Consider the following 57671-nt stretch of genomic DNA (forward strand, 5'->3'; position numbering starts at 1 on the left):
GCGGATCACATCCTCATCCCCGGAATTCCAGCCGAAACTGACGCGGATTGCGCCGGCCGCGAGATCCTGCTCGACCCCCATGGCGTCAAGCACGTGCGAGCGCTTCACCTTGCCGGACGAGCAGGCCGCGCCCGACGACACGGCGACGCCTGCGAGATCCAGCGCAATCAGGGCCGTCTCGGCCCTGAGGCCGCTCAGTGAGACGAGCGTCGTGTTGGGCAGGCGCTGGGCCTCGGCGCCGAAGATCACGGCCTCGGGCGCCAGAGCGATCAGCTCGGCCTCCAGCTTGTCGCGCAGCGCGCGAACCCGCTCGCGTTCAGCCGTTCCGGCCTCCCGCACGGCCCGCGCAGCGGCGCCGAAGCCCGCAATGCCGGGACCATTCTCGGTTCCCGAGCGGGCGCCGCGCTCCTGCCCGCCGCCGCGCATCATGCGATCGGCGATCTGGAGCCCGCCGCCCATCACGAGCGCGCCAACGCCCTGAGGGCCGCCGATCTTGTGCGCCGACAGCGCCGCAAGGTCCGCGCCGCTCTCGGCCATGGAGAATCCTATCTTGCCGACGGCCTGCACGGCGTCACAGTGGAGCACGCCACCGGACACATGCGCGAGTTCGGCGGCGGCCCGCACGGGATGGATGACCCCGGTCTCGTTGTTGGCCGCCTGCAGCGACACCATCACGCGCTCTCCGGCGGCGGACGCCTGCGCGAGGCGGCTTTCCAGCCAGCCAAGATCAACCACGCCGCTCGCCAGCACCGGAATGCGCTCGATCCGATCGGCGGGAAACCGGGCTCCTTCCAAAACGCAGGGATGCTCGATGGCGCTTACCAGCAGCCGGTCGAGAATCAGCGTCTCGCCGCACCGATGAAAGCGCGGCGCCAGCGCCAGCGCGTTGGCCTCGGTGCCGCCGCTCGTGAACACGACGTTGCGGGCCGAAGCGCCCACCAGCGACGCGACCTCCTCGCGGGCGGACTCGATGCGGCCACGCGCCGCCCTGCCTTCGGCATGCACCGAGGATGCGTTGCCGCCGGCCGCCATTGCCGCGACCATGGCGTCGCGCGCTTCGGGCCGAAGCTCCGAAGTGGCGTTGTGGTCGAGATAGCTGCGCCCGCTCAGCGCCATCGTGGAACAGACCTTGTCCAACAGCCGCCCAAACGCCATCTGTAAGCAGCAGCAAAGGCTTGCAACCGCCCCCGGCGCTTGTGCTACAAGCGGCCTCCCACAGTGGGGACAGGTCGAACGGAATATCTCCGTTCACCTTTGTTCCACTGTTAGAATTATTCTAACAGAATTGTGGGCCGACAGCGCCTTGGAGTCAAGCCGAGGCGGCGCGCCAGACGCGCCCGAGCTGCGGCCCCGTTCCGCGTTCAAAGCAGAGGTCGAAGCCCATGCCTGAGGTCATCTTCAACGGTCCCGCCGGCCGCATCGAAGGCCGCTACCATCCGTCGAAGACCAAGGGCGCCCCCATCGCCATCGTGCTGCACCCGCACCCGCAATTCGGCGGCACGATGAACAACCAGATCGTCTACGCACTGTATTACGGCTTCGTAGAGCGCGGCTTCTCGGCCCTGCGCTTCAACTTCCGCGGCGTCGGCCGCAGCCAGGGCAATTTCGACCACGGCCAGGGCGAGCTCTCGGACGCCGCAGCCGCGCTGGACTGGGCCCAGGCCATCAATCCGGAGGCCCGCGCCTGCTGGATCGCCGGCATCTCGTTCGGCGCCTGGATCGGCATGCAGCTCCTGATGCGCCGCCCCGAGATCGAGGGATTCATCTCCATCGCGGCCCCGGCCAATCGCTTCGACTTCTCGTTCCTGGCGCCCTGCCCGTCCTCCGGCCTCTTCGTGCACGGCTCGCAGGACCGCGTCGCGCCCATCAAGGACGTCATGAGCGTCATCGAGAAGGTGAAGACCCAGAAGGGCATCCAGATCGAGCACCAGACCGTGGAAGGCGCCAACCACTTCTTCGAGAACAAGACCGAAGACCTGATGGGAGTCGTCGGAACCTACCTGGACAAGCGCCTCGGCCCGAAGGAGGGCTGAGCCGGCACGCCCGGGCTTTGGCAACGCCGTCATTGCGAGCCGAAGACGAAGTAATCCAGCCTACCAGCCCCATGTCAGGCTGGATTTGTTCGCTGCGTCCGCGACGACCAGGAGCCGCGCCTTTCAATGATAAGCGCCACGGGCGGGCGAGCCCTCCCGTCTTGCGCCGCTGCGCCTCTCCCCCTAAACCTCCGCCCGCGAGAGGTTTCCAATGTCCGACGATTTCAAGCCCCAGTCAGAATTCCTGCGCACGCTTCTTGAGCGCGGCTACGTGCACCAGTGCTCCGACTATGCGGGGCTGGACGCGCTGGCCGCCAAGGGCGAGGTGACGGCCTATGTCGGATACGATTGCACCGCCCCGTCGCTGCATGTCGGCAGCCTGATTTCCATCATGATGCTGCATTGGCTGCAGCGGAGCGGCAACAAGCCCATTCCGTTGATGGGCGGCGGCACCACGCGCGTCGGAGATCCCTCCGGCCGGGATGAGACGCGCAAGCTGCTCACCCCGGAGCAGATCGAAGACAACAAGGACGGCATCAAGCGCGTGTTCGCGCGCTTCCTCCAGTTTGGCGAGGGCAAGACCGACGCGGTGATGATCGACAACGCCGAGTGGCTCACCAAGCTCAATTACATCGACTTCCTGCGCGACGTTGGCCGGCATTTCTCGGTGAACCGCATGCTCTCGATGGATTCGGTGCGCATGCGCCTGGAGCGGGAGCAGGAGCTCTCCTTTATCGAATTCAACTACATGTGCCTGCAGGGCTACGACTTCGTCGAGCTCAACCGGCGCGCCGGCGTGAACCTGCAGATGGGCGGCTCCGACCAGTGGGGCAACATCGTCACCGGCATCGATCTCGGCCGCCGCATGGGCACGGGCCAGCTCTACGCCCTCACCTGCCCGCTGCTGACCACATCTTCCGGCGCCAAGATGGGCAAGACGGCGTCCGGCGCGGTCTGGCTCAACGAGGAGCAATTGTCCGCCTACGACTACTGGCAGTTCTGGCGCAACACCGAGGACGCCGACGTCGGCCGCTTCCTGAAGCTCTACACCGTTCTGCCGCTGGACGAGATCGCCAGGCTGGTCGCGCTGGGCGGGGCTGAGATCAACGAGGCCAAGAAGGTTCTCGCCACCGAGGCCACCGCGTTGATGCATGGTCGCGAGAAGGCCGAGCAGGCGGCCGAGACGGCCCGCCGCACCTTCGAGGAAGGCGGCGCGGCCGAGACGCTGCCCTCGTTCGAGGTGGACCGCGCCGAGTTCAGCGCCGGCCTCGGCGTGTTGTCGGCCTTCGTGAAGGCCGGGCTGGTGCCCTCCACGGGCGAAGCTCGCCGGCAGGTGAAGGGCGGCGGCCTGCGCGTCAACGACGTCGCGGTGGCGGAGGAACGCGCGACCCTCTCGGACGCCGACCTCAACGCCGACGGCGCGGTGAAGCTCTCCTTCGGCCGCAAGAAGCATATGCTGCTGCGGGTGCGGTGAGCCTCGCGACCCAGGCTGCGACGTAGATTTATCGTCTGGTCGTCATCCCCGGCGACCTGCGCAGCAGGCCGGGAAGAGGGCGCAGGGGCAAAGGCGCGCGCCTCTGGATCCCCGTCCCGCGGTCTTGGCGCGCCGGGAACGACGGATTATCGCGCTCGCAAATGAAGGTCGTAGCGCCTAGCGCTCCGAAATGGCAGGCGGTGTCGGGGCCGAGCCCGTCACCTCGCCCGGTCCCATCACGCCGAAGAACTTGCGCAGGAAGCCCGGCGCCACAGCCGAGAGCGGGTTGATCGACACGGTCGGCTGGCTCGCCTTGCCGGCAATGCGGAAGTTCACGGCGAACAGGCCTTCGTGCTGGCCGCCGCCCAGTATCGGCCCGACGATCGGCACCTGGTTGATGATGTTGTTGAGCCCGTAGGCGGGCACGAAGGTGCCGGAGAAGTCCGCCTTGTCGCGGTTGAAGTCCATGTAGCCTTCCAGCGTGCCGCCGACCGACTGGCCCCACATGGTGGCATCCCGGATCGCGAGCTTGCCGCCGCCCACCGAGAAGCCGGATTTCAGCTTGGCGAACGACACCTCGTTTTGCTGGTTAGGCGCGCTGCGGGCGAGCGCGGGCTCGTTCTGCAGCACGAAGCGGTTCACCACTAGCGTGCCGCTCATCTGCGGCGCGGCCCCGGTGAACTGCACCAGCATCGCGCCGCCCTGCATCTTTCGGTAAATGTCGAAGAAGCGGAAAAACGCGCCCGCATTGCCGCTCTCGATCACGACGCCGAGCTTGCCCGTCTCGTCGCGAGCGAGTTGGCCAGACACCGGCGCCGCGCCGAACCGGGCGGCGAGGCGGAAATCCTTGTAATCCCCGGCGCGAATTCCGATGCGCCCATCCACGGCGGAAAGCGACTCGCCGTTCAGCCCCACGATGGTCTGCGCCTTGAGGTCGAGGTCGAAGTCGCCTGGCCCCCCCATCGGGCTTGCGCCCGGCGCCATCAGGGCTTTCAGGATTGGGCGCGCGTCCACCGAAGCACCGCGTAGCGAAACGCGGGACGATGCGCCCTGGCGTTCATAGTCGACCCGCATGTCGTCGCCAGCCGAGATCTTGAGCGCCGAGAGCTTGGCGGCCACGAGCCCGCCGTCATTCGAGACCCGCAGAACGCCCTTTGCCGAAACCGGGCCCGAGCCGTCCAGCACGAATTCGTCGAGGGTGCTGCCGTCAGCGTCCGTTTCGAGGCGGAACGACGCTTTGGCGGCCTTGCCGGGCGTCTTCACCCAGCCCGGCAGCAGGTCGACGATGCTGGCGCGGGTCAGATCCAGCTCCACCTTCGGGGCGGCTTTGGGCTGGCCCATGTCCTTCAGCGAGATGCGGGCGTCGACGGGGCCCACCACCTGCGGCAGCTTGATGCCCCGACGGGCGCGTGCGGCGTCATCCAGCGTCAGCGTAACGATGCCCTCTCCGCCTGCCACGCCGGCCGGCTGGCGCATGTCGAATTGCGCCGGGCTGCCGCCGATCTTGCCCTCGCCCTTGATGACGATTCCGGTCTTGTCGTTGAGCAGCGTGAGGTTTGCGCCCTCGAGCCGCTCCTTGCCGAAGAGGTTGTCGCCGGACAGGCCCGTGGCTGCGCCCTGCACCTGCACGACAACATCGGCGGGCTGCACGTCGGCCTGCTGCGGAAACGTAATGGACGCCTTGAGGTCGACGTGCCCTTTGGCGTTTGCGAGTTCCAGCGGCGCGGGCACGAATGGCCGCAACGCTTCGGCCCGCAAGGCGGCCAGGGTTGCGTCCGCGGTTCCGGAAGCGTCGAACGTCACCTTGGCGACAGTCGGGCGCGCCGCCGTGTCGGCCACGTCGTAGCGCCCGTTGGCAAGCACGAGCGGCTGTCCCTGTCCGACTGCCGCCACTGCGCGCTTCACGGAAACCGAGACCGTCTGGCCGGTGACGCGGCCCACGGCCTCGATCTCGGACAGCATCGGCATGCCGGGCGCCGGGCGCATTGTCGCGCCTGAAACGGTGGTCTCAAGCATGACGGCTTCAACCGGCACCGGCCTCTTGGCGAGGGCGTCGGCCAGAACGGCAGGCGACATCGCGGTGCTGTAACGAAACGCCTGCACGGTTCCGTCCTGGATCGCCCCGACCATGTAGGCGCGCACATCCGCAGCCGCGAAAGTCGGCCAAAACGCCAGTACGGTCCGCACCGGCATGCGGCTGGTGGTGACGAGGTCGAGCTTCAGGCCCTCGAACCCGTCGGCTCGGCCGAGCACGCCTGTCAGCTCGAGCCCCACGGCCGGCCCCGCCAGCGCAAGCTTGTCGATAGCGATGCCGCCGAACCCGATCGGAATGCGCGCGCTGAGCGCCCCGGTCTCGATCGGAATGGATTTCTCCTTGGCGCCTTCGCCGGCCAGAACGGCTCCCGATGTGGCGAGGTCGAGCCGCCACATGTCGCCATTGTGGGCTGGGGGCGTCAAAGCGCCCGAAACGCGGAACCGGGTTTCGCCTGCGTCGACGTCGAGCCCGCGAATCACGGCCGAGCGGCGCGCCGCATCCCATCCGAAATCGCCTTTGACCTGGTCCACAAACATCGGTTCGGCGTCGGGGTCGTCGAACAGCAGCATGGCCTTGCCGCCCGTGATGCGGCCATCGAGCCCCGCCACCGTGTTGTCCGCCCCCAGCGTCAGGCGGACGCTGGCGTTGATGGGCATGTCGGTGAAGACCGGGATCGCGCCCGGCTCCGCGATGCCGAGCAGGTCGGACACGGCGAGCTTATCGGTTTCGAGTCCGATGACGCGCTCCTCGCCCTTGCGGCCCTTGAGGCTGAGGGAGGAGGACCATGGCCCGGAGGGGCCGTTTGCGGACAGCGCCAGACGGCTCTCGGCATCGTTTACGCGCACATAGCTGAGCGCCAGCCGGTCATAGACCAGCGTATGGCCCCGCCGGCGATCATTGACGCGCAGCCGCCCCTCGCGCACGCCGGCCCGCTCGATCACGCCGATCGGGCCCAGCTGCGCGGACAGGGCGTCCAGGATCGAAGCCGGGCCGAAGCTCGCGTCCGTCGGTTGCACCGGCGTGGAGAAATCAGGTCCGTCCGAGCCCGACGCGGACACGGAAACGGACCCGTCCGGGTCGATCGTCAGCGCCACTGCAAGGCCCACGAAATCGATGTGGCGAGGGACCAGCCTGCCCAGCGCCAACGAGCCGATGTCGAATCCGATCTCGGCTTCCGGCGCGGCCACCACGAGGTTGCCCCTCCCGTCCCGGATCGTCACGCCGGTAACGGAGAGGATCGGCGCGTCGGTCCATTCCAGCTGCGCGTGCTGGACGTCAACGTCGTAGCCGTTGCCGAATTGCTGCTCGAGCGCGACCGATACGCGTTCGGCGAAGCTGTCGAACGAGAGCGGCCCCTCCTTGAGGCGCCAAGCCAATCCGCCGAGCGCGATGGCGGCAAGCAGAACGAGGCCGGCCACGCCACCCAGCATGATCGCAAGAATGCGTCCTCCACGGCCACGCTGGCCGCCGCCGCTGGCGCGGTCGCGCGCCGGCTTGCGCCGGCAGGCCCGCGTGACACGGCGGGCTATGGGGGTTCCCTCAACGGCCATTCAGGATCGTAGCGCCTGTTCTCTCGCTTCACAGCGTCTGTCTGGCCGGCATGGTTCCGTCGCCGGCGGGAATCATCCGGCGCGCCGGTTCGGTCGTAAGGTAAGAGTCATGCCGATTCGACGAAAGGAAGGCGACATGCCGGAAAATTTGCAGGTGGGTAAAGCAGCGCCGGACTTCACCCTGCCGCGTGACGGGGGCGGCTCGGTCTCGCTGGCCGATCTGAAGGGCAAGAAGCTGGTGCTGTATTTCTACCCGAAGGACGACACCTCCGGCTGCACCAAGGAGGCAATCGCCTTCAACGGCATGCGGGCCGACTTCGCGGCAGCCGGCGCCGAGATCCTGGGCGTTTCAGCCGACAGCGTCGCCAGCCACGACAAGTTCAAGGCGAAGTACGATCTTGGCTTCCCGCTTGCCTCCGATGAGGAAAAGAAGATGTTGGAGGCCTACGGGGTCTGGGTCGAGAAGAGCATGTATGGCCGCAAATACATGGGCATCGAGCGCACCACGGTGCTGATCGACGCTGATGGCAAGGTCGCGCGCGTGTGGGACAAGGTGAAGGTCCCGGGCCACGCCGAAGAGGTGCTCGAGGCCGTGCGGAAGGCCTAGTTCTCCCGTCCTTTGCGGATGATTAACCTTAATCCTTTTCAATGCTCGCGGGGCCCAGTCTCGGCCCTGCGAGGTTCGCAATGGCTTTTGAGTCTCCCAACGGGTCCGGCCACCTCTCACCCAGGCTCGTATTCGCCGTCGAAAGCCGTGCCGGCGCCCGGCGCATCGAGGTCAAGCGCGGGGTCGCGGTCGCCGGCTCGGCAGTGGCGGGGCTATTCCTGCTCTGGTCGGTGGGCGCGACGGCCTATATCGCATTTCGCGAGGACATCCTTGGCGGCCTCATGTCCCGCCAGACTCAGATGCAATACGCCTATGAGGACCGCATCGCGGCGTTACGCACCAGCATCGATCGGCTCACCAGTCGCCAGTTGCTCGACCAGGACTCATTCGAAGGCAAGGTCCAGGAACTGATCGCCCGCCAGGCGCAGCTCGAGAACCGCCAGGCCGTGGTGGCCTCGCTGGCGACGCAGTTCGAAGCCCAGGCGAAAAACTCCCCCGTCGAAACCGCGCGGAGCGGCGCCTCGCTCCCGCCCGTCCTTTTCGCCCCCAAGGCTCAGGGTGGCCCGCTGCCAGCCGGATCGTCGGCCTTCGCGCCGGTGGACGCTGAGAAGCCCAAGCCCTCCGTGGAGCCCGCCCCGGCTCTCGACGCCATGCCGTTGCGCGGCACCAGCGCGGACGCGCGGCCCAAGGCGCCGCCGGCCGACGCCGCCCGAACCGCGTCCATGTTCCCCGAAGCCGGCTTCCTCAAGAGCGGCCCGGTGCAGAACCAGCTCTCGGCCTTGGGCGCCAAGCTCGCCCGGCTGGACGCCAACCAGTTGCAGGCCCTGTCGCGCATGGAAGCCCAGGCCAGAGCCACCACGACCCGCTACCAGTCGGTGATTTCTGACCTCGGCCTGCAGCCGAGCCGGTTCGAGGCATTCGCGTCACAGGGCGGCCCGCTGGTTCCCGTGCGGGCGGGTGCAGGCGCGGGCCCGTTCGAATCACTGGCCGCCCGCCTCCAGGGAACGCTGGCGGACGGCGCCCGCTTCAAGCGCGTCGTCGACTCGCTGCCGGTGCGCCGGCCTCTGAAGTCCGAGATGGATCAGACATCCTCGTTCGGATACCGCACCGACCCGTTCACCCGCGGCCTCGCGCTCCATACGGGCGTTGACCTGCGCGACGAGGCCGGCGCTGCGGTGCGCCCCACCGCGCGCGGCGTCGTCACGCTGGCGGACTGGAACGGCGGATACGGCAACATGGTCGAGATCGATCATGGCGCCGGCATCGTCACCCGCTATGCGCATCTCTCGGCCATCCTCGTCTCCGAGGGCCAGGAGGTGACGCCCGCGACCGTGATCGGTCGCGTCGGCTCGACCGGCCGCTCCACCGGGCCACATCTGCATTACGAGACTCGCATAGACGGGCAGCCGGTCGACCCGGTGCGCTATCTGCGGATGGCCGCCCGGCTGGGCCCGCTCTGACGGAGCGCTAGATCCGAAGGATTGCTTAAACGAAAAAAGCCGGCGAAAGCCGGCTTTTCCTTGTGGGGCGCGAAGCCAACGTCAGTCGATGTCCTGCACCTCTTCGCCGCCGCCATACACGCGCTGCGCCAGCGCAGCTTCCATGAACGGGTCGATCTCGCCGTCCAGCACATCGCCTGGGCTTGTGGACTGCGTGCCGGTGCGCAGGTCCTTCACGAGTTGGTAAGGCTGCAGCACATAGGAGCGGATCTGGTGGCCCCAGCCGATGTCGGTCTTCGACGCGGCTTCGGCGTTCGCCTTCTCCTCCCGCATTTGCAGTTCCCGCTCATAAAGGCGGGCGCGCAGCATGTCCCACGCCTTGGCGCGGTTCTTGTGCTGTGAGCGCTCCTGCTGGCAGGCCACCACGATGCCGGTTGGGTTATGCGTGATGCGCACCGCCGAATCGGTAGTGTTGACGTGCTGTCCGCCAGCGCCTGACGACCGGAAGGTGTCGATGCGGCAATCGCTTTCCTTGATGTCGATCTGAATGCGATCGTCAATCACGGGATAAACCCACACGGACGCAAAGCTGGTGTGCCGTCGCGCGTTGGAGTCGAAGGGCGAGATGCGCACGAGCCGGTGCACGCCGGATTCAGTCTTCGCCCACCCATAGGCGTTGTGGCCCTTGATCAGGAGCGTCGCGCCCTTGATGCCCGCCTCTTCCCCATCCGCGATGTCGACGATCTCGACCTTGTAGCCCCGCCGCTCCGCCCAGCGCGTGTACATGCGCATCAGCATGTTGGTCCAATCCTGGCTCTCGGTGCCGCCGGCGCCGGAGTGGACTTCCAGATAGGCGTCGTTCTGGTCCGCTTCGCCGGAGAGCAGCGTCTCGATCTGCCGGCGGGCCGCTTCGGCCTGCACGTTGCGGATCATCTGCTCGCCCTCGCCGACCGCCGAAGGATCGCCCTCGGTCTCGCCAAGGTCGATGAACATCACGGCGTCATCGAGCTCGCGCTCAAGCCGCGAAATGGAGCCGAGCCGGTCTTCCAGATCGGTGCGCTCGCGCATCACCTTCTGGGCCGCGTCGGCGTCATTCCAGAGATTGGGGTCTTCGGCCTTGGCGTTCAGCTCCGCCAGGCGACGCGTTGCTGCGTCGAAGTCAAAGATGCCTCCTCAGCAGTCCCACGGACTGCTTGGCGGATTCGAGCAGAGATTCGATCTCGGCGCGCATGAAACTCTCTTGCTGGATGGAGACGCGGCCTTGCCGCGCCCGGAATGGTGAAGCGCGGCCGGGGCCGCGCTTGCTGGCGGATAGGTAGCGACGTGGGTCGCGGGTGTAAAGACGGCGAGACCCGGCTCAGTAGAGCCCGCCGGTCCCCGCCCCCACCGACTGGCCGCCCTCGGCCGCGCCGCCGCCGGAGCCGATCACCGAGAAGGTGTCGGGCGGCGCCGTGCCGGGCTTGAACGCCTCCAGGATGCCGCCCTGGTCGTTGGTTCCGGCGCGCAGGCCCGTGGAGCCAGCGACACGGATCAGCTTAATGCCGGGCGGCACGCGGAACGGCGTCGCGGGCTTGTCGGCCAGCGCCACCTTCATGAAGTCGCGGAAGATCGGGGCAGCGTATTGCCCCGCCGTGGCCGAGTTGCCGAGCGAGCGCGGTTTGTCGTAGCCCATGTAAACGCCCACCGCGAGGTCCGGCGAGAAGCCCACGAACCACACGTCCTTGGCGTCATTGGTGGTTCCTGTCTTGCCGGCGAGCGGCTTGCCGACTTCCTTCACGACTGTGGCGGTGCCGCGCTGAACGACGCCTTCCAGCATCGAGACGACCTGATAGGCGGTGAGCGGGTCGAGCACCTGCTCGCGCTTGTCGATCAGCTTGGGCTCGTTCTGACCGGCGAACTTTTCCGAATCGCAGCCCACGCACTGGCGCTCGTCGTGCTTGAAGATCGTGCCGCCCCAGCGGTCCTGGATGCGGTCGATCAGCGTCGACTTGATGCGCTTGCCGCCGTTCACGAACATCGAATAGGCCGTCACCATCCGCATCACGGTGGTTTCGCCGGCGCCCAGCGACATGGCCAGCACCGGCAGCATGTCGTCGTAGACGCCGAAGCGCTTGGCGTATTCGGAGATCAGCGGCATGCCGACGTCCTGCGCCAGCCGCACCGTCATCAGGTTCTTGGAATGCTCGATGCCGTAGCGCAGCGTGTGCGGGCCACCGGACTTGCCGTCATAGTTCTCAGGCCGCCAGATCTCCTGGCCCGGACCCATGTCGATCTCGATCGGCGAATCCATCACCACCGAGGACGGCGTGTAGCCGTTGTCGAGCGCCGTCGCATAGACGAACGGCTTGAACGACGAGCCCGGCTGCCGCATCGCCTGCGTGGCGCGGTTGAACTTCGACTGGTCGAACGAGAAGCCGCCCACCATGGCCAGAACGCGGCCCGTGTACGGGTCCATCGCCACCAGGGCGCCCGAGATCTCGGGCAGCTGGCGCAGGCGATACTGCCCGCCCGCGACCGGCTCCACATACACCACGTCGCCCGTGGCGAAGAGCTGCCGGACAGGCTTGCGTGTCCACTTCGCGCCCTCGTTGTTCAGGATCGCGGTTTCGCGATCGCGCTCGAGTTGGCCAGACGGGTCGCGCTTGGGCTGGAGGCCGAGCCGCGCCGTGTCGCCGTTCACGTCGAGCACCACGGCGAGCCGCCAGGGCTGGACGTCGCCCAGCGCCGGAACCTCGCCCAGCGGCGGGCCCCAGTCCTTGCCGGTGATCTCGAGCCGCTGGATCGCGCCGCGCCAGCCATGCGCCTCGTCGTAGCGCACGAGGCCGTCCGCGAGCGTCTTGCGGGCGACGAGCTGCAGCTTGGGGTCCAGCGTCGTGCGGACAGAGAGGCCGCCCTCGTAAAGCTTCTTTTCGCCGTAGCGATCGGCCAGCTCGCGCCGCACTTCCTCGGCGAAGAAGCCCGCCATGTAGGAGTTCGGCGACAGCTGCCGCGGATTGACGTTGAGCGGCTCCTTCTTGGCCGCCACGCCGTCCTCGCGCGACACGTAGCCGTTCTCGACCATGCGATCGACGACGTAGTTGCGGCGCTCGATGGCGCGCTCGCGGTTGCGGAACGGGTGCAGGTCGCTGGGCGCCTTGGGCAGCGCCGCCAGGTAAGCCGCCTCTGCGAGCGTCAGCTCATGCACAGACTTGCCGTAATAGTTCAGTGCAGCGGCGGCGACGCCGTAGTTGCCGAGCCCGAGGTAGATCTCGTTCATGTAGAGTTCGAGGATCTTGTCCTTGGTGTAGGTGCTCTCGATCCGCAGCGCGAGCAGCAGCTCCTTGATCTTGCGGTCGAAGGTCTGCTCGTTCGACAGCAGGAAGTTCTTGGCGACCTGCTGGGTGATCGTGGAGGCGCCCTGCGGCCGCTGGCCCTTGTCCTTCTTGATCAGGAACACGGCAGCGCGCGCGATGCCCTCGGGGTCAACGCCCGGGTGCTTGTAGAAATTCTTGTCCTCGGCCGACAGGAAAGCCGCCACAACGAGCTTCGGCACCGCCTGAATCGGGATGAACATGCGCCGCTCGCGAGAATATTCGGCGAGCAGGCTGCCGTCGCCCGCATGCATGCGGGTCATCACGGCGGGCTCGTGATTGGCGAGCTGCGTATAGTCGGGAAGGTCCTGCGAATATTTCCACAGCACGAAGCCGACGGCGCTGGCGCCGACGATGAACAGGATCGCGCTTGCCGTGAACAGGAAGCCGATCAGCCGAAGTACATACCGCATGCGTGGCGTCGTCCGCTTTCGTCCTGGGGGCCGGTCGCTCGGACCAGCTCCGCCACGGCCTGACTGAACGAACCCGCCCAGCACCGGCCTGCCTCATCTCTCACGCAACCGAACAGGCGGCCTTGTGGCCGGTCCTTCTCACGAGGACGAGGTTGCGCCTTCAGCCCCGGACGCAACCAAAGCCCACGCCCCCCGGGCGGGCCCCTGTCGAGCGCCAATCTACACGCAGCTGCGCCTCGCCGCATCCCGAAACGGAACGCAGGCGCACCCTGCGGCCGCACTGTGTTGAAAACGCGACGACCTTACGGATGTCAAGGAAGAACAGGGGCGCCTTGCTGGGCGAGGCGGGGGGCCAGGAACGCCGTGATGGCGGCCGAAATCGACTCCGTCGCCTTGTCGCGCCAAGCGTCGGCAGTGAGGAGCTCGACGTCGCTCTTGCTGGACAGGTAGCCCAGCTCCACCAGCACGGACGGCACGTCGGGCGCGCGCAGCACCCAGAACCCGGCCGAGCGGTGGGGATTTTTGTTGAGCCGCGCCGCGGCCGTCATCTTGCCGACCAGAGTGCGGGCGAAGAGGTGCGAGTAGGTCCGCGTCTCACGCCGGGTGAGGTCGCCCAGAATGCCGGCCACTTCCTCTGCGCCCACCTCGGCGTCCACGCCCGCGACGCTGTCGGCCTTGTTTTCCGATTCGGCGAGTCGCGCCGCCTCGGCGTCCGAGGCCCGGTCCGAATTCGTGTAGACCGTGAGCCCACGCACCTCCGGGCTCGCCTGCACGGTGTCGGCGTGGATGGAGACGAACAGGCTGGCGCTGTTGTCCTGCGCGATGCGCACCCGGTCGCGCAGCGAAATAAAAGTATCGTCCTCGCGGGTAATCACCACCCGGTAGCGGCCATTGCGCTCGAGCTTCACCTTCAGGTCGCGGGCGAAGGCCAGGACCACGTCCTTCTCGACCGTATGCGCGACCCCGATCGCGCCCGTGTCGATGCCGCCATGGCCCGGATCGAGCACCACCACGGGACGTTTGTCCGCGCCCGCCCGAGGCGCCGGCGTGGTCGGCTCCGGGGAGGACGCCCTGTCGGCCGCGGCCGTGCGGGCGAAGACGTCGCGCTCGGCCTTTTTCAGGTCCAGCACCAGCGCGTTCGCGGCGCCGCCCATCAGGCTCTCGTTGGCGACCCGCACAGGCAAGGCCGGCGATGCGAGGTCGATCACCACGCGCGACCGTCCCGGGCCCATCATGCCGTAGCGAAAGGACTTCACGAGTCCCCTCGCCTTGCGGCCGGCGTCGGCCGGCATCTGGAAATTCACCTCGGGCAGGTCGATCACGAGCCTGTCGGGCTTCTCCAGAACCTTGACCGAAGGCTCCACCGCTGACGACAAAGTGAAGGTGAGCCGCGTGGCGCCTTGGTCGCCCGCAACCTGCGCATCGATCGCGACGGGAGCAGGCGTTTTCGGCGCCGGCGATTGAGTCTCGGCCGCGGCGGCGCCGGCCGCCGGAAGCGCAAGAAGCAGCGTCACGCCCCAGAGGGCTGCTCGCGTCAGGCGTTTCCAACGAGTGCCGGGCATTCCATGGTCCTGTTCGCGCAACGACGCGGCCGTGTTCGTATCCCGTTCATAGGCTATAGGGCGATTGAGGTTAACCAATCCTCACGACCCCGATCTGGTTTCCGCCCGGCGAGTGGCGGGGGCGACACACTCGTATAAATGCTTGCCAGATTCGGGTTTTCGCCTTTATGAGAAAAGGGTCACGTCTCTCCGTCGCCCGCGGGAGCGCCTCGGCAGAGAGGCTTTGCGCGGGAACCGGTTCTTGGCGCCGAGGCTTTCGCCGAAGCGCGCCAGTTTTTCCGGCGACAACCTCAGCGACGTGGCGTCAGAGCCTCGCATGCGGTTTTCCGGTCGAGGCGCCACGGCCGACAACAGCGCCCTTCCCAAGGTCCGCCTCCGTTCGTCGGCCCCCGAAAAAAGGTACCGAGGTCGTGGCGTGAGCAGTGTGCTCCGGACCCGTCGAGAGCTTCAGACCGCGGTCGTCGCAGGACGCCCGCCGTTTCTCCGTCGGATTCGCCAACGGCCCCTTCTTTCCAGCGCATGTTCAACCCACGCCGGCCTCCGGCGCAAACTGAGCGCTGATCCCCGTTCCGTTCGTTCTCTCGTCGCCCCGTTTCCGCCGCCGTCCGTTGTGGACGCACGGCTCTTCTTGCTTGCGACGAGACTGATCGGTCCACGGGAGCAGCGCCAATGAGAGATCCTCATGGCCAACAAGATGCTCATCGACGCCTCGCACCCGGAAGAGACCCGGGTCGTGGTGGTCCGCGGTAATCGCGTCGAAGAATTCGATTTCGAGTCCGCCAACAAAAAGCAGCTCCGCGGGAATATCTATCTCGCCAAGGTGATCCGCGTGGAGCCCTCGCTCCAGGCCGCTTTCGTGGACTACGGCGGCAACCGCCACGGCTTCCTGGCCTTCAGCGAGATTCACCCCGACTACTACCAGATCCCGGTCGCCGACCGTCAGGCGCTGATCGAGGAAGAAGCCCGCCACGAGCGCGACACTGACGAGGCCGAGGAAAACGGCCGCCGCAATCGCCGCCGCGGCAAGGGCGGCAAGCCGGCCCGCCGCTCCGGCGGCCAGCACGGCGACGCCACCGTGACCGAGGATGCGCCCGTCGTCGACGTCGACGCCGCCAGCGCGGTCGGCGCGCAGGAGGAAGCCTCGGGCGGCTCGCACGAGAACGATGCTCACGAGCAGGATGCGCACGAGCACGAGGGTCACGAGGCCGTTGATCCGTCCGCCGCCACCGAGGAGCCCCCCGTCCGCAGCGAAAGCGAGCAGGACGAGGCCTCGCACCACGACGACGGCCGTGACGATCATAACGATGACCATGGCGACGACGAGCACGCCGAGGGTGACGAGAACGGCGAGCCCCGCCATGTGATCGAGCAGGTCGGCGCCGGCGACGCGCTGGAAGAGCTGCCGGAGCGTCCGCGCGCCTCGCGCCGCCAGTACAAGATCCAGGAAGTCATCAAGCGCCGCCAGGTGCTGCTCGTGCAGGTCGTCAAGGAAGAGCGCGGCAACAAGGGCGCGGCGCTCACCACCTACCTGTCGCTGGCGGGCCGCTACTCGGTCCTGATGCCCAACACCGGGCGTGGCGGCGGCATTTCCCGCAAGATCACCGACTCGGTGGACCGCAAGCGTCTGAAGGCCGTCGCCCAGGAGCTCGAGGTTCCGGAGGGGATGGGCGTCATCCTGCGCACGGCCGGCGCCTCGCGCACCAAGACCGAGATCAAGCGCGATTTCGAATACCTGATGCGCCTGTGGGAGACCGTGCGCGAGCTGACGCTGCAGTCGTCGGCCCCGGCGCTCACCTATGAGGAAGGCTCGCTCGTCAAGCGCGCCATCCGCGACCTCTACAACAAGGACATCGACGAGGTGCTCGTCGCCGGCGACGGCGCCTACAAGGACGCCAAGGACTTCATGCGCATGCTCATGCCGAGCCATGCCAAGAACGTGAAGCCGTACCGCGACGTGCAGCCGCTCTTCGCCCGCTTCGGCGTGGAGGCGCAGCTCGACGCCATGTTCTCTAACCAGGTGACGCTGAAGTCCGGCGGCTACATCGTCATCAATCAGACCGAGGCGCTGGTCGCCATCGACGTGAACTCGGGCCGCGCAACGCGCGAGCACAACATCGAGGACACGGCCACCAAGACCAACTGCGAGGCGGCCGACGAAGTCGCCCGCCAGCTTCGCCTGCGCGATCTCGCCGGCCTCATCGTGATCGATTTCATCGACATGGAGGAGAACCGGAACAACCGCACGGTGGAGCGCCGCCTGAAGGACGCGCTCAAGAACGACCGCGCCCGCATCCAGGTCGGCCGCATCTCGCCCTTCGGCCTCATGGAGATGTCGCGCCAGCGCATCCGTACAGGCGTGCTGGAAGGCTCCACGGTTCCGTGCCCGCACTGCGCGGGCGCCGGCATCGTGCGCGCCACCCCGTCCATCGCCCTGCATGTGCTGCGCGCCGTGGAAGAGATGCTCATCAAGAGCAACTCTCACCACCTGTTGGTTCGCACCGGCACGGACGTATGCCTGTACATCCTCAACCAGAAGCGCAGCCACCTGCGCGGGTTGGAGGACCGGTTCGGCGTCGACATCACCATCCTGGCCGATGACGCGCACACCAGCGGCACGCACGCCTTCGCGATCGAGCGCGGCGAGCTGATCACCAACCCGCGCCCCATCGTGATCTCGCCCGTGATCGTCGACAGCGTCGACCTGGACGACGAGGTCGAGGATGACATCGAGGACGAGGTCGAGGAGACCGAGGACGACGAAGCCGTCGCCGACGTCGAGGTCCGCGAGGATCGCGCGCCGCGCCAGGATCGTGGCCGTCGCGAGCGCGGCGGACGTGGCGACCGGGCGCCGCGCGAAGGGGGCGAGCGCGCTCCCCAGGAGCGTGGCCCCGCGCCGGAGCGTGGGCCTGCGCCCGAGCGAGACGAGTTGCGCGCCGAATCCGACAGCGAGGGCGGACGCCGCAGGCGTCGGCGCCGCCGTCGGCGTGGCGGACGCGGCGGCGAGGGCCGGCCGGAGGTCTACGGCGCCGATGGCGCCCCGATGCCGGTCGATGCGCCCCAGCCCGAGGTGACGGGCGCGCCCTTTGGCGGCACGCACACTTATGAGCCGGCCAGCGTCGCCGACGACGCCACCACGCAGGACCTTGCCATGAACGAGGCCGAGGCCGGCCTCACCGTGCCGTCCTCCGACGAGGAGGCCAATGGCCGCCGCCGTCGCGGACGTCGGGGCGGACGTCGCCTGCGCGGCGATCGCGCCGAGGATGCCGGGACCGATGCCCCGGCGTCGAGCGCCGAGGACGAGTCGCTGACCCTGGCTTCCGAAGCCGCCGTCGCGGACGAAGCCGTGAGCGAGCCCGCCGTCGAGGCGCCCGCCAAGCCGGCCCGCAAGCCGCGCGCCCCGCGCCGCACGAAGGCTAGCATCGCGGCCGAGGCCGCCGCCGCCGCCGAAGCCGCGGCCTCAGCGCCCGACGCCGCCGAGGCTCCAGCCGAAGCATCGCCGCCAGCCGCGCCCGTCGTCGAGGCTCCTGCCCCGGCGCCTGCCATGGCGGCCGCCCGAGCTCCCGAGCCTGTGGTCGCCGCCGCCGCCCCCGAGCCGCAGCCCGAGCCCGAGCCCGTCACCACCGAACCCGTGGTGTTCGGCGCCGAGCCCGCCGCGCCCCGCAAGGCCGGCTGGTGGGCCAAGGCGAAGTCCGCCATCTCGGGCGGCTGAGCGCCAAGCACTGGACGCAGAAAGGGCGGCTCTCGGGCCGCCCTTTTCGTTTCAACGGCGCGCGGGAGGCGCTCAGGCTTTCAGGAAGGCTCCCAACCGCCTTGCCGCTTCTATGCAGGTCTCCTCCGAGCCCGCGAACGAAAGCCGCATGTAGCGGTTTCCGCGCGCCTGGTCGAAATCCAGCCCCGGCGTCACGGCGACGCCGGTTTCGTCCAGGATCCGGCGGCAGAACGCCAATGAGTCGTTGGTGTAGCGGCCCACATCCGCATAGACGTAGAAGGCGCCGTCCACCGGCAGGAAGTCCGGCAGGCCGATGCGCGGCAGCTCTGCCAGCAAAATCTCTCGGTTGCGGGCGTAGCCGGCCTTCACGGCCTCGAGCTCCTCGGTGGCCGAGAACGCCGCCTCGGCCGCTACCTGGCTGAGAAAGGGCACGGAGATGAACAGGCTCTGCGCAAGCCGCTCGATGGGGCGCACCAGCGCCTCGGGCACGACCATCCAGCCGACGCGCCAGCCGGTCATGCAGTAGTATTTTGAGAAGCTGTTGATCACCACGGCGTCCGAATCGAACGCCAGCGCGGTGTCGGCCGGGCGCTCATAGGTGAGGCCGTGGTAGATCTCATCCGACACGAACCAGAGCCCGAGTTCGCCGCAAACCCGGCCGAGGTCGGCCAAAGCCTCCCGGCTCATCATGGTGCCCGAAGGGTTGGCCGGGCTCATCGCCAGCACGCCCGTCAGCGGCCGATCCGCATGGGCGCGGCGGATCGCCTCGCCGGTCAACGCCCAGCCTGTGGCGGCGCTCGTTTCAATCTCAACCGGCTCGACCCCGAGCGCCTTCAGCACGTTGCGATAGGCCGGGTAGCCCGGCGCGCTGATGGCGACACGGTCACCCGGGTCGAACATCGCCAAAAAGGACAGGATGAAGCCGCCCGAGGATCCCGTGGTCACCACCACGCGCTCAGCCGGGACAGCGACCCCATAAGCGTCGCCGTAGTGGCGCGCGATGCGCTCGCGCAGCGAGGGCAGGCCCAGCGCCTCCGTGTAGCCGATTCGGCCCCGCGCCAGCGCGGCGGTCGCCGCCTCCACCACCCTGCGCGGCGCCGGCGCGCCCGGCTGCCCCACCTCCATGTGCAGCACGCTATCGCCGGCGCTTTCCTTGATGTTGGCGGCCGCGAGCACGTCCATGGCCAGGAACGGCTCAACATTGCTGCGGGCCGAAGCCTGCAGGGCTGCGCGCGAGCGCGCCGGGGTCGGGAAGTTCTTCGCCATGGGGCCGCCGTGTTTGCGGGGCATAGGGGCCAGCCCCACGGCAGCCGCGCCCATTTGACCGGGAGCGGAGCTGTCCGTAAGTCTTGGCGCCGGTCCGAGAGCCCCATGCTTCGTTGTGTTCGCCGCTCCCCTAGCAGCAACCGCCCTGCCCCGCCAAGCGGCGGGTTGCGGCGTGGCGTCGTCTCGCTTGCGGTCGCGGCCGCGATGGCGTTTCAACCGATCGCCGCGTCCGCCCAGCAGGCGCGCGCCGGCGTCATCCGCGACGCCGAGGTCGAGGCCCTGCTGCGCGACTATGCGACGCCGGTGTTCGGCGCCGCCGGCATCCGCAAGGGCTCGGTGCAGATCGTCCTGATCGGCGACCGCTCGTTCAACGCCTTCGTGGCGGATGGCCGGCGCATGTTCGTGAACGTCGGCGCCATCATGGACGCCAAGACGCCCAACGAGATGATCGGCGTCATCGCGCACGAATCCGGCCACATCGCGGGCGGCCATCTCCAGCGGCTACGCGAGCAGCTCGCCAATGCGCAGATCCTCGCCATCGTGGGCATGCTGCTTGGCGTGGGTGGCGCGGCGGCCGGCATGGCCTCGCGCGATCGCGTCGGCAACGCGGGCGGCGGCGCCATGGGCATCGCGCTCGGCTCGCAGGAGCTGGTGAAGCGCAGCCTGCTGGCCTACCAGCGCTCGGAGGAGCAGGCGGCCGACCTCATGGCCCTGCGCTTCCTTCAGGCCATCAGGCAGTCGCCCAAGGGCATGCTCGACACGTTCCAGCGCTTCAACCAGGACGCGATGTTCAAGACCGCGAGCGTCGACCCCTACCTGGTCAGCCACCCGATGCCCAACGAGCGCATCGCCAACCTCGAGCGGCTCGCCGCCAAAAGCCCCTTTCTGGACGTGAAGGATCCGCCGGCCCTGCAGTTCCGCCACGACATGGCGCGCGCCAAGCTGTTTGGCTTCACCGCCAAGGCCGAGGAGGTGGGACGGCGCTACCCGCCCTCCGACATGACCCGCCCGGCCCGCTACGCCCGCGCGATCATCGCCTACCGCTACAAGCGTCTGCCCGAGGCGCTCTCCCAGGTGGACGCGCTGATCCGCGAGGACAGTGGCAACCCCTATCTGTGGGAGCTCAAGGGCCAGGTGCTGCTGGAGTTCGGACGCGCCGCGGAGGCGATCCCGCTGCTGCGCAAGGCCGTGTCGCTGGCCCCCTCGGCGGGGCCGATCCGCACACTGCTCGGCCAGGCGCTGGTGGCGACCGAATCAAAGGCCGGCGCCGCCGAGGCCGTGCGCGAGCTCTCCAACGCGGTGCAGCGCGAGCCCGAATGGGCGGAGGGCTGGCATCACCTGTCGCGCGCCTACGGCCTCAAGGGCGACGAGGGCATGGCCGCCTACGCGGCCGCGCAGGCTTATTTCTATTCCGGCGACTACAACGCCGCCGCCACGCAGGCGACGCGCGCCAAGGAAAAGCTGCCGCCGAATTCTCCAGGCTGGATCAAAGCCGACGATCTTTTGAACACGCGCCCGCCCCAAACGCCGTAATATCCGCGCACGCGCCACGCGCCGCCCATTCCCGGAGTTCGACCATGCCTCTCGCCGCCGCCCTTCCGCTTCTCCGCAAGGCCGCCATCGCGCTCGCGATTGCGGCCGCGACGGCCGCGGCGCCCCTCCCCGCGCTCGCGCAGGCAAAGCCCGCCGATCTTACGGACGCTCAGAAAAGCGCGGTGCGCGAGATGATCCGCTCCTACCTGCTGGAGAACCCCGAGGTGATTCAGGAGGCGCTGGTGGAGCTCGACCGCCGCCAGAAGGACGCCGAGAAAACCGCCACCAAGGCGGCGCTGAGCCAGGTCGCCGCCACGCTGGTGCAGTCGCCCCGCAACATCGTGCTCGGCAACCCCACCGGCGACGTCACGCTGGTGGAGTTCTTCGATTACAACTGCGGCTACTGCAAGAAGTCGCTGGCCGACATCCGCGAGCTCTCCAAGTCCGACCCGAAGCTGCGCATCGTGATCCGCGACTTCCCGGTGCTGGGCCCCGATTCGGTGGAGGCCTCCTTCGTCGCCGTGGCGGTGAAGAACCAGCTCAAGGGCGACAAGTATTTTGATTACCACCAGAAGCTGCTGGAATCGAAGGGCCGCGTCGGCAAGGAGCGCGCGCTCGCGGTCGCCAAGGAGCTCGGCGTCGATCAGGCCAGGCTCACCAAGGACCTCGAGAGCCCCGAGACGCGCGCCGCCGTGGAGGAAACCATGCGGGTCGCCGACATCCTCAAGCTCCAGGGCACGCCCGCCTTCGTGATCGGCGACGACGTATTGTTCGGCTCGCAGGGCGTCGAGCCCTTGCGCGGCGCCATCGCGTCCGTGCGCCAGTGCGGCAAGGCGACCTGCTGACGCGCGAGCGCGGCGAGCGTCCCCACTCCCACCGGATTGACGACGGACGCCATGCTTGATATGACGTCCGTCAAATGGCGTTTTATCATATCATCAGCCGACGCGAGGCCGCGCTGGCCGTCGCGGACCTGAGCACGGGCTCGCGCTCCTGGCCCATCTGGACCCATCTCGGCCTTATGGACATCCGCCAGCGCTACCGGCGCTCGCGGCTGGGGCAGTTCTGGATCACGCTCAGCATGGCGCTGTTCGTGGGCGGCATCGGGCTCGTCAACGCCAGCCTGTTCAAGGCGGCGGCGGCCGACTACATCCCCTATCTGGCCGCCTCCTTCACGGTTTGGACCCTCGTGGCCGGCCTCGCCAACGACGCCACGGGCGTGTTTACGCAGGCCGCGCCCTTTCTGCGCCAGGCCGCCATTCCCAAAACCGTGTTCGTGCTGCGCGTGATGACGCGCAATCTCGTCGCCTTCGCGCATAACCTCGCCATCGTCCCGATGGTGTTTCTTGTGTTCGGCGTCTGGCCGGGCACGACCGCGCTGCTCGCCCTGCCCGGGCTTGCGCTGCTGCTGGCGGCAGGCTTTTGCGCCGTGCATGCGGTGGGCGTGCTGGCGACGCGCTTCCGCGATCTGCCGCAGATCATGCAGAACGTGGTGCAGCTCGCCTTTTTCCTCACGCCCGTGATGTGGCGGCCCGAGCAGCTCGGCCCGCAGGCGCGGGCGCTGCTCTCGTTCAATCCCTTCGCCGTGTACCTGTCGCTGGTGGCCGACCCGCTGCTCGGGCGCGCTCCGCCGCTCGGGACGTGGCTGGCCGGCGTCGGCCTGCTGCTGCCGCTCGCGGGCGTGGCCTGGATCCTGTTCGCGCGGTTCCGGGCGCGCATCCCTTATTGGCTCTAGGAGCGGGCATGGCCTCCATTGCGCTGCGCGACGTGTGCGTCGAATTCCCGATCTACAACGCCGCCGGCCGGTCGCTGCGGCGCGGGCTGCTGCGCACCGTGGGCGGCGGGCTGGACGGCGCGGACGCCGGCGTGGTGCGCGTGCAGGCGCTGCGCAACGTCGACCTCGCGCTCGCGCCGGGCGACCGGCTGGCGCTGGTGGGCCACAACGGGGCCGGCAAGTCGACGCTGCTGCGGGTGTTGTCGGGCGCCTACGAGCCCTCCTCGGGCGAGGCGGCGATCACCGGCCGCGTCGCCTCCCTGCTCGACATCACGCTGGGCATGGACGAGGACCTCACCGGCCGCGAGAACATCGCGCTGCGCGCCGCCTTCGCGGGGCTGACGCGGCGCGAGCTGGCCGAGCGGATGGACGAGATCGCCGAATTCTGCGAGCTCGGCGCCTTCCTGGACCTGCCGATGCGCACCTACTCGTCCGGCATGGCCCTGCGGGTGGCCTTCGCGGTGTCGACCGCCCTCACCCCCGACATCCTCCTCATCGACGAACTGATCGCCGTCGGCGACGCCGGCTTCGCCGCCAAGGCCCGCGCCCGCATCGAAAGCCTCATGGACCGCACCGCCATCCTGGTTCTGGCCAGCCACAGCGCCGAGATCCTGGAAAGCTACTGCAACAAGGCCATCCGGATGGAAGGCGGAAGGGTGGTCGCGGCCGGGACGGTGCGGGAGGTGGTGGGCGGCTAGAGTTATCGCCACTTCGGGACATTCGCGAACTCAACGCGCCAAGCGCGGAGCTTTGCGAAAAGCTTATTCCCAAGCAGCAGTTTGAGCAATATCCACCGACGCCGAACGGGTGCATCCTCCGAAATCACGACGCGACCTGTGGATGTGAGAGTGGGGCGAACCCGATCCATCTCTTTGAGGTGCGCCTCAACTCTCGCGATATCAAAGCCTTTAGCAGACAGGAGCGGCTGCCAATGACGGAGCCGCAGCCCCATCGGGTTGCGATGGAGCAACTCAGCTTTCACAAATGGGAACCCGTTGTGAAGCAGGGTCTCCCATAACTCGTGAGTTGGGTTGAGCTGCATCTCCTCAATTGCAGCAGCACCAGGAAAGAGACTTTCTAATGAGTACAGTATCTTAATTCTCAGTCCCGCAATTTTTTGAAAATAGGCGAGCATCTTGAGTTCATAACTATCGATGACTGCCTGTTTATCTTCAAAGCTGCGAACCGAGCTCCAAAACTGTTTCACTGCCAATGATTGCAGCGCGTCATTCTGCAAGACAAAGAAAAAGCTTTGTGCATGGTGTACCGGCTCATTTGAATCCACCAACGCCAGATAATCGGCGCTCGACTGCCGGATTTTGTCGATCATTGCAGGAAACGTTGATCCTGGTCCGATAATGCTGTCGTTTATAAATACAATCCGACGAGCTGCCCATAAGGCAGGAACTCGCTCTAGGGCTGCGGCCCACGCTGCGAAATCATAGCCGCCATTTAGGCGCACGATTACGCCATTCGATTCTTTCACGCCGTCTAGGTCAATATTTATGTCAATATTTGGGACTACATAGCAGACTACGCAATCGAAGTCTTCACGCGAGAACGCTTCGATAAGCCCCTTTGCGGCAGGCGTGAGCTTTCCGTCCGGCGCATAGCCCACGATCAAACAAACATCCCGATCAACGAGCGATACAGGCTGCCTAACAACTTTCAGCGGCAACTGAGCAGCCGTCTTGATGGCCTGACGGCTCTCCAGATCTGCCTGAAACCGGTCGGCCAGTTTGGCGGCCATCGGCGTAAAATAGATTGCCTCTTGAGCGAAAGCGGCGCCGACGCGAACTTCGTGAGCCATGCACACTAGTGCGCTCTTCGCCAGACTAAGAACCGACTCCGACGGAGCCCGGCACTCCTCTTTGTATCGGCCAGCGAAGAGCAATCCACATCCTGCCCAAGCAGGAAAAGTCTTGCAGTCGAGCGCCTCTGGGCTGCTGCACCTTTCAGCCGTCCGTTCTGGATCATCGAAATCGATGTCGAATTTACCTTTCGCAACTTTATGGAACTGAAGGTAAGCCCGATCAGCCCAAGCAAATTGCCCCGTGTTGATCGCGTCTTTCAGAAGGCGATACAATGCGCCACTCGATACGTGAGGATCTTCGTGATCACCCAGCGTCGCAAGATAGCTGAAGTATTCTGTCCACTTCACAAAGCCGACAGAGATGCGTGGTAGCGGCTTTTTGGAGGCCCACGCAAACAGTCTTATACCGTCGTCGTGCACTTGGACGTGTTCGTAGCCACAACGCTGGAGGAGCGACTTCAGCGCGTCTGCTGATATCAGAAAGTAGTGCAGAAACGGAGATACAGCCGCAATCAAAGTTGGCGCATCAGTGCCCCTGTCAACAGCGCGCGAGCTCGGCGTCGTCAATACCAGAACGCCTGAGTCGGAAAGAGCAGCGCTTATTTCTTTGATGAAGCCAGCTGGGTCAGATACGTGCTCGAGGACCTCGCTGCTAAATACGAAATCAAAGCGTTCCCCGTGAATCGTCTTGGCTTCGCTGTAGTACTCAGAATATATTTCTGTCCCGAGCTTCTCGCGGCCGACCTGCCCGTACTCGCTTGCCTCTAATCCAACCGAACGGCCGTAGCCCATCGTGCTCCAGTAATGCGGTACAAACCCAAAACCGCAACCGACGTCGAGCAGACTGCCCTTTATATCCCCCAGAGCAAACAATGGATCAAGCATCGCCGTGATGCCAGCTCCGTTTTGGACGTAACGGTGCCAATACCCCGAAAATTCATTGTAGCTTTTGATAACGTCAGGATCAGCTACGTAGTGTGATCCGCAGCTATCGCATCGGAGCAGATTCACTGAAATTTCAGGTGCGTTGTCCAAGCATACCGAAAGCGAAAGATCGGATCCCATCACTCCACAGACGGGGCACGCAGCCGCTTTAACGACACGCGCTTCGCTCGATCCTGCAAACGCTATATTATACATCGCGCTACTTTCTTGTATCAAAGGGTGAATTAGACGCGATGGCAGCCATGTATAGCGCCAGATTTCCAACGAAATTTTGCCTAAAAACGCCGCTTTGAAAGATTTTTCTGGCGCGGTGGAACGAAGAACCAACCCAAGCCGCAGTTATTTGGCGGAGACATACACGCGAATGAGCATCTAGTTCAGCGTCTAGTGTGCGCAACGCTAGCAGATGCACTTTGAGCGTGTTCCGGTACTCGTCCCCAAACACCCGCCTTATCCGATACAGCCAAAACCCCAGGCTCCGGCTCACCCCGATCGCATTCCCCCCGTGCTGCCGGTAGCTGGCGCTGGGCTGGGGATCGACCCACATGGTTCCGCCCACCCCGGTGACCACCGCATAGGCCAGCCAGTCATGCGCCGAGACGGGGCCGGCGGCGGCCGCGCGGGCCAGGACGCGCCGGGCGGCGGCGTTCATCACCATGGTGTGGCCGGGCGCCACGTTCTGCACCAGAGCGTTGCCGAAGGCCGGGGGCCGGCGCGGCGCGTCGATGCGGCCGATCACCCGGCCGTTCTCGTCCACGGTGCGCACCGCCGAGGCGTAGAGCGCCGGCCTGTCGGGCCCCTGCGAGTCGAGCCAGGCCACCGCGCGGGCGAGCTTGTCGGCGTCCCACAGGTCGTCCTGGTCGCAAAAGGCGAAATAGTCGGCCTCAATGGCCGGGTCCTGCACCATGGCGAGGAAATTGGCCGCGAAGCCCTGGCGCGGTCCCGCGCGCCGCACGAGGCGCTCCTCTCCCCAGGCCGCCGCATAACCGTCCAGGATCACGCCGCTCGCATCCGTGGAGCCGTCGTCCGAGGCATAAAGCGTCCAGGCGCCATGCGTCTGCCGCGCGAGCGAGTCGAGCTGCGCTGGCAGGAAGCGCGCGCCGTCATAGACCCCCATCAGGATCGCCACCGTGGCCTGCCGCCCTTCCGCGCGGGAAGCCTGGCCCGAGACCGCCGCCGGACCGCAGGCTGGCGTGCGCCAGGCGCCAGGCTCCCGCGAGCCAGCCTCGCCCCCGACCCGCGACAACCCCCGCGCGCGCGCCTGCGCCCCGTTCCGCTCCGGAATCGCCGGCGATGGACCCACAAGGCTCGCGATCAGGGAACTCATGAAGCCGCCCCACCCCGACCAGGAACCGGCGCTTTGCCCGCCCGCCCGATCGGCAATTCCAAAAACCCGGGACCAATCCCGCCCCTCCGAATACAGGGGCGGCCACAGGGCTCGCAACACACTTTTAAGTTGCGTTACTGGGAACGAGCGCCGTTATTGGAGAAATAGAAGTCAAATACTGGAAATATTGCTTCGGAACCGAACAATGCGGCCTTTTCGGTTAACCTTCGCCGGAGAGTTTCCGGCCGGGGCGTCGCGCCGGCCCCTCACGGAACGCCGCGCCGGCATCGCGCGGCTTTTCAGGCGGCGTCTACCTGGCCATCAGCGCCTCGCCCAGCGCGGCCCGATGAGTGAAGCGTGGCATTCGCCGCGCCGGCCGGGACGGCGGCCCAGGCCGGGACCTCAGTCGAACCCGCCGCCCCCGCGCGCCAGCGCAACCGTCAGCACCGCCCGCGGGTAGCCCAGCCACGCCCGCAGCCCCGGCCCGCGCCGCGCCGAGCCGCGTCCGAGAGACCCGCTTCCGAGAGACCCGCTTCCAAAGCCCTCGCTCGCTATCGCCTCGCCGGCCGCCGGGGACGGTTCGCGGGAAAACGGGTCTAAGCCCCGCACCGCGACCCCGTGGCCTTCTCCGGCCGCAACAAACGCAACCTCGTTACTTGGCAATGAACTCACCCCGTCCTCCTCAAAGGAGTAAAAACGCCAGATGAAATGTTAATTCATTTTTAAGAATGTGATCGCTCAAGATTTGTACACGCCGATTCGAAGCATCCGCAACACGTCTTCTGCGTGCATAACCCAGGCCTGCTCGCCGGCGCTGCGTTGTTGATGGCGCTCGCCTGCGCACGGGCGCGCGCTTCCCCTTCCGCCCGCAAGCGGATATGAGAGCGCGTCGGAGCGCGCCCGCGCCGGACCCGCTCCCCCGCGCGCGCCCGCGCCCGCCCACCCAAACGAAGGCGACGACCAGACCCATGTCCAAGGACCAAGCCATCGACCCCAAGCTCGTGCGCGAGATCGCCACCATGCTCGCCGATACGGACCTGACCGAGATCGAGGTCGAAAAGGGCGACTTGCGCATCCGGGTCGTCCGGCAACTTCCCGCGCCCCAGGTGGTGCAATACGCCGCTCCCGCGCATGCGCCGCACGCGACCGTGGCCCCGCCGCCCGTACCCACCGCTGCGCCCGGCTCGGCGAAGGCGGAAGCCGCCGGCCCGCCCGCCGGCGCGGTGACGTCCCCGATGGTCGGCACCGCCTACCGCCGCCCCTCGCCTGACGCCAAGGCGTTCGTGGAGGTCGGCTCGGTGGTGAAGGCGGGCGAGAAGATCCTGCTTGTCGAGGCCATGAAGACCTTCAACGAGATCGTGGCGCCGCGCGCCGGCACCGTCACGGCCATCTTCATTGAGGACGGCCAGCCGGTGGAATACGGCGAGCCGCTGCTGGTCATCGAATAATGTTCGACAAGATCCTCATCGCCAACCGCGGCGAGATCGCCCTTCGCGTGCTGCGCGCCGCCAAGGAACTCGGCATCGCCACCGTGGCGGTCCACTCCACCGCCGACGCCGACGCCATGCATGTGCGCCTCGCCGACGAGAGCGTGTGCATCGGCCCGCCGGCCGCGCGCGACAGCTATCTCAACGTGCCGGCCCTTCTGGCCGCCTGCGAGATCACGGGCGCGGACGCCGTGCACCCGGGCTACGGCTTCCTGTCCGAGAACGCGCGGTTCGCCGAGATCCTGGAAAGCCACAACATCCACTTCATCGGACCCAAGGCGGAGCACATCCGCATCATGGGCGACAAGATTGAGGCCAAGCGCACCGCCAAGCGCCTCGGCATCCCGTGCGTGCCCGGCTCCGAGGGCGGCATCACGGACGACGACGAGGCTATGCGGGTCGCGGCCGACATCGGCTACCCGGTGCTCGTGAAGGCGGCGGCCGGCGGCGGCGGTCGCGGCATGAAGGTGGCGCGCACCGAGGACGACCTGGTCGACGCGCTGCAGACGGCCCGGACCGAGGCCAAGGCGGCCTTTGGCGACGACGCCGTGTATCTCGAGAAGTACCTCGAGAAGCCCCGCCACATCGAGCTGCAGGTGCTGGGCGACGGCCGCGGCGGCGCGGTTCACCTCTTCGAGCGTGATTGCTCGCTGCAACGCCGCCACCAAAAAGTCTGGGAGGAAGGCCCCTCCCCGGCGCTGAACGGCGAGATGCGCTCCAAGATCGGCGCGACGGTCGCCAAGGCCATGCAGGAGCTGCAATATCTCGGCGCCGGCACGGTCGAGTTCCTGTACGAGGACGGCGAGTTCTACTTCATCGAGATGAACACCCGCATCCAGGTGGAGCATCCCGTCACCGAGATGATCACGGGCATCGATCTGGTAAACGAGCAGATCCGGCTGGCCGCCGGCGCGGACCTCTCCTTCTCGCAGGACGACATTCAGCTCAACGGCCACGCCATTGAGTGCCGTATCAACGCCGAGCATCCGGCCACCTTCATGCCTTCGCCGGGCCGGATCGCCTATTTCCACCCGCCGGGGGGCCTTGGCGTCCGCGTTGATTCGGCCGTGTACCAGGGCTACACGATCCCGCCGAACTACGATTCGCTCGTCGGCAAGCTGATCGTGCACGGACGCAACCGCAATGAGTGCTTGATGCGCCTTCGGAGGGCCCTCGACGAGTTCGTGGTAGATGGCATCGAGACCACCCTACCGCTTTTTAGGGCGCTCGTTCGTAACCCGGACATCCAGAACGGGGACTACGATATTCACTGGCTGGAGAAGTATCTTGCAGCCGGGGGCATGAACGATCCGACCGGCGCTTGAACGCCGGCGATAACGAGAGCCCGCAGGAGCGGGCCGTAGCGGATGGCGAGACGACAAGACGCTGACACGGAGATCACACCGGAGCTTTTGCTCCGCGCGTATGCGTGCGGCATTTTTCCCATGGCGGAGAGCGCCGACGATCCGGCGTTGTACTGGGTCGAGCCGCGCGAGCGCGGCGTCATTCCGCTGGACGGCTTTCAGTTGCCGTCGCGGCTGGCCCGGACGGTGCGCTCGGACCGGTTCGAGGTCCGCGTCGACCATGATTTCGAGGGTGTGATCGCGGGCTGCGCGGCCCCGGCCCCGGATCGCCGGCAGACCTGGATCAACGCGCGCATCCGCGAGCTCTACGGCGCGCTGTTCGATCTCGGCTGGGCCCACACGGTGGAGTGCTGGCGCGAAGGGCAACTCGTCGGCGGGCTCTACGGCGTGCGGCTCGGCGGCGCCTTCTTTGGCGAGAGCATGTTTCACCGCGAGCGGGACGCATCCAAGGTTGCGCTGGTGCATTTGGTGGCTCGGCTGCGAGCCGGGCGGTTCCGGCTGCTCGACACGCAGTTCGTGACGCCGCATCTCGCCGGCTTCGGAGCCGTCGAGGTGCCCCGGCGCGACTATCGCCGGCTGCTCGACGCCGCCACTAATGTCGAGGCGGATTTTACGGCCTGGCCCAAGGCGCCCGCTCCGACGGGCCGCGACGTCCTGGCCGCCCTCGCCTGAGCGGCGCCCAAGCTCGCCGCCGCGGCGTCGCGCTCTATTGACCGGGCGATGCCATGCCGCTAGGCATCCGGGCGAGCGAGCGCGTAGCTCAGCCGGTAGAGCAACTGACTTTTAATCAGTAGGTCCTGGGTTCGAGTCCCAGCGCGCTCACCACCCTCCAGGCGCTAACCGGCAAGCGCTTGAGCCTGCGGCCAGAGCGAAAGTCGCCCGGCTTTTCTCGCTTGGCGGTATTTTCACCGAGCTAGCCCGCATCTCACGTTCAATTCGATGGACGCCGCGCAGACCTCCGCTATGCTGCGGGTGCGACGGCGCCCTTCGGGGCTTGAAAGGGAACGCAGTGAGGGCGCAAGCCCAAGGCTGCGACTGCCCCCGCAACTGTGAGCGGCGAGCGAAGGCGAGTTCACCACTGGTCCATCAGGGCTGGGAAGGTTCGCCCGAACGACGACCCGCAAGTCAGGAGACCTGCCGTCGCGACAAACCAAGGGCGGGGCGCCCGGGATGGTTCGCGACAGGCCGCATCCGTGAGGGACGCGGCGCTCCCGTTCCGCCATGCGCCGCGCCGGCAGCTCGGGGTGAGATCATGTTGCAGCAGTCTTCCGTCGCGTCACACGTCCCGGCCATCAAGGCCAGCGCCGTTTTGCAAGCCGCCTTCGCGGTTCTGCTCGGCGTCATGCTGGTCGGCTTCACAGGCTTCGCCCATGTGGAGGCCGTGCACAACGCCGCGCACGACACGCGCCACGCCAGCGGCTTCCCCTGCCACTGACGGCCTGACGATGTCGGTATTTCGTTCGATCGTCTTCACGGCCGCGGCTGCCGGCCTTTTGGTTGGCCTCACCGTCACGGGCTTGCAGCAGGTTCGCGCCGTGCCGCTGATCCTCAAGGCCGAGGTTTATGAGCAGAAGGCCGAAGCCGCGCCAGCGGCCCCCGCCGCTCTGGCTCCGCATGCGCATGAGCCGGGCGTCGCGCCGCATTCGCACGCCGAGAGCGCCGCGCCGCACGAGCACGGAGCCGCGTGGCAGCCGGCGGAAGGCTTCCAGCGCAACGCCTTCACGGCGCTGTTCAACGTCGTCACCTGGATCGGCTTCGGCCTCGGCCTCGCCGGCCTCATGGTGATCGCCCGCCGCCCGGCGACCTGGCGCGAAGGCCTGATCTGGGGATTGGGCGGTTTTGCCGCCCTGACGCTGGCGCCCAGCATCGGGCTCCCGCCGGAACTGCCTGGGATGCCTGCGGCCGACGTGGTGGCGCGTCAGTTCTGGTGGGTAGGGGCCGCGCTGTCCACCGCTATGGGGCTCGGCTTGATCGCTCTCACCCGCGCGCCGCTGCCCTGCATCGCGGGCGCCCTGCTGCTGGTGGCGCCGCACCTCGTGGGAGCGCCGCAGCCGCCCACCGCCGAAAGCGCCGTACCGGACGCTATGGCGCGAGATTTCGTGACGGCCGTGATGGTCAGCGCCTTTGTGTCATGGGCGCTGCTCGGCGCCCTTACGGGCTTCTTCCTCAACCGCTTCCGCGGGAGTGAGAGCGAGGCCTGAGATCGCGCCGCGAAGGTCGCGGCTCGTGATGTGAAAGCGCGCGCCGGGCCCCAGCCCGGCGCGTTGCATTTTGAGCCGGGCCGCGAGGCCGAGCGCAGCCTGGTTGCGGGCCGCGAAAGCGAGGCATGCGGCAGGCGTCGGCTCCTGCCGCAACAGCGCCCGGAACGCGCGCCGGTGCATCACGCATCGCCCATCGCCGCCCGGCGGCGAGAAGGCCAGGCAGTCGTTGGCGCTGTCCCATTCCATGCTCATTTGTAGCGGCTTTCCGAGCCGCCGCGCAAAGGCGTTCGAGAACGTGGCAAACGTGGCGGAAGCGTTGCTGCATATCGCTTTTCCGGGCCGCTCCTCCCCGCTTTGACCACATTCGCGGCGCATGCCGTCGCGCGCTGGAAAAGGTGGGTTTGCGTCGATGCGGTTCTTTTTGCGCGGGATCGGGTTTGTGTTCACGGCCGGCGCGATCCTGTTCGTGCTTGCGGCCATCGCGGTGGGCGGCCTTCTCTGGAAGGTGTCGCGCGACCTCCCGGACTACACGCAGCTGGCCGACTACCAGCCCGCCGTGATGACCCGCGTGCACGCCGCAGACGGCAGCCTGCTGGCCGAATACGCCCGCGAACGGCGCATGTTCATCCCCATCCAGTCGGTCCCCAAGCTCGTGATCGCGGCCTTCGTGTCGGCCGAGGACAAGAACTTCTACAAGCACCAGGGCGTCGACCCGGAAGGCATCGCCCGCGCGGCGTTGTACTACTTCAAGCGTGACCAGGGCCGTCGCCCCCAAGGCGCCTCCACGATCACGCAGCAGGTGGCCAAGAACTTCCTGCTTACCAGCGAGCAGACCTTCGATCGCAAGATCAAGGAAGTGCTGCTGGCGCTGAAGATGGAGAACACCTACACCAAGGATAAAATCCTTGAGCTCTATCTCAACGAAATCTATCTCGGCCTGGGCAATTACGGCGTCGCGGCCGCCTCGCTGAACTATTACGGCAAGTCCGTCCACGAACTGACCCTGGCCGAGGTCGCCTATCTGGCGGCCCTGCCGAAGGGCCCGAACAACTACAATCCCTTCCGCTATCGCGAAGCCGCCACCGAGCGGCGCAACTACGTGATCGATCGGATGGTCGAGAATGGCTATGTGAGCAAGCAGGATGGCGACAAGGCCAAGGCCGAGCCGCTCGACGTGAACCCGCGGTCACTGTCGCCCAACACATACGCGGCGGGCTTCTTCGCCGAGGACGTGCGCCGCGAGATCGCTGACCGGTTCGGCGAGAAGGCCCTGTACGAGGGCGGCATGTCCGTGCGCACGACCCTGGATCCGAAGATTCAGGTGATGGCCCGCAAGGCGCTCGCCGATGGTCTGGTGCGATACGACGAGGCGCATGGCTGGCGCGGCGCGATGCAGAAGATCGACATCGCCGGCAAGGAATGGGGCGCGGCCCTGGCGGAAGTCCCCGCGCTTGGCGACGTGCAGCCGTGGCGGTTGGCGGTGGTGACGGACGTCACGGCCGATGGCGCCCGCATCGGCCTCCAGCCTGCGCGCGAGCCTTCGGGCGCGATCGCCAAGGCGCGCGAAACCGGGCTGATCACGCCGGACGGGCTGAAATGGACCCGCAAGGCGGCCCGGCAGGCTCTCGCGGCCGGCGACGTCGTTTATGTTGAACCCGTGGACGGCAAGCCCGGCCAGTTCCGCCTGCGCCAACTGCCGGAAATCTCCGGCGGGTTGGTCGCCATGGATCCCTATACGGGTCGCGTGCTCGCGATGGTGGGCGGGTTCTCGTTCGACCAGTCGAAGTTCAACCGCGCCTCGCAGGCGCAGCGTCAGCCCGGCTCCTCGTTCAAGCCGATCGTCTATGCGGCGGCGCTGGACAACGGCTATACGCCCTCCAGCATCATTCTGGACGCGCCGATCAGCATCGACCAGGGCCCCGGGCAGGAGCCCTGGCGGCCGGAAAACGCCGAGGAAGGTTTTGCGGGTCCGCGCACGCTGCGCTTCGGCGTCGAGCATTCGCAGAACATGATGACGGTGCGCCTCGCGCAGGATATCGGCATGCCGCTGGTGGTGGAATACGCCAAGCGCTTTGGCGTCTACGACAACCTGCAGCCGCTGCTGGCCATGTCGCTCGGCTCCGGCGAAACCACCGTCATGCGGATGACGGCGGCGTACTCGATCTTCGCCAATGGCGGCAAGCGCGTGAAGCCTACCCTGATCGACCGCGTCCAGGATCGCTGGGGTCGCAACGTCTACGCGCATGACGAGCGCAAATGTGTCGGCTGCGACGCCCAGAGCTTCAGCGGCCAGAACGAGCCCAAGATCGTGGATGAGCGCCAGCAGGCGCTGGACCCGCTGACCGCCTACCAGGTCACCTCCATTCTGGAGGGGGTCGTCCAGCGTGGCACCGGAACCAGCGTCAAGGAAGTCGGCAAACCCCTGGCGGGCAAAACCGGCACCACAAACGACGCCAAGGACCTGTGGTTCGTCGGCTTTTCGCCCGATCTCGCGGCCGGGGTTTATATCGGCTACGACCAGCCACGCTCGCTCGGCAACTCGGCTTATGCGGCGCAGTACGCCGCCCCGATCTTCCGCGATTTCATGAAGATGGCGCTGGCCGACAAGCCGCCGACGCCATTCCGCGTGCCGCCCGGCATCAAGCTGGTGCGCGTGGATCCGCAAACAGGCGCGCGGGCCACCGGCGGCGACCGGAGCATCCTGGAAGCCTTCAAGCCCGGCACGGCTCCACCCGACGCGGGCGGCTATGGCGGCTTTGGTGACGGCTCGCCCATGGCGGCGGCGCCGGGCGACGGGCAGCAGGTCGGCGCCGGAACGGGCGGCCTGTACTAGACGGCGTGCCGCTGGCGATTGGTGTCGCCGAAGCCGAGCGCGTGCATGCGCTTCCACAGGTCGCTTGGCGAGAACGGCTTCTTCAGAAAGCAGGTCACGCCCAGCTTGCCGGCGCGCTCGATCAGCGCCTTGGTGGGCGCGCCCGAGAACAGGATGACGGGCAGGTCTGTCCGGGCGGAGATCTGCGGGTCGCGGATGATCTCGAGCAACTGTCCGCCGTTGAGGCTGGGCAGGTGCCAGTCCAGCAGCAGCAGCTCCGGCGAGAAGGTCTGAAGGGCGTCCAGAGCGCCTTCCCCGTCGCCGACCTCGGTAACGTTGCGCAGGCCGACCTGGCGCAGCATGCGGCGCACCATGGAGCGTACGAAGAGGCTGTCCTCGACCAGCAGAACGGGGATGTCAGGAAACAGAAGCTGGCTCATTGCGCGCCCTGCCCCGTCCGCAGTTGCACGAGCCGAGCTTCAAGCGCCGCCGGGTTGAGAAGCGCGTTGCGTCCGCCAGAGAACTCGATGCCGATGTGAAGGCCGGTCGACCAGCGGAGTTTGCACAGCCGCGGCGTCACCTCGCCGGCGATCATGATGCGAAATTGCGCCGGCCAGGCGCCCGGCGACATCCGGAACTGGAGCTTGGCGCCCTCGTCGGAAAGGTCGTTGACGAGGCACTCGACCGTTCCGGCCGGCAGCAGCACCTTTGCGGGCAGCAAGGCGCGCCGCCGAACAGACTTGCGCCGCTGGGAGGACATGGGTGGGCTCCATACGATCAACGTGCATGATCGACAAAGCACAACCTATACGGGCTTCACTTGGGGACGGCTTTCCGGGATCGGTCGAATTGTAGCGATCCGGCAGTTTCAAACGCCGCCTACTGGAGCACAGGCCGGGAGGCCACCGCGGCTCGCAATGCGGTCGGATCGAGATCGGATCGCAGCCTGCGGGCGGCCGAATGGGCGTGGAACACGGCCCGGCCCATCTCGGCGCGGTCTCGCACCGCGAAGGTTTCGGCGTAGACCCGCTGTCCCTCATGCAGAATGGCGACTTCGACCATGCTCGACTCGGCGGACGACTCGGTTTCGGCGACGCTGGGGAGCATGATGCAAAGTCTCCGCGCGGCAGGATCGATAGGTCAGCGTGAGCCGGAATGGTTCACGATCAATGAACGTTTAAAGCTCGTGCCGGTTGCGCCGGCGCTCCGACGTCGTTTGAGGATTTGGAAATGCGCGGGGGAGGAGTGAAAAGTTGCAGCCACGCAACACTCGCCTTTAGCGATGCTGCCGATTCGAAAACTCGGCGCAAACCCCTTGCTTTTTCGCACTGCACAATTTAGGTAAGTAATCGTGACGCTTCGGCGTCATAGCCCTCCTTGGGCGTTTCCTCCCTAGACTTGGGGCCGCTGCGTTCGCGCGAGCGGCCCTCTTTCTTTTCAGCGTGCCGCCTCCGGAACGATCCCCCAAGCGGATCGTTAACGCGCAGATCACGGTGGCGCTTGCGCTCCGTCCGATCAGCAACGCCGGAGAGATGCGCCATGGCTGCAGCCGCCAAATCGAAGTCGCCCAAATCCAGCTCCCCCAAGGTCAGCACCCCTAAATCGGGCTTGCCGAAGCCGAGCGCGACCGCCAAGCCCTCAGGCAAGGCGCAGCCGATGGACGACGCCGGAGAGGTGGTTGGAATGGAGTCCTCCGCCCCAGCCTCTCCGGCCCGCGCGGCGGCGCGTGGCGCCTCTTCGCCGGCCAAGACCTCCGGCCGCCTGGGCGCCGCCATGCTGCAGACGCCGACCGATCTCGAGCCCGAAGCCGTCGAGAAGGTCGCCAGTGCGATCAACGGTCTCTTGGCCGACGCGTTCTCGCTCTACATGAAGACCAAGAACTTCCACTGGCACGTCAGCGGCCCCCATTTCCGCGACTATCATCTCATGCTGGACGAGCACGCCGACCAGATCTTCGCCTCCACGGATCCGCTCGCCGAACGCGTGCGCAAGATCGGCGGCAAGACGCTGCGCTCCATCGGCGAGATCATGAAACTCAGGCGCATCCAGGACAACGACGCCGACTTCGTGTCCGCCGCCGACATGCTGGGCGAACTGCTGGCCGACAACAAGGCCATGGCGGCCGCCATGCGCGACGCCCATGACGTCTGCGACGACGCCGAGGACGTCGCCACCGCCAGCCTTCTGGAAGATCTCATCGATCAAACCGAACGGCGCACCTGGTTCCTGTTCGAGGCCAGCCGCGCCGCCGACCAGAGCGGCCACTAGGGCGCGCGGCGCGGGCGACGCAGCCTCGCCGCGACGATCACCCTTCGGCAAGCATTGCGCGTCACTCTCGCCGCCGGCATCCTCCGGCGGCGAACTGATTCATGGCCTCCACCTTCCGAGACGAACGCAACGCCAAGTCGCGCGCGCGACTGGCCAAGAGCCTGCCGGCCCTGTTCCCGGCCGAGGTGCTCGCGCATGCCTATGCGCGGCCCTTCATCCCCCCCACGCCGCGGCTGGCGATCGAATCCTACTGGCGCAACCACCCCGTCCGGGCGGACCGGCTCGCCCGCGCAATGGCCGCCCAAACGGGACAACCCGACGGCTGGGAGTGGCGGATCGGCGCAATCGAGGAGGGCGTGGCGACGACCTTCCGGGCTCCCCCCGCCCCTTTCCGCGAGGCGCGCTACGCCAAGGGGCCCGGCTGCTGCCGCGTCTGCGGCGCGCCCGTGTTTCGCCTCGGCTGGCACAAGGATCTCTGGGGCGACGGCAAGCTGAACACGCGGGCGGAATGGCACTCTGCATGCGTCACCGCATGGCGGCTTTGGACGGCGCCGAGCGACTTCGTCACCCCGCTCGCAAAGCTTCAAAACCGGCGCTGCGCCACCAGCGGCAAGCGGCTGCTGAAAACCGCCGAGGTCGACCATAAGACGCCGCTGTTTCGCGTCTGGCGAGACCGGCGCGCCCTTCCCTGGCCCGAACTGCTGACGCATTGGGGCGCGCCCAACCTGCAGGTGATCAATCGCGCCGCCCATGTCGACAAATGCGGCGCGGAGGCTTCCGAGCGCAGCGTGTTCGGGCGCGGCCTGGCGGAGAACCCGGAGTTCAGCGCTTCCTGAACGCGATGGAGTTCCCCTGCGGTTCCGCCTCCATGTCGAAGCCCGCGCTCCGGGCGTATTGCCTCACCAGCAGCAACGCAATTTTCTCGTCCAGCAGGTCTGCCCGCGGCGGCAGCGCCTCGATCGTCACGGTGTCGTCGGCCGCAAACCCAATCACCAGCTTCGCCCCGAGGCGGCCGTTGGAGAGGATCGCGATGGCCTCGGCGAGGCCAAGCATGAAGCTGGACGCCTGGTCCGTCGGAATCACGCCTTCGCTCGCGGCGGCCTCGACCTTGACGGACAGGCTGGGGTTCACCGCGTTGGCGTCCTCGACCGCGCTCGCCACCACCTGGCGGATCGGGATGGCGCCGAGCGGGTCCAGCGCCTGCAGGCTCTTTTGCGCGAGCGCCATGGCGCTCACGCGCCGATCGAGAACGCCCAGCAGCGCCTGCCCGCCCGGGTCCGCACCGCGCGTGCTGAGGCGCACGAGGGCCAGCACGGACTGCAGGTTGTTGCGTACCCGATGATAGAGCTCCCGCAACAGGACGTCGCGCTCAGCCAGCGCCTCGACGAGCTGTTGTTCCGTCTCGCGATGCGACGTCACGTCGACGCAAGAGCCGAAATAGCCGGCGAATTGACCATCCCGGTAATAGGGACGGCCGTTGTCCAGCACGAACCGGTAAGCCCCGTCCGCGCGGCGAAGCCGGTACTCCATCGTGAACGGCTCACGCTTGCGGAAGGACGAATGGTAGACCTCGAGACACTTCTCGAGATCTTCGGCATGCACGCCGTCCTGCCAGCCGACGCCGACTTCCTGTTCCAGGGTGCGGCCCGTGAAAGTGAGCCAGGGTTCGTTGAACCAATCGCAGGCCATCTCGAGATCGGATCGCCAGAACATAACCGGAGCCTGATCGGCCAGCACGCGAAACTCCGATTCGCTGAGAGGCATGTTCAACATGGCGTACGCGTCCGGGCCCGGTTGGAAGGGGCGTCTTGGTGGTCCAGGCTCTGCCCCGGGGCAACGCGCGGGAGAGCCTCTGTGGCTGGTTGTGCCATCACCGGCGGTCACATTTCAAAGGACAAAACCGCGCGGGTCCCGGCGGGGCGCTCCTCGTAGATCAGTTTCGCCTGCAGGCTGGCCGCCATGGCCTTGATGATGCGCATGCCGAGCCCGCTGCCCTGGATTGGGCCGTCGCCCGTCCAGCCGGCGCCGTCGTCCTCCACGGCCAGCGACACGGTGTTGTCCCCGTCCCAAAGCCTGATCCGGATTTCGCCGGAAGCGCCAGCCGGATAGGCGTATTTGAAAGCGTTGGTGACGAGTTCGCTGACGATCACGCCCACCGCCACGGCCTTGTCGGTGGCGATGCGCAATGGCGCAGCCTCCAGCGTCAGCTTGTGCTCGCGCGCCGCCATGCGCATGGCCGCCGAAAGCTCCTCGCTCAGCCCCTCGAGATAGCCAGACATATCCACGAAGCGGACGTCATTGGAGGTGTAGAGCCGGCGGTGAACCTGCGCGATGGCGTGGATTCGACCATGCGCCTCGGCCAGGGCCTCGCGCGCCGGCCCCTCGGGCACGGTCTTCTGCTGCATCGTAACCAGGGAGGCCACCAGCTGGAGGCTGTTGGCGACCCGGTGGTTGACCTCGCGCAACAAGATCTCGGCGCGCTCACGCGCTTCGCGCATCTCCGTCTCGGCGGCCTCCTTGGCGCGCCGCAGCGCCACCTGCACGAGCGCCTGGTCGATGGCCTGCCGGAACAGGTCGATAAAGGCGTTGCCGACGTCCTTGATCACGTAGTCGGCCGCGCCCGCCTTCAGCGCCGCGATAGCGACCCGGCCCTCGTCCGTGCCGGTCACGTAGATCACGGGCGGCGCATCGGCGATCGTGCGTTGGATCTCATCGAGAATGTCGAGGCCGTCGCGGCCGGGCATGAAGTGGTCGAGACCGACGATGTCAAACCGGTGCGCCCGCAACTCGGCCAACCCCTCGTCGCCCGTCGGTACGTGCGTCACTACGCAATCGTGCCGCGCGAGGGTTCGGCTCACCAGCCTGCCCAGGCCCGCATCATCATCGATGTAAAGAACGTTGATCGGCACGCGCCAGGCCCGCTGTTCAAACCGCTTCCGGAACCTGCATCACCGACAAGAACAACCCAAGTTGCCGGATCGCCTGCGCGAAGGTCTCATACTCCACCGGTTTGGTGATGTAGACATTGCAGCCGAGATCGTAGCAGCGTTGAATTTCCCGCTGGTCGTCCGTGGTAGTCAGCACCACGACGGGGGCGCGCCGGAGCGTCTCGTCGCTTTTTAGCAGCCCCAGAATATGGGTTCCGCTCATATCCGGGAGATTGAGGTCGAGCAGCACGAGAAACGGGCCCGCGTCACGCACCTGCGGGTCGAACAAATGCTCCACCGCCGCCGTGCCGCTGACGAAATGCCGGATCTCGTTGCAGACGCCCGCACGCCGGATGTTCTTCTCGATCAGGCGCGCATGGCCCTCATCGTCCTCGACCATGATAATCGTGACTGGCTTGTGGCTCGGCATCAGGCGGCGTCCGTCGTCAATTCGAGAACCATGGGCAACTCCACTGTAAACGTCGTGCCGACCCCAAGCTCCGAGGCGACCGTGATGGTACCGCCGAGGCGGCGCACCAGCGCGCGCACGTGCGCAAGGCCGATGCCTTCCCCGGGCCGGTCCTGCGCGCCGGACCGGCGAAACAGGTCGAAGATCCTGTCGAAGTCGCGCGCGTCAATGCCGCGCCCATTGTCTCCGACTGCAAAGCGCGCCGTGCGCCCGTCCTGCGCCCCCGCGATCGCGATGCGCCCCGGCCGGGCCGGGTCGAGATATTTCACCGCGTTCTCCGCCAGGTTGGCGAAGATCTGCTCGACCGCCAGCCTGTCGCTCACGATGTCGGGCATGTCGCCGATCGTGAAGCTCACGTCTTCCGATTGGTGAGCCAGCGTTCCGAGCACGTCCTGGATCACGGACCGCATGGCGAGCGGCTCGGGCGCCAGCACGCGCCGACCTTCTCTGGACAACCGCAAGATGGCCTTGATGAGGCGATCCATCTTGTCGGTTGAACTTCTGATGAAGCCGATCGCCTCGGGAAGATCCTCGTCGACGCCGTCCCGCACAGTGTCGGGTACGCGTTGCTCGTCCAGCGTGCCGATGAAACGGCTCAGCTCGGCGCGCAAGCTCTCGAGTTCGCTCGTGAAGCCCATGATGTTCACCAGCGGCGCCCGCAGGTCGTGGCTTACGATATAAGCGAAGCGCTGGATTTCTTCGTTCGCCGCGCGGATGTCCGACATCCGCGCCGCCACGATGCTTTCCAGGTTCTGGTTGATTTTCTGGAGTTCGTCTCGCGCTTCCTGCAGCTCGACGGTGCGGTCGAGCACGCGCTGCTCCAGCGTCTCGTTGAGCCGCCGGACGCGGGCTTCGCTGTCGCGCACCGCTTCTTCGGCGCGCTTCTGATCGGTGATATCGTTGCCTTGGACGAAGATGCCCGTCACCGCGCCCGCATCGTCGAAAATCGGCTGATAAACAAAGTCGAGATAGCGCAGCTCGAGCGATGCGCCGGGCTCCTGCTGGAGATAGGCCTTGATGCCGCGCCCGACGAAGGGCTCGCCCTTGCCGTAGACGTCGTCGAGGATCTCGAAGAAGCCCTGCCCGACGATCTCGGGCAGTGCGTCCCGCAGCGCCTTCCCGACAACGTCGCGATGGCCGATCACCTTGGAATAGGCCGCGTTTGCGATCTCGAACACGTGGTTCGGCCCGCGCAGCACGGCCATGAAGCCGGGCGCCTGCTCGAAAAGGCTGCGCAGATGATTGCGCTCGGCCTCCAGAGAGACATTGGCCGCCTGCACGGCTTGGGCGCGTTGCAGCACCTCCCCTTCCACCTTGTCGTCGCGCGACGCGGAGGACCACGGGAAGCGGCGGCTCGCTTGCCGCAACTGCTGAAGCTCCGTCACATCGACGGTGTGTTGGAGAATGAAGGCGAGTTCGCCAGCGGCATTGAACAGCGGCGTATGCGTCGCGCTCCAGAAACGCTCGGCGAAGACGCCGTCCGGCCCCGGGATGTCGTATTTGATCACCGCGATATGGTCGACCGCGCGGGTCCGAAGCACCCGTTCGAGGGAGTCGCGCAGCATGCGGGTGCTCGATCCGTCGGCGTCGGCGGGCCCCGCCGGAAATGCCTCGAAGATGTTGCGGCCGAGGATATCCTCACGGGCGCGCATGGTGACGCGCAGGTAGGCGGCGTTCATGCCGGCGATGCGGAACGCCGGATCAAGAATGACATAGGGGTTCGGGACCGAATCGAAGAGTGCGCCGTAATCGACGCCAGCGAGCACGGGCCCGCCATGCTCTGACGCGGACAACTCCTGTCCGCCGGTCGTCACCGTCATTGCCCCCGATTCCCCCTCGGCTCCGCCCAGATGCGCCGCCGAACGGCGTTTAACGTGGCCTTGGCCGAGAAGTTCCACGGGGCATGCTCACGGTCGCAATGCTACGGACTGTGCGGCGCAGCGAATCGCGGTTTCATGGTCCCGTCATCGGAGACAGGGCGCTCATGGACGAACTCGCCGCGCTTCGCCGCCGCCGTGGCCTCTCGGCCAGCGGCACGCATCCGCGCCATATCATGGACGCCGTCTACACGGCCGGCACGATAGCAATCTCGCCTGACGAAACGCTGGCCAGGATCGTGGTGCGCCAGTTGCACCGCATGGGCCTGCTGCTCGCGGAGGAGATCCAGCCGGACGGAACGCTGCGCCCGCTCCCGGGCGGCCATGTGAACAGCGGCCGCCCCTGGCGCGTCTCGCGCCCCGCCATTGATGGCGAGGCCGGCCGCCCCGACGCCTTTGGGATGGCCTGACCCCGCCTCAAGCCGCCGGGCCCGCTTCCTTGGACAGGAATGCGGCGGCGATCAGCGCCTGCGTATAGGGCTCGTGCGCATCCCGGAAGATCCCGTCGACGGTGCCGCGCTCAACCACCTTGCCGCTCTTCATCACGATGATCTCGTCCGCGATGGCGCGCACCACCGCGAGATCGTGGCTGATGAACAGGTAGGAGAGCCCGTGCCGGCGCTGCAGGTCCCGCAGAAGCTCGACGATCTCCTTTTGCACCGAGCGGTCCAGCGCCGATGTCGGCTCGTCAAGCACCACCACGGCGGGCTTCAGGATCATGGTCCGCGCGATCGCGATGCGCTGGCGCTGGCCGCCAGAGAATTCGTGCGGAAAGCGGTTTCGGCTGGCCGGATCGAGGCTCACCTCCTCGAGCGCCTGGGCAGCGCGACGGTTCCGCTCGGCGCGCGTGATGGCGGGCTCATGCACGAGCAGGCCCTCGGTGATGATTTCCCCCACCGTCATGCGCGGCGACAGCGAGCCGAACGGGTCCTGGAACACCAGCTGCATGCGCCGGCGGACCGGTCGCATCGCGGACCGGTCGAGGCTGGTGAGGTCGCGGTCCTCGAACCGCACGGTCCCAGAAGACGGGACGAGGCGCAGCACCGCGCGGCCCAGCGTCGACTTGCCCGACCCTGATTCCCCCACAATCCCGATCGTGCCGCCGCGCCGCAGCAGGAGGTCGACGCCGTCCACCGCCACCAACTCGCGGTCGCCGCCCCCGAACCACCCTTTGCGCAGGTTGAACGACACGCGCACGTCCCGCGCCTCCACCACCGGCGGGGCGTCGGCGGGCGGCGGCTCCTTGCGGCCCGTGGGCTCGGCGGCCAGCAGCATGCGGGTGTAGGCCTCGCGCGGCGCGGCGAACACCTCCTCGGTGCGGCCAGTCTCGACGATCTGGCCGGACTTCATCACCACCACCCGGTCGGCAATGCGCCGGACGATGCCGAGGTCATGCGTGATGAACACGATCGCCATGCCGAAGCGCCGCTTGAGGTCGGCCAAAAGGTCGAGCACCTGCGCCTGGATGGTGACGTCCAACGCCGTGGTCGGCTCGTCCGCGATCAGCACCTCCGGCCGGTTGGCGAGCGCCATCGCGATCATCACGCGCTGGCGCTGCCCGCCCGAAAGCTCATGCGGATAGGAGTCCAGCCGCTCCGCCGGGCGCGGGATGCCGACCAGCGTGAGAAGCTCCAGCGCCCGGGCGCGCGCCTCCTTGCGGCTCATGCCCGCATGAGCGAGCAGCGGCTCGGCGAGCTGGTCGCCGATCCGGTAGAGCGGATCCAGCGACGTCATTGGCTCCTGGAAGATCATCCCGAGGCGCCGGCCGCGAAAGCGGTTCAGCTGGCGCGGCGACAAGCCGAGGATCTCCTCGCCGCCGACCGTCACCGAGCCGGTCGCCGCCCCGTTCGCGGCCAGCAGGCCCATCACGGCCATCATGGTCTGGCTTTTGCCCGACCCGGATTCGCCCACGATCGCCAGCGTCTCGCCGGCCGCGACGTCGAAGCTGACGCCCTTCACGGCGCGCAGCTCGCCGTCGCCGGTCCTGAACCGCACGTCGAGATCGCGGATGGCCAGCACGGGCACGCCGGCGGGTTGCGGCGCCGGGGCGTTGAGGTCAGCGGCGGCCATCTCAGCGGTCCTTGGGGTCGAGGGCGTCGCGCAGCCCGTCGCCGATGAAGTTGAGGCAAAACAGCGTGCCGGTGAGGAACACCGACGGCCAGACCAGCATCCAGGCCGAGCCCTGGATCGACTTCGCGCCCTCAGAGATCAGCACGCCCCAGCTTGTCATCGGCTCCTGCACGCCCAGCCCGAGGAAGCTCAGGAAGCTCTCCAGCAGGATCACCTTGGGCACTAGCAGGGTCATGTAGACCACCACAGGGCCGAGCGTGTTCGGAATCACGTGGCGGGTGAGGATGCCGCGCGTGCTCACACCCATGGCCTCGGCTGCCTGTACGTATTCCTGCCGCTTGATGGACAGCGTCTGGCCCCGGACGATGCGGGCCATGTCGAGCCACTCCACCGCGCCCACCGCGATGAACATCAGCACGAAATTTCGGCCGAAAAACACCACCAGGAGGATCACGAAGAAGATGAACGGCAGCGAATAAAGCACGTCCACGACTCGCATCATCACGAGATCGACCCGCCCGCCGAGATAGCCCGCCGTGGATCCCCACAAGACGCCGATCAGGATCGCCACCGTGGTCGCCAGCACCCCGATGGCGAGCGACACACGCCCGGCGATCAGCGTGCGGGTGAGGAGGTCGCGGCCGTTGGAATCGGTGCCGAACCAGAAATGGTGGCGGTTCACCGGCGCCTCCACGAGGAGCCGACGGCCCTCGTCCTCCTTGCCGGTCGCCACCGCCCGCCCGAACAGGTTGGAACGCTCGAAATACACCAGCAGCCGCTCGTCGATGGGCCGCGTGGTGGTGGAGGTGAGCGTCAGGCGCAGCGTTGGCCCGGTATCGGTGAGCCCCTCCGCCTTGGCGCGGATGCGCGACGCGATGCGGTCCACGGCGGGCGGCAGCTGCTCGGCCGTGGGGTAGGACGCAAAGGAGGCCGGAACGCGCACATAGTTCTGGTACACCTGATCATAGCCGTGCCCGGTGAGATACGGCCCCACCAGGCACGCGACCGCAATACAGCACAGCACCACGATGCTGGCCACGGCGGCGCGGTTGCGCGCCAGCCGGCCCCGTGCGTCGGCCCACAGCGAGCGGCCCTTGGGCGACGCGACGCTGGCCGCCTCCAGGAGGGTGTCGGGAGTGCTGACCTCACTCATAGCGCACCCGCGGGTCGATCAGCGCGTAGACGATGTCCACCAGGAGATTGAACGCCATCACGAACACCGCGATCATGATCACGGTGCCCATCACCAGCGTGTAGTCGCGGTTCAGCGCCCCATCCACGAAGTAGCGGCCGACGCCCGGGATGCCGAAGATCGTCTCCACCACCACGGAGCCGGTCAGCAGCGCCGCCGCGGCCGGCCCGAGATAGGACACCACCGGCAGCGCCGCCCCGCGCAGCGCGTGGCGGACGATCACCGACAGCGGCAAGCCGTTGGCGCGCAGCGTCCGGATCGGGTTGGAGCGCAGCACCTCGATCATCGCGGCGCGCATCATGCGGGCGATCACGGCGATCTGCGGCAGGGCGAGCGTGAGGATCGGCAGAACGGTGTTGCGCAGCGCGCCGTCGTTCCAGCCGCCCACCGGCAGCCAGGCAAGCGTCAAGCCGAACACGATCTGCAGCACCGGCGCGATCACGAAGGTCGGCACCGTGATGCCGAAGGTCGCGAGCCCAATCACGGCGTAGTCCGCCGCCTGGTTCTGCCGGAACGCCGCTACCACGCCCAGCGTCCCGCCCACCACCAGCGCCAGCAGCAGCGCCGAGAAGCCGAGCCGCATCGAAATCGGCAGGCCGTTGGCGAAGAGCTCCCGGATGGTGAAGTCCCGAAAAAAGAACGACGGCCCGAAATCGCCGCGCATCAGCGCCGAAAGGTAGAGCCAGTATTGCTCGTATAGCGGCTTGTCGAGCTGGTAGATCTTGCGCAGGTTCTCCATCACCTTCGCTTCGAGCGGCCGCTCGAGGTCGAACGGCCCGCCCGGCGCGAGCCGGATCAGGAAGAACGAGATCGTCACGATGATGAAAAGCGTCGGGATGGCCGACAGCAGTCGCTTGACGACGTAGAAACCCACGCCGACCTCCTCTGGGTGCCAAGGCATCATCCCACCAAGTGGACGCCGGTTGGTGGAAAAGATGATGCGGGAACGCGAAGCTGAGCTCCGATGCGCCGTTGCCCACCTTCCCCCCAAGGGGAGGTTCGACGGACGCAGGCCGGCGGGGTGGGTTGGCGTCGGGCCTGGAATGCAACCGGGCCACAGGAGCTCTCGACAACCGGCGCCCTACCCCGGACCTTCGGTCCGACCCTCCCCCGCAAGGAGAGGGTGCGAGCCGCCTGCCCCGCTTACGGCTTGATCGAGATGAACCGCGACAGGTGCCGGTCGAGCACGTTGGGCTCGTAGCCGACCACCTTCTCGGAGATCAGGTTCTTGGAGCTGTAGTAGAGCAGTGGGATGTAGGGCTGGTCGCGCACGAAGATCGCCTCGGCGTCCTTCAGGATCTTGCCGCGAGCCGCGAGGTCCTTTTCGGAGGCGGCCTTCTTCATCAACGCGTCGTATTCGGCGTTGGAATAAGTCGCGTAGTTCAGGCCCTTGTTGTCGCTCTCGGCCAGGAACAGGAAGTTCTGCGGGTCAGAATAATCCGCGATCCAGCCCGCGCGGGCCACGTCGAAGTCCCCCTTGTCGCGCAGCAGCGCGTAGTGGGTCTTCAGGTCCGTGTTGACCAGCTTTACGTCGATGTTGAACGGCTTCCACATGTTGGCCAGCGCAACCGACGTGTTCTTGTGGTTCTCGGAGGTGTTGTAGCGGATCTCGACTGTCATGGTCTTGCCGCCGGGGCCGAAGCCCGCCGCCTTCAGCAACTCCTTCGCCTTGTCCTCGCGCTCGATGGGGGACATGTCCTTCCACGACGCGTAGGCGGGCTCGGCGTAGTTGCCGATGCCGGGCGGCACGAACGAATAGGCCGGGATCATCGTCCCGCCCCAGATGTCCTCGGCCAGAAATTCGCGGTCGATCACCATCGACAGCGCCTCTCGCACGCGGGCGTCGTTGAACGGCGCCTTGCGGGTGTTGAACACGAAGTAGTAGGTGCCGAGATAGGGCGCGAGCTTGAACTTCGTCTTCAGGTTGTCCCGGATGAACTTGATCTGATCGGTCGGCACGTCGTTGTAGCTGTCGAGCTCGCCGGCCTGGAAGCGCCGCAGCGCGGCCGAGCGGTCCTCGATGCCGATCACGTTCACGGTGTCAATCTTGGTCGCCGCCGCCTCGCGGTAGTTCGGATTTTTCGCCAGCACGATCTTGTCGTTGGGCGAGAAGCTCTTCAGCGTGTAGGCGCCGTTCGACACCCAGTTCTCCGGCTTCACGAAGTCCTTGCCGAACTTCTGCACGGAGGCCGGGTGCACCGGAAAGCCGGTCTGGTGCGCGAGCTGGGCGATGAAGTAAGGCGCCGGCGTCTCCAGCGCGATCTCGAGCGTCTTGTCGTCGACAGCCTTGACGCCGAGCTCCTCGACCTTTGCCTGGCCCTTATTGACCTTCTCGCCGTTCTTTATGGTGTAGAGAATGTTGGCGTATTTCGCGCCCGTCTCGGGGTTCATCAGGCGGCGAAACGAGAATACGAAGTCGCCCGCCGTCACCGGGTCGCCGTTCGACCATTTTGCGTTGGCGCGCAGCTTGAAGAGATAAGCCGTGCCGTCGTCATTCACGGTCCAGGATTCTGCGACGCCCGGCACCACATTAGCCTTGGCGTCATAAGTCACCAGCCCCTCGTAGAGATCGAGCAGCAGGTCACTTTCCACCACCGTGGAGGTTTTCTGCGGGTCGAGCGTCTCGGGCTCGCCCTGGCTGCCACGGTTGTAGACCGATTGGGCGGATGCGGCCGACAGGCCGAGGCCGAGTGCGACCGTCAACGCGACGGTGCGGATCGGGAAATGATACATTGGGCGTCCTCGCCGAAATGTGTTGCTGGCGTGGACGGTGCGACAGAACGCAAGGCGTTGCAACCGTTGTGGGCTGATGGTCCCAAGGCAAGTGCAGCTTGCGCCGCGGCCGCTTGCTACAAGGAATCCGAACCGTCGTCAGTTGACGCGGACCGGCGGCGCCGCCCTCACCCCAGCCCTCTCCCTGTTTCAGGGAGAGGGGGCGCGTTGCGGCGGCTCGAAGTAGAAGGTCAGTCCTTCTTCAGCCGCTCCAGCGCCTCGGCCATCTTGGCGATGCGGGCTTCAGCGTCCTCGCGGCGTTCGCGCTGTTCGTCGACCACCTCTTCGGGCGCGCGGGCGAGGAAGTCGGCGTTGCCGAGCTTGGCGTCGATCTTGGCCACCTCGCCCTTGAGCTTGGTGATCTCCTTGGAAAGCCGCAGCGTCTCGGCCGCGATGTCCACGATGCCGGCCAGCGGCAGCGCCGCGACTTCGCCGTGCACCACAAGTTGCACCGACTCGCCCGGCGCGACATCCGCAAACGAGATATCCGAAAGCCTCGCCAAGCGCTTCAGCATCTCGGCCCAACGCTCGGCGCGGACTCGCGTTTCGGCGCCGGCGTCGACCAGCACGAGCGGGATCTGCGCCGCGCCCGGCACGTTCACTTCCTGCCGGGCCGAGCGGATCTCGTCGATCAGCGCCACCACCCAGCCGATCTCGGCCTGCGCGTCGGGCGCCTCGATCCCGGCGTCGGCCGGCCAGGGCGCCAGCGCCAGGATGCTCTCGCGGGTCGGCCCCTCCTGCCCCTTGATCGCCCACAGCTCCTCGGTGAGGAACGGCATGAACGGGTGCAAGAGCCGCGCGATGGCGTCGAGCACATAGGCCACGCTGGCGCGCGTCTCGGCCTTCTCGGCCGCGTTCTCGCCGGTGAATACGGGCTTTGCGAGTTCGAGATACCAGTCGCAGAACACGTTCCAGACGAAACGATAGGCCGCGTTGGCGGCGTCATTGAATCGGTAGGCCTCGATCGCGGCCGTCACATCGCCAACGGCGCGATTGAGTTCGGCCAGCGCCCAGCGATTCAGCGGCAGGGTCGTTGCGGCAGGGTCGAAACCCGCCACGCGCGCGCACTCGTTCATCTCGGCAAAGCGCGCCGCGTTCCACAGCTTGGTCGCGAAGTTACGGTAGCCCTCGACGCGCTGACGCGACAGCTTGATGTCCCGCCCCTGCGCCGCCATGGCGGCCAGCGTAAAGCGCAGCGCATCCGCGCCGTAGCTGTCCACCAGCTCCAGCGGATCGATGACGTTGCCCTTGGACTTCGACATCTTCGCCCCCTTCTCGTCGCGGACGAGGGCGTGGATGTAAACGGTGTGGAACGGGATCTCCTCCATGAAGTGGAGGCCCATCATCATCATCCGGGCGACCCAGAAGAAGATGATGTCGAAGCCCGTCACCAGCACGTCGGTGGGATAGTGCCGCGCCAGCTCGGGCGTCTGGTCCGGCCAGCCGAGGGTGGAGAAGGGCCAGAGCGCTGACGAGAACCAGGTGTCGAGCACGTCCTCGTCGCGCCAAATCGCGACCACATCATCGGTTGGATGCTCCCTCATATGGAGCATAGCCTCCCGTTGATCAGCCACAACGACAACCGGTTTGCCGTAATAACGGCTAGCTTCGCCGATTGCTTCTGCTTCGGAAACGCCAACGAACTCGTTTGTACGCGCGTCGCTGTCGGCAGAGAAACTAACGTTCAGAACCAACTCGTTGTTTGGTTTGCGCGATGGGCCGTACCAAACAGGGATCTGGTGGCCCCACCAGAGTTGGCGCGAGACGCACCAGGGCTCGATGTTCTCCAGCCACTGGAAGTAAGTCTTCTCCCAATTCTCGGGCACGAACTTGGTGCGTCCGTCGCGCACGGCCGCCATTGCCGGCTGCGCCAAGGTCTTGGCGTCGACATACCACTGGTCCGTCAGCCAGGGCTCGATCACCACGTTGGAGCGGTCGCCATGCGGCACCGTGTGGCCGGTCGGCTCGATCTTGGCGAGCAGGTCCTTCCCGGCCATCAGCGCGACAATGCGCTTGCGCGCCTCGAAGCGGTCGACGCCCTGGAGCGCCAGCACGCCCGCCTCCGGCGCAGCGCCAGCCAGGAACGCCGCGTTTCCGGCGAGAAGCATGGCGGCTTCGGCGTCCAGCACGTTGATGACGGGCAGTCCGTGGCGCTTGCCCACCTCGAAGTCGTTGAAGTCGTGCGCCGGGGTGATCTTCACCGCGCCGGTGCCCTTCTCGGGGTCGGCGTAGTCGTCCGCCACGATCGGGATCACGCGCCCGACCAGCGGCAGCACGACGTTGCGGCCGATCAGCTGCTTCAGCGTCTCGTTCTCGGGATGCACCGCGATGGCGGTGTCGCCCAGCATGGTCTCGGGCCGCGTCGTCGCGATGCGGATGAACGTGCCGGCGTCGGCAGGATCATACGCCGCGCCCTCGAGCGGGTAGTCGAAGTAGAACAGGTGGCCGCTGGCGTCGCGGTCCAGCAACTTGCCCAGCGCGGCGAGATCCAGCGGCTTTGGCTCCTCGGCGTCGGCCGGCGGCCGCTCCCACTTGAAGCTGCCTTTCTTTTCGACCTGCACGACCTCGAGGTCCGAGATCGCGGTCTGAAACTTGGGGTCCCAGTTCACGAGGCGCTTGTCGCGGTAGATCAGCCCCTGCTTGTGCAGGGCCACGAACACCTTCAGCACGGCGCGGGACAGCCCCTCGTCCATCGTGAAACGCTCGCGCGACCAATCGCAGGACGCGCCGAGACGCTTCAGCTGGTTGACGATGACGCCGCCCGACTCGGCCTTCCACTCCCAGATGCGCTTCACGAAGGCCTCGCGACCCATTTCGCGGCGGCCCGGGAGCTGCTTCTCCATGAGCTGGCGCTCCACCACCATCTGGGTGGCGATGCCCGCATGGTCGGTGCCCGGCTGCCAGAGCACATCCTTGCCGCGCATGCGCTCGAAGCGGCACAGGATGTCCTGCAGCGTGTTGTTGAGCGCGTGCCCCATGTGGAGTGAGCCGGTGACGTTCGGCGGCGGAATCACGATGGTGTAGGGCTGCGCCCCGGCCCGCTCCGGCCGGCCGGCCTTGAAGGCCCCTTCCCGCTCCCAAAGATCGGCGATGCGCTTCTCGACGGAAGCGGGTTCGAACGTCTTGTCCATCGTGAGTCCTTCGGCCGGGCTCCTCGCCCGCGCTGGGCGCTAGAAAACCGAGCGCACCGCCTTAGTCAACGGCGCAGTGCCCAATCTGGCCCGCGGCCCCGCTTCGCGAGCGTCAAGGCTTGCTCTGCTCGCAATCGTCGCAGAACCGCGAGCGCGAAGGCTCGCGGTCGAAAACGCTTCCCAGGTATGGGCGTTCAGCGACCGCCGCGCGCCACGCGCTCGATCTCGGCCTTGACCAGCCGTTCCACCATCACGGGCAGGTTGTCGTCGAGCCAAGCCTTGAGCATCGGCCGCATCATGTCCTTCACCAGGTCCTCCAGTGTGCGCGCCTGGCTGGTGAGGATCGCGGAAGACAGCATGTTGAACGTGGACGCCACGTTGGCGTTCGCCATCGGCGACAGCAGCGCTTCGTCCGAAACAGGCGGCGGGGGCGGAGGCGGCGGCGGCGGAGCCGGCTCGGGAGCGACGGCCTGCGGCGGCTCGGGGGGCGGAGGCGCCGGCTCGGGCTTCTTGGGAAGCACGAGCAGCGGCTCCTCAGGCTCTTCCTTGAACGCGATGTCGTCGTCGTCTGCCTCATCCCAGGCCGAGGGCGCTACGGTCGCGAGATCGAGAATGTCGTCTTCTTCCTCGGCGAGCTGCGGCTCTGGCGCGGCTGCGGCGACAGGTTCGGGAGCAGGCTGCTCCTTCTGATCATCCGCGATGATGCGACGGATGGAGGCGAGGATCTCCTCCATCGAAGGTTCGTTAGCCTTCAGGCTCGCACTCATCGCGCCCGCCGCTCCACTACAGCCACAAGCGGCGCCGAATCAGATGATTGCCTGCGCCGAATCTCTCCAGAGGAGTATCGCCCGGGCTTGCCGCCATGCAAGCAGCGTGGCGGCGCTATCCAGAGGCTTCGGCGCTCAGCGGCCGTCCGGATTGCGCAGCCCGATCCACTTGTCGCGCACCTGCTCGTAATGGACGGTGGGCTTGTACTCCTGCGTGGCGAGCCGCAAGCGGGTGGACGACAGGCGCCCCAGCGCGCTCTGCAGGTTGTACGACGCCACCACGCGGTCACGCTGCGCCGTGATGAGGTTCACACGGGCGCTCAGGAGTTCCTGCTGGGCGTTCAGCACGTCGAGTGTCGTGCGCTGGCCGACCTTGGCCTCCTCGCGCACGCCGTTCAGCGCCACTTCGGCAGCCTGGATCTGCGCTTGCGAGGAATTGATGCGCTCCTTGGTGGCCTCGAGATTGGCCCAGGACGACACCACAGCCTGCCGCACGCTGTCGCGCGCCTGGTCGGCCTCGATCCGGCGCTGGCCCAGGGTTTCCTTGGCCTGCCTGACGCGGGAATACACTTCGCCGCCTTCATACAGCGGCACTGAGAGCGTGCCGGCCACCGAGGCGGTGTTCAGCTCGTTGTTGGGCGACTGATAGTCCCAGCGATGCGAAACGGTGCCCTGCAGGGTGAGGCTGGGGGCAAGCTCGCCCTCCGTCACCTTCACGAGCAGCGCGGCGGCGTCCACCCCATGCAGAGCGGCCAGCACGGCCGGATGACCGCCAAGGCCCAGCGCCACGGCCTCGTCGAGCGAGCGCGGCAGGTTGGCTTCCATCGGCTTGGCGGGGGCGAGCTGGCGCGCGTCGACGCCGATCACCTGACGAAAACGCGCCAGAGACGCCTTGAGGGCGCCGGCGGCCGTAGACGAGTCGGAGCGGGACGCCGCGAGGCGCGCCTCGGCCTGCGCCACGTCCGTGCGGGTCACTTCGCCGACGTTGAAGCGGTCGCGGGTCTGCCGCAGCTGCTCCTCGAGAACGTCGATGTTGTTGTTGCGCAGGTTCAGGATCGCGGTGTCGCGCAGCACGTCCATGTAGGCCGTAGCGGCGTCGAGCAGGACGCTTTGCTCGGTGGAGCGCAGTTGCTCGCGGGCGGCCAGAACGCCAGCGTCGGCGCGGCGTACGTTGTTGCCGGTGCGGCCGCCGTTGAACACGGTCTGGTTCACCTGCACGCCGATGCCGCGCGGAAAGGATTTCGAGTTGCTGGTGGCGCCCTGGGCGAGCACGTCCTGGACGGTGTAGCCGGCGTCCGCCGAGGCCGCGATCTTCGGGCGGTAACCCGACAGCGCCTGGTTCACGTTTTCATCGACCGCGCGCACGCTGGCGCGCTGGGCATTGAGCTGAGGGTTCGCCGCGTAGGCCCGAGCCAGGGCGCTCTCCATCGTCTCGGAACTCGCGCTCCCGATCGGGAGAAGCCAAGCGGCAACAGCGCCAGTCAGCAAGACTTTGCGCAGGTTCTGCTTTGCACCGTTGGACAATTCGCCACCCGCCTCAATGGGACCCTTCGCGGCCGCAACATGCGACCTTCGGATCCGTACGCAGCCTTAGCCACACCGAACGCTGCCTAGGCGACTCAAGAAGCCGTCGCAGGCACGGAGGAAGCTAACCCGCCAGTTCCGATACGAGAAGTTGCATCGGCCGATTTAGCCACGGTGCCGCAAAAAGGTTACAGTTCGATTGGCGCTCAGAAAACGAACGCCGGAGCCGTCCTGAACTCCTCCAGAGCCGGCGCGGCGGCGTCGAACACCGCCCGGCCGCCCACAGCGGAGCCGGACTTGCGGTACACCATGGCCTTGGCTGAACGGCCCGTCCCGAAGACGCCGACGAGGCGCCCGCCTTCGCTCAGCTGCGCGAACAGCGCGCTAGGCTCCACCTCGAATGCGCCGTTCACCACGATGACGTCATAGGGAGCATGCTCGGCGTAGCCTTCACGGAGCGCGCCAGTGACGACCTCGACCGTGTCGACACCCAGGCCGCCGAGCAACTCGGACGCTTTCGCCGAGAGGCCGGCATCCGATTCGAGCGCGACCACCCGCCCCGCCAACCGCGCCAGCACGGCGCTGGAATAACCGACGCCGCAGCCCACATCGAGCGCCACGTCGGTCGGCTTGATGTTGGCGGCCTGGAGCAGCCGGGCGAACACCATTGGGGTCAGCATCGCCCGCGAGGCGCCGTTGGCGCTCACCGTGAGCGATTGGTCCACATACGCGAAGCCGCGCTGGTCGGCCGACAGGAAGATCTCGCGGGGCGTCTCTTCCATGGCGGCCAGAACCGGCGCGGAGGTGATGTCATACGTCCGCAGCTGGCAGTCGACCATCATGCGACGCTGCAAGGCGAAATCGGCCATGGGGTCCATCTCCGGCGAAAAATGGCGCGGGCGCGCATGCGCCTGGATCGTGCGGCGTTTTCGTCCAGCGCGCGGCAAAACGCAAGCGCCGCCGCATGGGCGTGCTCCACCATGCCCCTGCTCTTTCGTTTGCGCCCCCGAAGGCTGCGCGACGGTGCATACGAGCCGACACGAAACCCGTTGCCGACGGGGCCGGAGTTCGCTATCAGGGCGCTGCTCACGCCGACGGCTTGCCCGCGGCGACACGATGGCCTCGTGGCGGAGTGGTTACGCAGAGGACTGCAAATCCTTGCACCCCGGTTCGATTCCGGGCGAGGCCTCCAAACTTTCTCCATCGCCGCGGAAGGGGTTGCGCCGAAACGCTCGCGTTTCGTTCGAACCTGTGCGCCGCGCCTTGCGGGTCCGCCGCCTCATTGCGGGCCAACGTCCAATTTCGCAGTTTTCTCGTCCGATCCGCCCCCGAGGGGGTTGCATGCCCGGGAGGGGTGATGTAATCCCCGCCCTGCCAACCGGTCCCCGATAGCTCAGTTGGTAGAGCATTCGACTGTTAATCGAATTGTCGCAGGTTCGAGCCCTGCTCGGGGAGCCACTTCTTTCTTTTGACCAACATCGTCCGCCGCCCGGCTCCCGCGCCGGGCGTTTTCGTGTGATCTGTGGGGTCGCGCCGCGTAGCCTCGCAGCGCCTGTTGGCGCTGAGGAGCGTTGGAGACGCATGGCTTCCCCGGTTCTGGTCTGGTTTCGAGAAGATTTGCGGCTGGGCGACAATCCCGCGCTCGCCGCCGCCATTGCGACCGGCGCACCCCTGGTCCCGTTCTTTATCCTGGACGAACAGAGCGATGGCATGCGCCCCCTCGGCGGCGCTTCGCGCTGGTGGCTGCACCATTCGCTCGTCTCCCTGAGGGAGGATCTCCGCCAGCGTGGAGCTGATCTCCTCGTCCTGCGCGGCGCGGCGCGGATGATCGTGGAGCGCCTGGTCGGGGCGCTGTCTCCGCAAGCCGTCGTCTGGAATCGCCGCTACGAGGCGGCCGGGATCGCGATCGATTCGGACGTGAAGTCGGACCTGAAAGCCGCGGGCGTGCACGCCGAGAGCCACAACGGAGCGCTGCTTTACGAGCCCTGGACGGTGAAATCCGGCGCCGGCAATCCCATGAAGGTGTTCACGCCTTTCTGGAAGGCCGCTCAGGCAACCGGAGCGCCGACCGCGCCGCTCCGCACGCCAACCGAGATCCCGGGCGCCTCTGTTGACGCGTCGGCGATAGGCGGGCTCGAAATCAGCGACCTCGCTCTCCTGCCGACTCACCCCGATTGGGCGGGCGGCCTGCGCGAGACTTGGACGCCTGGGGAAGCCGGAGCGCAGGCCCGGCTGCGATTTTTCGTGGCCGATGAACTCAAGGGCTACGGCGATGGCCGCAACCGGCCGGATCAGGCTCACACTTCGCGGTTGTCGCCCTTTCTCCGCTTCGGCGAGATCAGCCCGCGGCAAATCTGGGCCACGGCGACCAAGGCTGTCGAAACAGGTCGCTCGAAAGCGCCTGCGTCCGATCTCACGAAGTTGAAATCCGAACTGGGCTGGCGCGAGTTCGCCTACCACCTGCTTTTCCACAACCCTGATCTGGCGCGCACAAATTTTCAGCGGAAATTCGACAGTTTCCCGTGGCGGAGCCACGCTGGCGAACTCGAAGCCTGGAAACGCGGGCGCACCGGCTACCCGGTGGTGGACGCCGGCATGCGCCAGCTTTGGCGCACGGGCTGGATGCACAACCGGGTGCGCATGATCACGGCCTCGTTTCTGATCAAGCATTTGCTGATCGACTGGCGAGAGGGCGAAGCGTGGTTCTGGGACACGCTGGTGGACGCCGACCCGGCCAACAACGCCGCCAGCTGGCAGTGGGTAGCGGGCTCCGGGGCCGATGCAGCGCCGTATTTCCGCATCTTCAATCCGATTCTCCAGGGCGAGCGGTTCGACCCTGATGGCGCCTATGTTCGCCGGTTCGTCCCAGAGCTCGCGAAAATGCCAGCGAGCCACATCCACGCGCCCTGGACCGCTCCGGCCGCCATGCTGGCTTCCGCTGGCATTCGCCTCGGCGAGACCTATCCAAGTCCCATCGTGCCCCACGACGAAGCGCGGGCGCGCGCCCTTGCGGCGCTGGCGTCGATCTCCGACGCCCATGCGTAAAACCAAACCCGCTACGGGCCCGTATAGACCAGCATAAGATCAACCACGCCTGCCTCGAGGGTCCATGCGCATCGCCATCATCGGAACCGGTATCTCCGGCAATGCAGCGGCCTACGCATTGGCGACCAGCACGGGACATCGCATCACCGTTTATGAACGGGACATCCGGCCTGGCGGGCACTCGGCGACAGTGGACATCGACTACGACGGCGCCAGGATTGCCGTGGACACAGGGTTCATTGTCTACAACGAAGCCAACTACGAAAACCTGACGGCTCTCTTCGCCGAACTTGGCGTGAAGACCGAAGCGTCGGACATGAGCTTCGCGGTCTCGGCGCGGGGCGGCCGTTTCGAATGGTGCGGCCGCACCACCGACACCGCCAACGGCCTTTTCGCCCAACGCCGCAACCTGCTGTCGCCCGGTTACCTGCGCATGCTTGTCGAAGTGCTGCGCTTTAACCGGGTTGCGATCGAGGATCGCGAGGCGGGGCGCCTGAACTCGCTCAGCCTCGATCACTACGTCACCCTGCGCGGGTTCTCGAAGCGGTTTCGGGACGACTACCTGGTTCCCATGGGCGCGGCGATCTGGTCGATGTCGCCCCGCGCCATGCTGGCCTTCCCGGCCGAAAGCTTCATCGCATTTTTCCAGAATCACCACCTGCTGCAATGGGAGCGGCCGGTTTGGCGCACCGTGAACGGCGGAAGCCGATCCTATGTCGAGAAGATCACCGCGCCCTTCCGCGACCGGATCCGGCTGGGCTCGGCGGTGACGTCGGTGGTTCGGACCGGAACCGGCGTCGAGGTCACGGACGCCTCCGGCGAAGCTGAGCTTTACGACCATGTGATCTTCGCCGCCCACTCCGACCAGACGCTCGCGATGCTGAAAGACGCCTCCCCGGACGAGGAGGCCGTGCTCGGGGCCGTGGGGTATCGCG

Annotated in this window: 44 protein-coding genes, 3 tRNA genes and 1 riboswitch (2 of these 48 cut by a window edge); of the genes, 23 read left to right on the plus strand and 24 right to left on the minus strand. The window is 66.8% G+C overall.

From position 1 onward, the window contains the following. Window positions 1-1116, minus strand: the 5' portion of a protein-coding gene (locus IEV99_RS13525) for a cysteine desulfurase family protein (RefSeq protein ID WP_371875809.1). The gene continues 66 nt to the left of window position 1, outside the view; the window shows 1116 of its 1182 coding nt (coding positions 1-1116); its start codon is at window positions 1114-1116; the stop codon falls past the left edge of the window. 266 nt (window positions 1117-1382) lie between these two features. Between IEV99_RS13525 and IEV99_RS13530 the strand changes: the two genes are divergently transcribed. Together IEV99_RS13530 and tyrS are read left to right on the plus strand one after the other, a co-directional pair. Then, window positions 1383-2033, plus strand: coding sequence for an alpha/beta hydrolase (locus tag IEV99_RS13530; protein WP_188518300.1), 651 nt, complete (start codon window positions 1383-1385; stop codon window positions 2031-2033). 211 nt (window positions 2034-2244) lie between these two features. Further along, window positions 2245-3507, plus strand: a complete 1263-nt coding sequence (gene tyrS / locus IEV99_RS13535; RefSeq protein ID WP_188518301.1) for a tyrosine--tRNA ligase — start codon at window positions 2245-2247, stop codon at window positions 3505-3507. Between the two features lie 177 nt (window positions 3508-3684). Here tyrS and IEV99_RS13540 read toward each other — a convergent pair whose 3' ends face one another. Next, entirely contained in the window at window positions 3685-7092 is a 3408-nt protein-coding gene (locus tag IEV99_RS13540; protein WP_188518302.1) for an AsmA-like C-terminal region-containing protein, read from the minus strand. A gap of 136 nt (window positions 7093-7228) precedes the next feature. On the opposite strand from IEV99_RS13540, the gene bcp reads away from it, so the two are divergent. Next, window positions 7229-7699 (plus strand): thioredoxin-dependent thiol peroxidase, encoded by a 471-nt coding sequence (bcp, locus tag IEV99_RS13545; protein WP_188518303.1) that lies wholly within the window; start codon window positions 7229-7231, stop codon window positions 7697-7699. Window positions 7700-7779: 80 nt separating this feature from the next. Continuing rightward, window positions 7780-9159, plus strand: a complete 1380-nt coding sequence (locus IEV99_RS13550; protein WP_188518304.1) for a peptidoglycan DD-metalloendopeptidase family protein — start codon at window positions 7780-7782, stop codon at window positions 9157-9159. 81 nt (window positions 9160-9240) lie between these two features. On the opposite strand, the gene prfB is transcribed toward IEV99_RS13550, so the two are convergent. From prfB to IEV99_RS13565, 3 genes are all read right to left on the minus strand, one after another. After that, window positions 9241-10369, minus strand: a protein-coding gene (gene prfB, locus IEV99_RS13555) for a peptide chain release factor 2 (protein WP_188518305.1) whose coding sequence is annotated in 2 segments (ribosomal slippage) — window positions 9241-10299 and window positions 10301-10369 — 1128 coding nt in all. Because the reading frame shifts where the segments join, the coding sequence is not laid out codon by codon here. A gap of 126 nt (window positions 10370-10495) precedes the next feature. Beyond that, complete coding sequence (locus IEV99_RS13560; RefSeq protein WP_188518306.1) at window positions 10496-12901, minus strand: penicillin-binding protein 1A; 2406 nt, start codon at window positions 12899-12901, stop codon at window positions 10496-10498. A 311-nt stretch (window positions 12902-13212) separates the two neighbouring features. Then, the gene (locus tag IEV99_RS13565) at window positions 13213-14463 is read right to left on the minus strand and encodes an N-acetylmuramoyl-L-alanine amidase (RefSeq protein ID WP_188518307.1); all 1251 of its coding nucleotides are present in this window, start codon (window positions 14461-14463) and stop codon (window positions 13213-13215) included. A 682-nt stretch (window positions 14464-15145) separates the two neighbouring features. On the opposite strand from IEV99_RS13565, the gene IEV99_RS13570 reads away from it, so the two are divergent. Beyond that, on the plus strand, window positions 15146-18172 hold the full coding sequence (locus IEV99_RS13570; protein WP_188518308.1) for an Rne/Rng family ribonuclease: 3027 nt from the start codon (window positions 15146-15148) through the stop codon (window positions 18170-18172). 72 nt (window positions 18173-18244) lie between these two features. Here the strand turns inward: IEV99_RS13570 and IEV99_RS13575 are convergent, their stop codons facing one another. Continuing rightward, the gene (locus IEV99_RS13575; protein ID WP_188518309.1) at window positions 18245-19438 is read right to left on the minus strand and encodes a pyridoxal phosphate-dependent aminotransferase; all 1194 of its coding nucleotides are present in this window, start codon (window positions 19436-19438) and stop codon (window positions 18245-18247) included. Between the two features lie 105 nt (window positions 19439-19543). Between IEV99_RS13575 and IEV99_RS13580 the strand changes: the two genes are divergently transcribed. The 4 genes from IEV99_RS13580 to IEV99_RS13595 all read left to right on the plus strand — a co-directional run bounded on the left by IEV99_RS13580 (window position 19544) and on the right by IEV99_RS13595 (window position 23443). Then, complete coding sequence (locus IEV99_RS13580) at window positions 19544-20971, plus strand: M48 family metalloprotease (protein ID WP_188518310.1); 1428 nt, start codon at window positions 19544-19546, stop codon at window positions 20969-20971. Window positions 20972-21015: 44 nt separating this feature from the next. Continuing rightward, window positions 21016-21816, plus strand: coding sequence for a DsbA family protein (locus IEV99_RS13585; RefSeq protein WP_188518311.1), 801 nt, complete (start codon window positions 21016-21018; stop codon window positions 21814-21816). A 74-nt stretch (window positions 21817-21890) separates the two neighbouring features. Further along, window positions 21891-22706 carry an ABC transporter permease gene (locus IEV99_RS13590; protein ID WP_188518312.1) on the plus strand — a complete coding sequence of 272 codons (816 nt, stop codon included), beginning with the start codon at window positions 21891-21893 and terminating at the stop codon, window positions 22704-22706. 8 nt (window positions 22707-22714) lie between these two features. Continuing rightward, on the plus strand, window positions 22715-23443 hold the full coding sequence (locus tag IEV99_RS13595; protein WP_188518313.1) for an ABC transporter ATP-binding protein: 729 nt from the start codon (window positions 22715-22717) through the stop codon (window positions 23441-23443). Window positions 23444-23445: 2 nt separating this feature from the next. Here the strand turns inward: IEV99_RS13595 and IEV99_RS13600 are convergent, their stop codons facing one another. Together IEV99_RS13600 and IEV99_RS23755 are read right to left on the minus strand one after the other, a co-directional pair. Further along, window positions 23446-25698 (minus strand): methyltransferase domain-containing protein, encoded by a 2253-nt coding sequence (locus IEV99_RS13600; protein WP_308469387.1) that lies wholly within the window; start codon window positions 25696-25698, stop codon window positions 23446-23448. Window positions 25699-25702: 4 nt separating this feature from the next. Then, on the minus strand, window positions 25703-26830 hold the full coding sequence (locus IEV99_RS23755; protein ID WP_194483073.1) for a glycosyltransferase family 2 protein: 1128 nt from the start codon (window positions 26828-26830) through the stop codon (window positions 25703-25705). Between the two features lie 968 nt (window positions 26831-27798). Between IEV99_RS23755 and accB the strand changes: the two genes are divergently transcribed. From accB to IEV99_RS13635, 7 genes are all read left to right on the plus strand, one after another. After that, window positions 27799-28278: an acetyl-CoA carboxylase biotin carboxyl carrier protein gene (accB, locus tag IEV99_RS13605; protein ID WP_188518315.1), complete on the plus strand. Its 480-nt coding sequence runs from the start codon at window positions 27799-27801 to the stop codon at window positions 28276-28278. After that, entirely contained in the window at window positions 28278-29642 is a 1365-nt protein-coding gene (accC, locus tag IEV99_RS13610; protein WP_188518316.1) for an acetyl-CoA carboxylase biotin carboxylase subunit, read from the plus strand. Before accB ends, accC begins: the two co-directional genes overlap by 1 nt. Before the next feature lie 42 nt (window positions 29643-29684). Further along, entirely contained in the window at window positions 29685-30353 is a 669-nt protein-coding gene (gene aat, locus IEV99_RS13615) for a leucyl/phenylalanyl-tRNA--protein transferase (protein ID WP_188518317.1), read from the plus strand. 77 nt (window positions 30354-30430) lie between these two features. After that, window positions 30431-30506, plus strand: a tRNA-Lys gene (locus IEV99_RS13620). A gap of 136 nt (window positions 30507-30642) precedes the next feature. After that, a riboswitch (cobalamin riboswitch) is annotated at window positions 30643-30837 on the plus strand. Window positions 30838-30933: 96 nt separating this feature from the next. Continuing rightward, on the plus strand, window positions 30934-31116 hold the full coding sequence (locus IEV99_RS13625) for a CbtB domain-containing protein (RefSeq protein ID WP_188518318.1): 183 nt from the start codon (window positions 30934-30936) through the stop codon (window positions 31114-31116). A 10-nt stretch (window positions 31117-31126) separates the two neighbouring features. After that, window positions 31127-31882 (plus strand): CbtA family protein, encoded by a 756-nt coding sequence (locus IEV99_RS13630; protein WP_188518319.1) that lies wholly within the window; start codon window positions 31127-31129, stop codon window positions 31880-31882. Between the two features lie 409 nt (window positions 31883-32291). Beyond that, window positions 32292-34715, plus strand: a complete 2424-nt coding sequence (locus tag IEV99_RS13635; protein WP_188518320.1) for a penicillin-binding protein 1A — start codon at window positions 32292-32294, stop codon at window positions 34713-34715. On the opposite strand, the gene IEV99_RS13640 is transcribed toward IEV99_RS13635, so the two are convergent. The 4 genes from IEV99_RS13640 to IEV99_RS13655 all read right to left on the minus strand — a co-directional run bounded on the left by IEV99_RS13640 (window position 34712) and on the right by IEV99_RS13655 (window position 36328). Then, window positions 34712-35134, minus strand: a complete 423-nt coding sequence (locus tag IEV99_RS13640) for a response regulator (RefSeq protein ID WP_188518321.1) — start codon at window positions 35132-35134, stop codon at window positions 34712-34714. The genes IEV99_RS13635 and IEV99_RS13640 overlap by 4 nt on opposite strands. Further along, entirely contained in the window at window positions 35131-35454 is a 324-nt protein-coding gene (locus tag IEV99_RS13645; protein WP_188518322.1) for a PilZ domain-containing protein, read from the minus strand. Before IEV99_RS13645 ends, IEV99_RS13640 begins: the two co-directional genes overlap by 4 nt. 119 nt (window positions 35455-35573) lie before the next feature. Beyond that, entirely contained in the window at window positions 35574-35801 is a 228-nt protein-coding gene (locus IEV99_RS13650; RefSeq protein WP_188518323.1) for a hypothetical protein, read from the minus strand. Window positions 35802-36031: 230 nt separating this feature from the next. Further along, window positions 36032-36328 carry a hypothetical protein gene (locus IEV99_RS13655; RefSeq protein WP_188518324.1) on the minus strand — a complete coding sequence of 99 codons (297 nt, stop codon included), beginning with the start codon at window positions 36326-36328 and terminating at the stop codon, window positions 36032-36034. A gap of 139 nt (window positions 36329-36467) precedes the next feature. Between IEV99_RS13655 and IEV99_RS13660 the strand changes: the two genes are divergently transcribed. Beyond that, complete coding sequence (locus tag IEV99_RS13660; RefSeq protein WP_210318685.1) at window positions 36468-36962, plus strand: Dps family protein; 495 nt, start codon at window positions 36468-36470, stop codon at window positions 36960-36962. A gap of 101 nt (window positions 36963-37063) precedes the next feature. Beyond that, a complete protein-coding gene (locus tag IEV99_RS13665; protein WP_188518325.1) occupies window positions 37064-37798 on the plus strand; it encodes a hypothetical protein in 735 nt (244 codons plus the stop codon). Here IEV99_RS13665 and IEV99_RS13670 read toward each other — a convergent pair. From IEV99_RS13670 to IEV99_RS13685, 4 genes are all read right to left on the minus strand, one after another. Continuing rightward, entirely contained in the window at window positions 37785-38735 is a 951-nt protein-coding gene (locus IEV99_RS13670; protein ID WP_188518326.1) for a PAS domain S-box protein, read from the minus strand. The genes IEV99_RS13665 and IEV99_RS13670 overlap by 14 nt on opposite strands. 107 nt (window positions 38736-38842) lie before the next feature. Beyond that, complete coding sequence (locus IEV99_RS13675; RefSeq protein ID WP_188518327.1) at window positions 38843-39871, minus strand: sensor histidine kinase; 1029 nt, start codon at window positions 39869-39871, stop codon at window positions 38843-38845. A 16-nt stretch (window positions 39872-39887) separates the two neighbouring features. Continuing rightward, window positions 39888-40319 (minus strand): response regulator, encoded by a 432-nt coding sequence (locus IEV99_RS13680; protein WP_188518328.1) that lies wholly within the window; start codon window positions 40317-40319, stop codon window positions 39888-39890. After that, complete coding sequence (locus IEV99_RS13685) at window positions 40319-42178, minus strand: ATP-binding protein (RefSeq protein WP_188518329.1); 1860 nt, start codon at window positions 42176-42178, stop codon at window positions 40319-40321. The genes IEV99_RS13680 and IEV99_RS13685 overlap by 1 nt, the downstream gene beginning before the upstream one ends. 164 nt (window positions 42179-42342) lie before the next feature. On the opposite strand from IEV99_RS13685, the gene IEV99_RS13690 reads away from it, so the two are divergent. Next, window positions 42343-42645, plus strand: a complete 303-nt coding sequence (locus IEV99_RS13690; protein ID WP_188518330.1) for a hypothetical protein — start codon at window positions 42343-42345, stop codon at window positions 42643-42645. A 7-nt stretch (window positions 42646-42652) separates the two neighbouring features. On the opposite strand, the gene IEV99_RS13695 is transcribed toward IEV99_RS13690, so the two are convergent. The 8 genes from IEV99_RS13695 to IEV99_RS13730 form a co-directional block, all read right to left on the minus strand. Beyond that, window positions 42653-44305 (minus strand): ABC transporter ATP-binding protein, encoded by a 1653-nt coding sequence (locus IEV99_RS13695; protein ID WP_188518331.1) that lies wholly within the window; start codon window positions 44303-44305, stop codon window positions 42653-42655. Between the two features lies 1 nt (window position 44306). Further along, complete coding sequence (locus tag IEV99_RS13700) at window positions 44307-45458, minus strand: ABC transporter permease subunit (protein WP_188518332.1); 1152 nt, start codon at window positions 45456-45458, stop codon at window positions 44307-44309. Next, window positions 45451-46371 (minus strand): oligopeptide ABC transporter permease OppB, encoded by a 921-nt coding sequence (oppB, locus tag IEV99_RS13705; RefSeq protein ID WP_188518333.1) that lies wholly within the window; start codon window positions 46369-46371, stop codon window positions 45451-45453. The genes IEV99_RS13700 and oppB overlap by 8 nt, the downstream gene beginning before the upstream one ends. A 269-nt stretch (window positions 46372-46640) precedes the next feature. Next, window positions 46641-48230 (minus strand): peptide ABC transporter substrate-binding protein, encoded by a 1590-nt coding sequence (locus IEV99_RS13710; RefSeq protein WP_188518334.1) that lies wholly within the window; start codon window positions 48228-48230, stop codon window positions 46641-46643. 230 nt (window positions 48231-48460) lie between these two features. Further along, window positions 48461-51400: a valine--tRNA ligase gene (locus tag IEV99_RS13715; protein ID WP_188518335.1), complete on the minus strand. Its 2940-nt coding sequence runs from the start codon at window positions 51398-51400 to the stop codon at window positions 48461-48463. A gap of 194 nt (window positions 51401-51594) precedes the next feature. Then, window positions 51595-52167 carry a PopZ family protein gene (locus IEV99_RS13720; protein ID WP_244643857.1) on the minus strand — a complete coding sequence of 191 codons (573 nt, stop codon included), beginning with the start codon at window positions 52165-52167 and terminating at the stop codon, window positions 51595-51597. A gap of 135 nt (window positions 52168-52302) precedes the next feature. Beyond that, window positions 52303-53595, minus strand: coding sequence for a TolC family outer membrane protein (locus IEV99_RS13725; protein ID WP_188518337.1), 1293 nt, complete (start codon window positions 53593-53595; stop codon window positions 52303-52305). A gap of 302 nt (window positions 53596-53897) precedes the next feature. Further along, window positions 53898-54560, minus strand: a complete 663-nt coding sequence (locus IEV99_RS13730; protein WP_188518338.1) for a protein-L-isoaspartate O-methyltransferase family protein — start codon at window positions 54558-54560, stop codon at window positions 53898-53900. A 249-nt stretch (window positions 54561-54809) separates the two neighbouring features. Here IEV99_RS13730 and IEV99_RS13735 point away from each other — a divergent pair. The 4 genes from IEV99_RS13735 to IEV99_RS13750 form a co-directional block, all read left to right on the plus strand. Further along, window positions 54810-54883, plus strand: a tRNA-Cys gene (locus IEV99_RS13735). A 190-nt stretch (window positions 54884-55073) separates the two neighbouring features. Further along, window positions 55074-55149, plus strand: a tRNA-Asn gene (locus IEV99_RS13740). Window positions 55150-55272: 123 nt separating this feature from the next. Next, window positions 55273-56736: a cryptochrome/photolyase family protein gene (locus tag IEV99_RS13745; protein ID WP_188518339.1), complete on the plus strand. Its 1464-nt coding sequence runs from the start codon at window positions 55273-55275 to the stop codon at window positions 56734-56736. Window positions 56737-56800: 64 nt separating this feature from the next. After that, window positions 56801-57671: the 5' portion of an NAD(P)/FAD-dependent oxidoreductase gene (locus IEV99_RS13750; RefSeq protein WP_188518340.1), read on the plus strand. 431 nt of this gene lie beyond the right edge of the window; only the first 871 of its 1302 coding nucleotides appear in the window; it begins with the start codon at window positions 56801-56803; its stop codon lies beyond the right edge, outside the window.

It is taken from the genome of Alsobacter metallidurans (assembly GCF_014636935.1).
In the GTDB taxonomy this organism is placed as follows: Bacteria; Pseudomonadota; Alphaproteobacteria; order Rhizobiales; family Beijerinckiaceae; genus Alsobacter; species Alsobacter metallidurans.

Bases quoted from the DNA above. Each gene is read 5' to 3' on its own strand.
- IEV99_RS13530 (WP_188518300.1), top strand. From the start codon at position 1,383: ATGCCTGAGGTCATCTTCAACGGTCCCGCCGGCCGCATCGAAGGCCGC.
- tyrS (WP_188518301.1), top strand. From the start codon at position 2,245: ATGTCCGACGATTTCAAGCCCCAGTCAGAATTCCTGCGCACGCTTCTT.
- IEV99_RS13540 (WP_188518302.1), bottom strand. From the start codon at position 7,092: ATGGCCGTTGAGGGAACCCCCATAGCCCGCCGTGTCACGCGGGCCTGC.
- bcp (WP_188518303.1), top strand. From the start codon at position 7,229: ATGCCGGAAAATTTGCAGGTGGGTAAAGCAGCGCCGGACTTCACCCTG.
- IEV99_RS13550 (WP_188518304.1), top strand. From the start codon at position 7,780: ATGGCTTTTGAGTCTCCCAACGGGTCCGGCCACCTCTCACCCAGGCTC.
- IEV99_RS13560 (WP_188518306.1), bottom strand. From the start codon at position 12,901: ATGCGGTATGTACTTCGGCTGATCGGCTTCCTGTTCACGGCAAGCGCG.
- IEV99_RS13565 (WP_188518307.1), bottom strand. From the start codon at position 14,463: ATGCCCGGCACTCGTTGGAAACGCCTGACGCGAGCAGCCCTCTGGGGC.
- IEV99_RS13570 (WP_188518308.1), top strand. From the start codon at position 15,146: ATGGCCAACAAGATGCTCATCGACGCCTCGCACCCGGAAGAGACCCGG.
- IEV99_RS13575 (WP_188518309.1), bottom strand. From the start codon at position 19,438: ATGGCGAAGAACTTCCCGACCCCGGCGCGCTCGCGCGCAGCCCTGCAG.
- IEV99_RS13580 (WP_188518310.1), top strand. From the start codon at position 19,544: ATGCTTCGTTGTGTTCGCCGCTCCCCTAGCAGCAACCGCCCTGCCCCG.
- IEV99_RS13585 (WP_188518311.1), top strand. From the start codon at position 21,016: ATGCCTCTCGCCGCCGCCCTTCCGCTTCTCCGCAAGGCCGCCATCGCG.
- IEV99_RS13590 (WP_188518312.1), top strand. From the start codon at position 21,891: ATGGCGTTTTATCATATCATCAGCCGACGCGAGGCCGCGCTGGCCGTC.
- IEV99_RS13595 (WP_188518313.1), top strand. From the start codon at position 22,715: ATGGCCTCCATTGCGCTGCGCGACGTGTGCGTCGAATTCCCGATCTAC.
- IEV99_RS13600 (WP_308469387.1), bottom strand. From the start codon at position 25,698: ATGTATAATATAGCGTTTGCAGGATCGAGCGAAGCGCGTGTCGTTAAA.
- IEV99_RS23755 (WP_194483073.1), bottom strand. From the start codon at position 26,830: ATGAGTTCCCTGATCGCGAGCCTTGTGGGTCCATCGCCGGCGATTCCG.
- accB (WP_188518315.1), top strand. From the start codon at position 27,799: ATGTCCAAGGACCAAGCCATCGACCCCAAGCTCGTGCGCGAGATCGCC.
- accC (WP_188518316.1), top strand. From the start codon at position 28,278: ATGTTCGACAAGATCCTCATCGCCAACCGCGGCGAGATCGCCCTTCGC.
- aat (WP_188518317.1), top strand. From the start codon at position 29,685: ATGGCGAGACGACAAGACGCTGACACGGAGATCACACCGGAGCTTTTG.
- IEV99_RS13625 (WP_188518318.1), top strand. From the start codon at position 30,934: ATGTTGCAGCAGTCTTCCGTCGCGTCACACGTCCCGGCCATCAAGGCC.
- IEV99_RS13630 (WP_188518319.1), top strand. From the start codon at position 31,127: ATGTCGGTATTTCGTTCGATCGTCTTCACGGCCGCGGCTGCCGGCCTT.
- IEV99_RS13635 (WP_188518320.1), top strand. From the start codon at position 32,292: ATGCGGTTCTTTTTGCGCGGGATCGGGTTTGTGTTCACGGCCGGCGCG.
- IEV99_RS13640 (WP_188518321.1), bottom strand. From the start codon at position 35,134: ATGAGCCAGCTTCTGTTTCCTGACATCCCCGTTCTGCTGGTCGAGGAC.
- IEV99_RS13645 (WP_188518322.1), bottom strand. From the start codon at position 35,454: ATGTCCTCCCAGCGGCGCAAGTCTGTTCGGCGGCGCGCCTTGCTGCCC.
- IEV99_RS13650 (WP_188518323.1), bottom strand. From the start codon at position 35,801: ATGCTCCCCAGCGTCGCCGAAACCGAGTCGTCCGCCGAGTCGAGCATG.
- IEV99_RS13660 (WP_210318685.1), top strand. From the start codon at position 36,468: ATGCTGCAGACGCCGACCGATCTCGAGCCCGAAGCCGTCGAGAAGGTC.
- IEV99_RS13665 (WP_188518325.1), top strand. From the start codon at position 37,064: ATGGCCTCCACCTTCCGAGACGAACGCAACGCCAAGTCGCGCGCGCGA.
- IEV99_RS13670 (WP_188518326.1), bottom strand. From the start codon at position 38,735: ATGTTGAACATGCCTCTCAGCGAATCGGAGTTTCGCGTGCTGGCCGAT.
- IEV99_RS13680 (WP_188518328.1), bottom strand. From the start codon at position 40,319: ATGCCGAGCCACAAGCCAGTCACGATTATCATGGTCGAGGACGATGAG.
- IEV99_RS13685 (WP_188518329.1), bottom strand. From the start codon at position 42,178: ATGACGGTGACGACCGGCGGACAGGAGTTGTCCGCGTCAGAGCATGGC.
- IEV99_RS13690 (WP_188518330.1), top strand. From the start codon at position 42,343: ATGGACGAACTCGCCGCGCTTCGCCGCCGCCGTGGCCTCTCGGCCAGC.
- IEV99_RS13695 (WP_188518331.1), bottom strand. From the start codon at position 44,305: ATGGCCGCCGCTGACCTCAACGCCCCGGCGCCGCAACCCGCCGGCGTG.
- IEV99_RS13700 (WP_188518332.1), bottom strand. From the start codon at position 45,458: ATGAGTGAGGTCAGCACTCCCGACACCCTCCTGGAGGCGGCCAGCGTC.
- IEV99_RS13710 (WP_188518334.1), bottom strand. From the start codon at position 48,230: ATGTATCATTTCCCGATCCGCACCGTCGCGTTGACGGTCGCACTCGGC.
- IEV99_RS13715 (WP_188518335.1), bottom strand. From the start codon at position 51,400: ATGGACAAGACGTTCGAACCCGCTTCCGTCGAGAAGCGCATCGCCGAT.
- IEV99_RS13720 (WP_244643857.1), bottom strand. From the start codon at position 52,167: ATGAGTGCGAGCCTGAAGGCTAACGAACCTTCGATGGAGGAGATCCTC.
- IEV99_RS13725 (WP_188518337.1), bottom strand. From the start codon at position 53,595: ATGGAGAGCGCCCTGGCTCGGGCCTACGCGGCGAACCCTCAGCTCAAT.
- IEV99_RS13730 (WP_188518338.1), bottom strand. From the start codon at position 54,560: ATGGCCGATTTCGCCTTGCAGCGTCGCATGATGGTCGACTGCCAGCTG.
- IEV99_RS13745 (WP_188518339.1), top strand. From the start codon at position 55,273: ATGGCTTCCCCGGTTCTGGTCTGGTTTCGAGAAGATTTGCGGCTGGGC.